The sequence below is a fragment of the Mucilaginibacter galii genome (assembly GCF_014635825.1).
Lineage (GTDB): Bacteria > Bacteroidota > Bacteroidia > Sphingobacteriales > Sphingobacteriaceae > Mucilaginibacter > Mucilaginibacter galii.
This window is the reverse complement of the sequence record NZ_BMDO01000007.1, coordinates 115,343-173,013: the sequence shown is the minus strand read 5'-3', so window position 1 is coordinate 173,013 and position 57,671 is coordinate 115,343. Positions and strand designations below refer to the sequence as shown.

At 39.8% G+C, this 57,671-nt stretch carries 54 protein-coding genes, 1 tRNA gene and 1 other RNA gene (2 of these 56 running past the window's edge); 32 read left to right on the top strand and 24 right to left on the bottom strand.

Features of this window, described 5'->3' with window-relative positions; all coding sequences use genetic code 11:
• Positions 1 to 699, top strand: partial view of an OmpA family protein gene (locus tag IEV61_RS13705; protein WP_188417580.1) — the 3' portion only. Its footprint begins 657 nt before the window's first position; 699 of the gene's 1,356 nt are visible here — the last part of the coding sequence; the start codon falls outside the window, past its left edge; it ends in the stop codon at positions 697 to 699.
• A 78-nt stretch (positions 700 to 777) separates the two neighbouring features.
• Here the strand turns inward: IEV61_RS13705 and IEV61_RS13700 are convergent, their stop codons facing one another.
• Together IEV61_RS13700 and IEV61_RS13695 are read right to left on the bottom strand one after the other, a co-directional pair.
• The gene (locus IEV61_RS13700; protein WP_188417578.1) at positions 778 to 1,161 is read right to left on the bottom strand and encodes an SRPBCC domain-containing protein; all 384 of its coding nucleotides are present in this window, start codon (positions 1,159 to 1,161) and stop codon (positions 778 to 780) included.
• A gap of 24 nt (positions 1,162 to 1,185) precedes the next feature.
• Positions 1,186 to 1,785, bottom strand: coding sequence for an acetate uptake transporter (locus IEV61_RS13695; RefSeq protein ID WP_188417576.1), 600 nt, complete (start codon positions 1,783 to 1,785; stop codon positions 1,186 to 1,188).
• Between the two features lie 102 nt (positions 1,786 to 1,887).
• Between IEV61_RS13695 and gpmA the strand changes: the two genes are divergently transcribed.
• Entirely contained in the window at positions 1,888 to 2,580 is a 693-nt protein-coding gene (gpmA, locus tag IEV61_RS13690) for a 2,3-diphosphoglycerate-dependent phosphoglycerate mutase (protein ID WP_188417574.1), read from the top strand.
• Positions 2,581 to 2,848: 268 nt separating this feature from the next.
• Here the strand turns inward: gpmA and IEV61_RS13685 are convergent, their stop codons facing one another.
• The gene (locus tag IEV61_RS13685) at positions 2,849 to 5,707 is read right to left on the bottom strand and encodes a S9 family peptidase (protein WP_188417572.1); all 2,859 of its coding nucleotides are present in this window, start codon (positions 5,705 to 5,707) and stop codon (positions 2,849 to 2,851) included.
• Between the two features lie 137 nt (positions 5,708 to 5,844).
• Here IEV61_RS13685 and IEV61_RS13680 point away from each other — a divergent pair, with 137 nt between their 5' ends.
• Complete coding sequence (locus tag IEV61_RS13680) at positions 5,845 to 6,432, top strand: Crp/Fnr family transcriptional regulator (protein ID WP_188417570.1); 588 nt, start codon at positions 5,845 to 5,847, stop codon at positions 6,430 to 6,432.
• A 63-nt stretch (positions 6,433 to 6,495) separates the two neighbouring features.
• Complete coding sequence (locus IEV61_RS13675; RefSeq protein ID WP_188417568.1) at positions 6,496 to 6,861, top strand: VOC family protein; 366 nt, start codon at positions 6,496 to 6,498, stop codon at positions 6,859 to 6,861.
• Positions 6,862 to 6,938: 77 nt separating this feature from the next.
• Here the strand turns inward: IEV61_RS13675 and IEV61_RS13670 are convergent, their stop codons facing one another.
• From IEV61_RS13670 to IEV61_RS13650, 5 genes are all read right to left on the bottom strand, one after another.
• The gene (locus IEV61_RS13670) at positions 6,939 to 8,315 is read right to left on the bottom strand and encodes an aspartate kinase (protein ID WP_188417566.1); all 1,377 of its coding nucleotides are present in this window, start codon (positions 8,313 to 8,315) and stop codon (positions 6,939 to 6,941) included.
• A 166-nt stretch (positions 8,316 to 8,481) separates the two neighbouring features.
• On the bottom strand, positions 8,482 to 9,294 hold the full coding sequence (gene proC, locus IEV61_RS13665; protein WP_188417564.1) for a pyrroline-5-carboxylate reductase: 813 nt from the start codon (positions 9,292 to 9,294) through the stop codon (positions 8,482 to 8,484).
• 2 nt (positions 9,295 to 9,296) lie between these two features.
• On the bottom strand, positions 9,297 to 10,088 hold the full coding sequence (argB, locus tag IEV61_RS13660) for an acetylglutamate kinase (protein WP_188417562.1): 792 nt from the start codon (positions 10,086 to 10,088) through the stop codon (positions 9,297 to 9,299).
• 165 nt (positions 10,089 to 10,253) lie between these two features.
• A complete protein-coding gene (gene gap / locus IEV61_RS13655) occupies positions 10,254 to 11,249 on the bottom strand; it encodes a type I glyceraldehyde-3-phosphate dehydrogenase (RefSeq protein ID WP_188417560.1) in 996 nt (331 codons plus the stop codon).
• Positions 11,250 to 11,255: 6 nt separating this feature from the next.
• A complete protein-coding gene (locus IEV61_RS13650; RefSeq protein WP_188417558.1) occupies positions 11,256 to 12,104 on the bottom strand; it encodes a hypothetical protein in 849 nt (282 codons plus the stop codon).
• Positions 12,105 to 12,356: 252 nt separating this feature from the next.
• Here IEV61_RS13650 and IEV61_RS13645 point away from each other — a divergent pair, with 252 nt between their 5' ends.
• Entirely contained in the window at positions 12,357 to 13,046 is a 690-nt protein-coding gene (locus IEV61_RS13645) for an NUDIX hydrolase (RefSeq protein WP_229747139.1), read from the top strand.
• Positions 13,047 to 13,129: 83 nt separating this feature from the next.
• Here the strand turns inward: IEV61_RS13645 and IEV61_RS13640 are convergent, their stop codons facing one another.
• Positions 13,130 to 13,990 (bottom strand): N-acetylglucosamine kinase, encoded by an 861-nt coding sequence (locus IEV61_RS13640; RefSeq protein WP_188417557.1) that lies wholly within the window; start codon positions 13,988 to 13,990, stop codon positions 13,130 to 13,132.
• A gap of 278 nt (positions 13,991 to 14,268) precedes the next feature.
• Between IEV61_RS13640 and IEV61_RS13635 the strand changes: the two genes are divergently transcribed.
• The 14 genes from IEV61_RS13635 to IEV61_RS13570 all read left to right on the top strand — a co-directional run bounded on the left by IEV61_RS13635 (position 14,269) and on the right by IEV61_RS13570 (position 28,815).
• Positions 14,269 to 15,600 (top strand): nucleotide sugar dehydrogenase, encoded by a 1,332-nt coding sequence (locus IEV61_RS13635; RefSeq protein ID WP_308472328.1) that lies wholly within the window; start codon positions 14,269 to 14,271, stop codon positions 15,598 to 15,600.
• 132 nt (positions 15,601 to 15,732) lie between these two features.
• A complete protein-coding gene (locus IEV61_RS13630) occupies positions 15,733 to 16,617 on the top strand; it encodes a polysaccharide biosynthesis/export family protein (RefSeq protein WP_229747138.1) in 885 nt (294 codons plus the stop codon).
• A 20-nt stretch (positions 16,618 to 16,637) separates the two neighbouring features.
• Positions 16,638 to 18,989 carry a GumC family protein gene (locus IEV61_RS13625; RefSeq protein WP_188417556.1) on the top strand — a complete coding sequence of 784 codons (2,352 nt, stop codon included), beginning with the start codon at positions 16,638 to 16,640 and terminating at the stop codon, positions 18,987 to 18,989.
• An 18-nt stretch (positions 18,990 to 19,007) separates the two neighbouring features.
• Positions 19,008 to 19,406 (top strand): sugar 3,4-ketoisomerase, encoded by a 399-nt coding sequence (locus IEV61_RS13620; RefSeq protein WP_188417555.1) that lies wholly within the window; start codon positions 19,008 to 19,010, stop codon positions 19,404 to 19,406.
• Positions 19,403 to 19,816, top strand: coding sequence for a sugar 3,4-ketoisomerase (locus tag IEV61_RS13615; protein WP_188417554.1), 414 nt, complete (start codon positions 19,403 to 19,405; stop codon positions 19,814 to 19,816). The genes IEV61_RS13620 and IEV61_RS13615 overlap by 4 nt, the downstream gene beginning before the upstream one ends.
• Positions 19,817 to 20,377 carry an acyltransferase gene (locus tag IEV61_RS13610; protein WP_188417553.1) on the top strand — a complete coding sequence of 187 codons (561 nt, stop codon included), beginning with the start codon at positions 19,817 to 19,819 and terminating at the stop codon, positions 20,375 to 20,377. It begins immediately after the preceding gene.
• Positions 20,361 to 21,458 (top strand): DegT/DnrJ/EryC1/StrS family aminotransferase, encoded by a 1,098-nt coding sequence (locus IEV61_RS13605; protein WP_188417552.1) that lies wholly within the window; start codon positions 20,361 to 20,363, stop codon positions 21,456 to 21,458. Before IEV61_RS13610 ends, IEV61_RS13605 begins: the two co-directional genes overlap by 17 nt.
• A 215-nt stretch (positions 21,459 to 21,673) precedes the next feature.
• Positions 21,674 to 22,921, top strand: coding sequence for an O-antigen translocase (locus IEV61_RS13600; protein ID WP_188417551.1), 1,248 nt, complete (start codon positions 21,674 to 21,676; stop codon positions 22,919 to 22,921).
• 1 nt (position 22,922) lies between these two features.
• Positions 22,923 to 23,741, top strand: a complete 819-nt coding sequence (locus tag IEV61_RS13595) for a glycosyltransferase family 2 protein (protein ID WP_188417549.1) — start codon at positions 22,923 to 22,925, stop codon at positions 23,739 to 23,741.
• Positions 23,741 to 24,385, top strand: a complete 645-nt coding sequence (locus IEV61_RS13590; RefSeq protein WP_188417547.1) for an acyltransferase — start codon at positions 23,741 to 23,743, stop codon at positions 24,383 to 24,385. The genes IEV61_RS13595 and IEV61_RS13590 overlap by 1 nt, the downstream gene beginning before the upstream one ends.
• Positions 24,386 to 24,401: 16 nt before the next feature.
• Positions 24,402 to 25,418, top strand: a complete 1,017-nt coding sequence (locus tag IEV61_RS13585; protein ID WP_188417545.1) for a glycosyltransferase family A protein — start codon at positions 24,402 to 24,404, stop codon at positions 25,416 to 25,418.
• A 52-nt stretch (positions 25,419 to 25,470) separates the two neighbouring features.
• On the top strand, positions 25,471 to 26,664 hold the full coding sequence (locus tag IEV61_RS13580) for a hypothetical protein (protein WP_188417543.1): 1,194 nt from the start codon (positions 25,471 to 25,473) through the stop codon (positions 26,662 to 26,664).
• Positions 26,665 to 26,726: 62 nt separating this feature from the next.
• Entirely contained in the window at positions 26,727 to 27,830 is a 1,104-nt protein-coding gene (locus IEV61_RS13575) for a glycosyltransferase family 4 protein (RefSeq protein WP_188417541.1), read from the top strand.
• Between the two features lie 10 nt (positions 27,831 to 27,840).
• Positions 27,841 to 28,815 (top strand): NAD-dependent epimerase/dehydratase family protein, encoded by a 975-nt coding sequence (locus IEV61_RS13570; protein ID WP_188417540.1) that lies wholly within the window; start codon positions 27,841 to 27,843, stop codon positions 28,813 to 28,815.
• Between the two features lie 26 nt (positions 28,816 to 28,841).
• Here IEV61_RS13570 and IEV61_RS13565 read toward each other — a convergent pair whose 3' ends face one another.
• Positions 28,842 to 30,536: a gliding motility protein RemB gene (locus IEV61_RS13565; RefSeq protein ID WP_188417538.1), complete on the bottom strand. Its 1,695-nt coding sequence runs from the start codon at positions 30,534 to 30,536 to the stop codon at positions 28,842 to 28,844.
• Positions 30,537 to 30,727: 191 nt separating this feature from the next.
• Between IEV61_RS13565 and IEV61_RS13560 the strand changes: the two genes are divergently transcribed.
• From IEV61_RS13560 to IEV61_RS13550, 3 genes are all read left to right on the top strand, one after another.
• Positions 30,728 to 31,291, top strand: a complete 564-nt coding sequence (locus IEV61_RS13560; RefSeq protein ID WP_188417536.1) for a D-sedoheptulose 7-phosphate isomerase — start codon at positions 30,728 to 30,730, stop codon at positions 31,289 to 31,291.
• A gap of 152 nt (positions 31,292 to 31,443) precedes the next feature.
• Complete coding sequence (locus IEV61_RS13555; RefSeq protein WP_188417534.1) at positions 31,444 to 32,841, top strand: undecaprenyl-phosphate glucose phosphotransferase; 1,398 nt, start codon at positions 31,444 to 31,446, stop codon at positions 32,839 to 32,841.
• A 119-nt stretch (positions 32,842 to 32,960) separates the two neighbouring features.
• Positions 32,961 to 33,042, top strand: a tRNA-Leu gene (locus IEV61_RS13550).
• 172 nt (positions 33,043 to 33,214) lie between these two features.
• Here the strand turns inward: IEV61_RS13550 and IEV61_RS13545 are convergent.
• The 4 genes from IEV61_RS13545 to IEV61_RS13530 are packed head-to-tail and all read right to left on the bottom strand — an operon-like array spanning position 33,215 to position 39,037.
• A complete protein-coding gene (locus tag IEV61_RS13545) occupies positions 33,215 to 36,415 on the bottom strand; it encodes an error-prone DNA polymerase (protein ID WP_188417533.1) in 3,201 nt (1,066 codons plus the stop codon).
• A 9-nt stretch (positions 36,416 to 36,424) separates the two neighbouring features.
• Positions 36,425 to 37,921, bottom strand: a complete 1,497-nt coding sequence (locus IEV61_RS13540; protein WP_188417532.1) for a Y-family DNA polymerase — start codon at positions 37,919 to 37,921, stop codon at positions 36,425 to 36,427.
• Between the two features lie 3 nt (positions 37,922 to 37,924).
• Positions 37,925 to 38,644: an ImuA family protein gene (locus tag IEV61_RS13535; protein ID WP_188417531.1), complete on the bottom strand. Its 720-nt coding sequence runs from the start codon at positions 38,642 to 38,644 to the stop codon at positions 37,925 to 37,927.
• A 6-nt stretch (positions 38,645 to 38,650) separates the two neighbouring features.
• Complete coding sequence (locus IEV61_RS13530) at positions 38,651 to 39,037, bottom strand: hypothetical protein (protein WP_188417530.1); 387 nt, start codon at positions 39,035 to 39,037, stop codon at positions 38,651 to 38,653.
• 274 nt (positions 39,038 to 39,311) lie between these two features.
• Between IEV61_RS13530 and IEV61_RS13525 the strand changes: the two genes are divergently transcribed.
• The 6 genes from IEV61_RS13525 to rplT all read left to right on the top strand — a co-directional run bounded on the left by IEV61_RS13525 (position 39,312) and on the right by rplT (position 44,864).
• Positions 39,312 to 40,631: an MFS transporter gene (locus IEV61_RS13525; protein WP_188417529.1), complete on the top strand. Its 1,320-nt coding sequence runs from the start codon at positions 39,312 to 39,314 to the stop codon at positions 40,629 to 40,631.
• A gap of 14 nt (positions 40,632 to 40,645) precedes the next feature.
• Positions 40,646 to 41,374 carry a (Fe-S)-binding protein gene (locus IEV61_RS13520; RefSeq protein WP_188417528.1) on the top strand — a complete coding sequence of 243 codons (729 nt, stop codon included), beginning with the start codon at positions 40,646 to 40,648 and terminating at the stop codon, positions 41,372 to 41,374.
• Positions 41,375 to 41,669: 295 nt separating this feature from the next.
• Positions 41,670 to 43,595 carry a threonine--tRNA ligase gene (gene thrS, locus IEV61_RS13515; protein ID WP_188417527.1) on the top strand — a complete coding sequence of 642 codons (1,926 nt, stop codon included), beginning with the start codon at positions 41,670 to 41,672 and terminating at the stop codon, positions 43,593 to 43,595.
• A gap of 1 nt (position 43,596) precedes the next feature.
• Positions 43,597 to 44,163, top strand: coding sequence for a translation initiation factor IF-3 (gene infC, locus IEV61_RS13510; protein WP_188417526.1), 567 nt, complete (start codon positions 43,597 to 43,599; stop codon positions 44,161 to 44,163).
• A 74-nt stretch (positions 44,164 to 44,237) separates the two neighbouring features.
• Positions 44,238 to 44,438: a 50S ribosomal protein L35 gene (gene rpmI, locus IEV61_RS13505; RefSeq protein ID WP_166586142.1), complete on the top strand. Its 201-nt coding sequence runs from the start codon at positions 44,238 to 44,240 to the stop codon at positions 44,436 to 44,438.
• Positions 44,439 to 44,516: 78 nt separating this feature from the next.
• On the top strand, positions 44,517 to 44,864 hold the full coding sequence (gene rplT, locus IEV61_RS13500) for a 50S ribosomal protein L20 (protein WP_188417525.1): 348 nt from the start codon (positions 44,517 to 44,519) through the stop codon (positions 44,862 to 44,864).
• A 73-nt stretch (positions 44,865 to 44,937) separates the two neighbouring features.
• On the opposite strand, the gene IEV61_RS13495 is transcribed toward rplT, so the two are convergent.
• Positions 44,938 to 45,645: a hypothetical protein gene (locus IEV61_RS13495; RefSeq protein WP_188417524.1), complete on the bottom strand. Its 708-nt coding sequence runs from the start codon at positions 45,643 to 45,645 to the stop codon at positions 44,938 to 44,940.
• 289 nt (positions 45,646 to 45,934) lie between these two features.
• Complete coding sequence (locus tag IEV61_RS13490) at positions 45,935 to 46,690, bottom strand: SRPBCC family protein (protein WP_188417523.1); 756 nt, start codon at positions 46,688 to 46,690, stop codon at positions 45,935 to 45,937.
• Positions 46,691 to 46,885: 195 nt separating this feature from the next.
• Here IEV61_RS13490 and IEV61_RS13485 point away from each other — a divergent pair, with 195 nt between their 5' ends.
• Entirely contained in the window at positions 46,886 to 47,494 is a 609-nt protein-coding gene (locus tag IEV61_RS13485) for a DUF6580 family putative transport protein (RefSeq protein WP_188417522.1), read from the top strand.
• A gap of 116 nt (positions 47,495 to 47,610) precedes the next feature.
• On the opposite strand, the gene IEV61_RS13480 is transcribed toward IEV61_RS13485, so the two are convergent.
• From IEV61_RS13480 to IEV61_RS13460, 5 genes are all read right to left on the bottom strand, one after another.
• Positions 47,611 to 48,579 carry a YpdA family putative bacillithiol disulfide reductase gene (locus IEV61_RS13480; protein WP_188417521.1) on the bottom strand — a complete coding sequence of 323 codons (969 nt, stop codon included), beginning with the start codon at positions 48,577 to 48,579 and terminating at the stop codon, positions 47,611 to 47,613.
• Positions 48,580 to 48,592: 13 nt separating this feature from the next.
• Positions 48,593 to 48,874: a GNAT family N-acetyltransferase gene (locus IEV61_RS13475; protein WP_188417519.1), complete on the bottom strand. Its 282-nt coding sequence runs from the start codon at positions 48,872 to 48,874 to the stop codon at positions 48,593 to 48,595.
• A gap of 102 nt (positions 48,875 to 48,976) precedes the next feature.
• Positions 48,977 to 49,075, bottom strand: an RNA gene (gene ffs, locus IEV61_RS13470) — signal recognition particle sRNA small type.
• A 93-nt stretch (positions 49,076 to 49,168) separates the two neighbouring features.
• Positions 49,169 to 49,723, bottom strand: coding sequence for a 2'-5' RNA ligase family protein (locus tag IEV61_RS13465; RefSeq protein ID WP_188417517.1), 555 nt, complete (start codon positions 49,721 to 49,723; stop codon positions 49,169 to 49,171).
• 7 nt (positions 49,724 to 49,730) lie between these two features.
• Positions 49,731 to 50,273 carry a hypothetical protein gene (locus tag IEV61_RS13460; protein ID WP_188417515.1) on the bottom strand — a complete coding sequence of 181 codons (543 nt, stop codon included), beginning with the start codon at positions 50,271 to 50,273 and terminating at the stop codon, positions 49,731 to 49,733.
• A gap of 103 nt (positions 50,274 to 50,376) precedes the next feature.
• On the opposite strand from IEV61_RS13460, the gene dinB reads away from it, so the two are divergent.
• Positions 50,377 to 51,561 (top strand): DNA polymerase IV, encoded by a 1,185-nt coding sequence (dinB, locus tag IEV61_RS13455; protein WP_188417513.1) that lies wholly within the window; start codon positions 50,377 to 50,379, stop codon positions 51,559 to 51,561.
• Between the two features lie 89 nt (positions 51,562 to 51,650).
• On the opposite strand, the gene IEV61_RS13450 is transcribed toward dinB, so the two are convergent.
• From IEV61_RS13450 to IEV61_RS13440, 3 genes are all read right to left on the bottom strand, one after another.
• A complete protein-coding gene (locus IEV61_RS13450) occupies positions 51,651 to 52,745 on the bottom strand; it encodes an L-dopachrome tautomerase-related protein (RefSeq protein WP_188417506.1) in 1,095 nt (364 codons plus the stop codon).
• Positions 52,746 to 52,815: 70 nt separating this feature from the next.
• Positions 52,816 to 54,039: a serine hydrolase domain-containing protein gene (locus IEV61_RS13445; protein ID WP_188417505.1), complete on the bottom strand. Its 1,224-nt coding sequence runs from the start codon at positions 54,037 to 54,039 to the stop codon at positions 52,816 to 52,818.
• Positions 54,040 to 54,239: 200 nt separating this feature from the next.
• On the bottom strand, positions 54,240 to 54,689 hold the full coding sequence (locus IEV61_RS13440; protein ID WP_188417503.1) for an RrF2 family transcriptional regulator: 450 nt from the start codon (positions 54,687 to 54,689) through the stop codon (positions 54,240 to 54,242).
• A 225-nt stretch (positions 54,690 to 54,914) separates the two neighbouring features.
• On the opposite strand from IEV61_RS13440, the gene IEV61_RS13435 reads away from it, so the two are divergent.
• Both IEV61_RS13435 and IEV61_RS13430 read left to right on the top strand, forming a co-directional pair.
• Positions 54,915 to 55,607, top strand: a complete 693-nt coding sequence (locus tag IEV61_RS13435; protein ID WP_188417500.1) for an ABC transporter ATP-binding protein — start codon at positions 54,915 to 54,917, stop codon at positions 55,605 to 55,607.
• A protein-coding gene (locus IEV61_RS13430; RefSeq protein ID WP_229747137.1) for an ABC transporter permease crosses the window boundary here: on the top strand, positions 55,604 to 57,671 show its 5' portion. It continues 500 nt past the right edge of the window; 2,068 of the gene's 2,568 nt are visible here — the first part of the coding sequence; it begins with the start codon at positions 55,604 to 55,606; its stop codon lies beyond the right edge, outside the window. Before IEV61_RS13435 ends, IEV61_RS13430 begins: the two co-directional genes overlap by 4 nt.

Genomic DNA, 57,671 nt, shown 5'->3' with positions numbered 1-57,671 from the left:
GGCAGCAACAACGATAAATTTTCTTATGCTCACGCAGGTTTAGAGTTTGCTTTAGGAAAACGCAGCAAACCACAATTAGCTACGCACAACCCTGTAAACTCAATGCGTATTGAGTATATGACTGCCGAGCGTATGCTGCAAAATCAATTAGATCAGCAAAAAGCTGAGAACGATCGTTTACGTAACGATTTAAATACTACCAATTCAAACCTTGCCCGCTTAACAGCTGACAGCGATGGTGACGGTGTATTTGATATCAACGATAAATGTCCTAACACTCCGGCCGGTACTAAGGTTGATGGTTCTGGTTGTCCGTTAGCGGCTCCAGTAACTAAGGTTTATGTAACCGAAGAAGACAAACGCGTAGTTAAAGATGCCATTGCTAACCTGGAATTTGATTTAGGTAAAGCTACCATCCGCGAAAAATCTTTCGCCAGCTTAAACCGTGTTGCTGAGTTATTGGTGAACAAAAACTTTAGCCTGAAACTTGCAGGTCACACAGATAATACTGGTTCTGATGCTTTGAATCTGAAATTGTCTAAAGACAGAGCAGAATCAATTAAAGCATACTTAGTTGAAAGAGGTGCAAATGCATCACGTATCGAAGCAACTGGTTATGGCGAATCTCAACCTATCGCTACCAATGCTACCGCAGCAGGTCGTCAGCAAAATCGTCGTGTTGAATTTACTTTATACTAGTAGATCAGCCTATTAAAATAAAAAACCCCGGTCGAGATATTCGACCGGGGTTTTTTTATTATCGATAAAAAAATTTTCTTAAAATCCTTCAAAAAATTCGGCTATGCTGCCAAAGTACACATCGTTCCAGCCATCCACAATATCTGTGTAAGCTTCGTCAGGAATGTTACTGTGGCGCAACTCTACAGAGGTGCTGCCTTTATTATCGTGAAGCTTAATAGTAACTATTGATGGTTCTTCTTGCCCGTCAAAGTACCATTGCTGCACTACTTTTTTATTTTCTTCAAATTCAATGTTCTTCCCGGTAATACTACCTCCCCATAAGTCAAATTCAGTGCCCTGTGTGGTTGACATAACGGCAGGCTCACCCGTCCACAATTCTAAAGTTAGCGGGTTGGTAATGGCCGCATAGATCTCTTCGGGAGTAGCGCCAATAGTATAGTACTTTTTGTAATCTTTCACGCTGCAAACATAGTAATTATGTACTTACTTAGGCTCTATTGTGCCAATTGGCAATACCGTTTTTCCATAAACTTCGTTTAAAACGCCAGCAATACCGGTATAAATAGCCGATGCACCGCAAATAATGCCTTCATAGCCAGCCAGGTGTTTAATACCTGCTTCGCCAGAGGCATCGCCCCAAACCAGCAGTGCAAACAATATAGTTAACGAACCAAATACAAATTGCAGTGCCCTGTTCAAACGCAGTGTGCCAAAGAAAAGACAAAAGGTAAATAAGCCCCACATACTCAGGTAGGCTACCATAGAGCCATTGCTGGCCGGTTCCATCCAACCTAATTTAGGCATAACAATAAGCGCCACCAGCGACAGCCAAAAAAAGCCATAAGAGGTAAAAGCTGTAAGGCCAAAAGTGTTGTTCTTTTTTGCCTCAATAACACCCGCAATTACTTGCGCTGTACCTCCATAAAAAATACCCATGGCCAGTATCATAGAGCTTAGCTCGGTAAAACCGGCGTTGTGAATGTTTAATAAAACGGTGGTCATGCCAAAGGCGCAAAGGCCCAGCGGTGCCGGGTTGGCAATGCCATCCTTTACCACCACAGGAGCAGGTGTAGTTGGAATCATAAAAAAATGGTTAATAATTGGTTAGTGCCTGCAATATAATCTAATCATGCGCAATCCGCAAAAAAATTACAAACCGCTATTAGCTTTAACCGTTATAGCTGCATGGTACAGCAACTGGTATTATTAAGACATGGAGAAAGCACTTGGAATAAAGAAAACCGCTTTACCGGCTGGACGGATGTAGACCTTTCTGAAGGTGGCGTTGAACAAGCCAGGCATGCCGGGCAGTTGTTGAAAAAGCACGGTTACACTTTTGATGTAGGCTTTACTTCGGTGCTTAAACGTTCTATTAAAACCCTGCATATCGTATTGGAAGAAATGGATATGATGTGGATACCGGTACAAAAGTCGTGGCGTTTGAATGAGCGGTTTTATGGTGCACTGCAGGGATTGAATAAACAGGAGACCATTGAAAAGTATGGTGAAGAGCAAGTGCACAAATGGCGGCGCGACCCAAAAGAGCATCCACCTGCTATCACTGAAGATGATGAGCGTTTCCCCGGACATTACCTGCGTTATAATGATTTAACTTACCGCGAACTTCCGCTGACGGAAAACCTGAGCGAAACCATGACCCGCGCATTACCTTTCTGGCATGAAAGCATTGTGCCTGCATTGCGCCAAAATCAAAAAGTAATTATATGCGCACATGGTAACAGTTTGCGGGCATTGGTACAATATATTGATAATTTAAGTGATGAAGCGGTAGCGCAACTGGATATACCCACTGCCACGCCCTGGGTTTATGAACTGGATGAACGGCTGAACCAGATTAGGCATTATTATTTGGAGTAAGTTGGTGGTTGTATGGTGAATTGTTAAGTGGGTTTAATACAACGACGTTATTTTGCTGTGAGGTACGAAGCAATCTATAAACGACAGGCGAACGGCTTGATTAGTCTAAGCAGAGATGCTTCACTATCGCTCGCAATGACGAGTTATATAATGATAAAAGGTGTTTTGAATCAAATTCAAAACACCTTTTATCATTTTTGAGTTTCAATCACTCAATCACTCAATCACTCAATCACTCAATCACTCAATCACTCAATCACTCAATCACTCATTTCGCTTCATCGCTTATGGCTAAACCCCAGTCTTTGCCTTTGTCAACAGCAGGAACACCTGTGGCCATCCATACCGGCATAGGTTTGCCTTTCAGGAAGTGGTCAAAGAATTGTGCTTCGCGGATGGTGATGTCTTTACGATTGCGGCGTTGAACCAGGTTGTGTGCTTCATCGTTGTATTGCAGCAACCAAACCGGTTTGTTTAAACGGCGTAAAGCGGTAAACATTTCAATACCCTGGTACCATGGCACGGCGCCATCGGCATCATTACTCATTACCGCTACCGGTGTGTGCACTTTAGGAAACTGGAAAATAGGAGAGTTCTCTATATACAAGTTTGGTTTATCCCATAGGGTGGCACCAATACGGCTTTGTGTTTTTTCATACTGGAACTGACGGTTAACACCGCTTTCCCAACGTATACCACCGTAAGCTGAGGTCATGTTGGCAACCGGAGCACCGGCCCATGCTGCAGCGTACATATCGGTTTGGGTAATTAAGTAAGCTACCTGGTAACCACCCCAGCTTTGGCCTTGTATACCAATGTGCTTGCCATCTACCCAAGCGTTTTTCTTTAACGATTCAACACCGGAATTAATAAATTCGACAGCCGATTGACCAGGGTGACCAACTTCGTAACTAATATCGGGTACGAACACCAAATAGTCGTTACTTGCAAAGTAAGCAATAGGCAAAGCCGATGGAGAAGGAGCCGGGGTTTTGTACCCGTAAATAGTTTCCGACATTTTCTCGTAGAAGTATACCAGCATAGGATACTTCTTGGTTGGATCAAAATCTTCAGGCTTGTAAAGGATACCTTTTGATTTATAGCCTTTAGGCGTAGTCCATTCTACTAACTCGGCAGTAAACCAGTTATAGTCGGCTTGTTGCGGGTTAATAGCGCTCAGCCTTGTTTCTTTTTTTAAATCGGTAGATACGTATAGGTCTGGCGATTTATCAAAGCTCTGTTTAGTATAAATATATACATCAGCATTTTTAGCTTTGGTTAAACTACCGTAAGAGAATGGTCCACCTATAATTTTTTCGGGGGCCTTGCTTGAGCCGATTGATTGCTTATAGTAAGCCCATTGCTTGTTATCTTCATTTTGGGTTAACAACCATAATGGTTTCTTGGTAGAAATATAACGGTCATCTTCATCAACACCACCCATCAAAGCAGCAAAGCGACCGCCGCCGCCCGGCATAGGGTAACGGAAGATAAGGTGGTTTTTACGACCGGTACCATTAGTTATGTTTTTAGCTGCACCGGTTGAAGGATCTATACTCCAGATATCATAACGATCATAAACCAGCACATTTTTGTCGCCTGTGGTCCAACCGGCAACTCCGTATGCGTTTGCATCATCAGGTACATCGTTGTCTTCTTCGCCTATTTTAACACCTAAAGATTTGGTGAGGTTAACTTTACTGCCTGTGGCAAGGCTATAAGTATAATAGTTTTGATCTTTCGAATCGAACCAAATCACATAGTTACCACCGGTTGAAAACTGGAATCGGCCTTTAGTGCGCGGAATAATTCTTTTACGTTCGCCGGTTTTGGTGTCAATAAGGTAAGCTTCCTGGCTGCCGCTTCCTTCCCATTGGGCTTGTACGCGTGTACCGGTATCGGTAGTACCCAATACGTAGCGCGAATCGTTACCAATAGGCTGAGAGATGTTCTCAATATATTTATCGGCCAGTTGGATCAGTTTTAAATCTGATTCTGCCGGGTGTATTACTGCCAGGTAACTGCGACGCAGATCGCGCTGCAAGGTTTTAAGCTGTTGAGGCTGCAGGTACTCATCTTTATAATTCCAGATGTCGAGTTTGGCTGTTTCGAAATCAACCAAAGTGGTATCAGCAGGTTTTGGAATGGGCGCAGTACCAAAGAAAAGGTTGCTCCCGCTTTTGCTAAAATAAACACGTCCGTCGCCGCTAACCGACCATTTTTGGGTTATACCCGCCATGCCCGGACCTGCAATAGCAGTAGCGCTATCTTTAGAAGTGTTATAGTAATATAATTTGAAAGGCTTTACTTGTGCTTTTTCCGGGTTTTTTTCGGCAGTGAACGCCAGTTGTTTGGCTGTTTCATCAAACACCAGGTTTTTATATGTACCACGGCCACTGCTGATTGACTTAACGGCATCCTTCTCTATATCATAAAAATAAACACCCGATTGCACGTCTTTTGAACGGCGTGGAGCGGTAACGGCATAGGCTAGGAACTTACCGTCTTTACTTAATTGATAATCGGTTACATATTTAAAGGTGCGCTGCTTACCGGTAACTAATTGCTTAACAGTAAGGTCAGCACCTTCGCGGGTTGGCGGGGCAATGGTGTTGGCAACCGCACGACGTGAGGTATCGCCAGCAGGGGCACGTTTAACCGTGTCTGAAGGCGCCAGGTAGGCCATAACAGGTGCCTTGTCGGCTAATTTAAACGAGCGTACACCTGCAACCTTGGTCATTGCGGTGCTGCCAAGCGGCATAAATGCCAAGGTATCTTTAGGCATTTCGTCCGGGCGTTTCTTTTTAATGCGGGCCATGCGGGTAACTGCATACGGCGGTCTGATCAAAAATACTGCATATTTAGAATCGCTGGTGAAACGTGCAGTATCCGCCCGTGGGATGGTCAGCTTGCCCGTGTTTTTTGCGGTAAGGATTACCATGTTGGCATCACCTTGTTGTGGACGTACCACATAACCTATCCACTTACCATCGTTGGATACAATTTGGTTGGCAACGCTTTGCCAGCTATCGTAAACCGAATGGTCGAGCGGTTTTTTAGATGCTTTTTGAGCAAAAACGCTCATACCGGCAGCCGAAAATAAGCTTAACAGTAAAATTTTACGCATTTGAGTTTAGTTTGTTGTTTAATTGTACTAAAAGTGCGTAAAAAGTTACTTAAATAAAAGTTGGCTATGAAAAAGTTACAATGTAAAAGAGGGTGCCTTTTGTTTTTTAATCAGTTAGATGTATTATTACCAAAGTTATGTTTACTGTGGACCCAAGTTACCCTATAAAATATACTGAATTTGCCCAGGCTCTAAGATCAACAGGTACCTATACTCATGAAGAGATTATGCTTTTTAAAAGAGAGGTGAAAGTTAAAGTGGCACAAAGAGGGGAGGTTTTAACTGCTCAGGGTGAAACAGCCAAATCAGTTTTTTATCTTTTAAAAGGCGCGGTATACCAGCATACTGCAAATAGCGTCATAGACCTTCATTTGGAAAGCGAATGGTTTTTTAACCACCAGAGCTTTGTATCACAAAGGCCTTCTGATGTTGAGATTGCTGCTTTTGCAGAAAGCACAATGCTTGAAGTTAGTTTAGAATCTATACACTATTTAATAACTAAATCACCTGCGTTTTTTCAGATGAACAAGATCATGGCACAGGCAAAGCAAAGGCTTTATTTTTACGATAATAAGCTTTCTCCTTTACAGCAGTATCAATTCATTATTGATAATAAGCCTGAACTATTGCAAAAGTTTCCTTTGCAAATAATAGCTTTATATTTAAAAATAGCACCCGAAACCTTAAGCAGAGCACGTGAAAGACTTTTCAAGCGCGGTTCTTGATTTTGATCAAGCGCTTTATGGCACCAGCTTTCTTATTTTTGAAGACACGATTAAACAAACGTTATGGAACAAAATGTAATATCTATCAGGCCTTTTGTAGGTGCTCAGAACTTTGAGATTTCCAGAAGCTTTTACCGAGATTTAGGTTTTGAAGAAGTTGTGCTCTCTCATAACATGTCGCTTTTCAGAACAGGTAAATTAGGGTTTTACTTGCAAGACGCTTATGTGAAAGACTGGATAGACAACACGATGTTATTTATGGAGGTTGAAAATGTGAATGAATTTTGGAATCATCTCATCACCTTAAACCTGACAGAGAAATATTCAACGGTAAAATTAACACCGATAAGGATAGAAGCCTGGGGAAGAGAATGCTTCGTACATGACCCATCAGGTGTTTTATGGCATTTTGGGGAATTTTTTAATTAGATGCCAAAAAGAAAAAGCCGTATCAGCGTTGTGAACAGACGCAGATACGGCTTTGTTAAATTTGTTTGTAAGCGGCTTTACGCCATAGCCTTGTTTAAAGCAATAACGGCTGTATCAAAATCCTGACGCTCAACCAGGAACTGGATATTTACTTGTCTTAAGGCAAAACCTGCGCTTTTGATATTCACCCCAGCCTGCGCTAAAGCGGTAGCAGCCTTAGCCAATAAACCCGGCTGATCCATATTGGAGCTGATAAGGCACACAATAGCCACCTTTTCTACAGATACTTTTTCAAAGTTCGTTTGAAGTTCTTTGAACAGATTATCGGTGTAATCTTTTTCCCAGATAACAATAGAGATGCTATTGGCGCTGGTAGCTTTAAAGTTGTAGCTCACATTGTGATGCGCGAATATTTGCATAATATGCAAATCGGTACCTACATTACCCACCATTAATGGGTCGTAAATATCAACCATAACCAGTTTGTTGGTACCGGTAATAACTTCAACCTTTTTTTCGGGCGATACATATTCGCGGGTAATTAAAGTGCCGGGATGTTCGGGCTCAAAAGTGTTTTTGATTCTTAAGTTTATAGCATTAATTTCCAAAGGTTTAGATGCCTTCGGGTGAATGGCCTCCATACCTACGTCTGCAAGTTGATCGGCTACATCGTAATTGGTAAAGCCCACAGGGAAACAGTTGTTAACGCCCACCAGCATAGGATCGGCCGAGCATAAATGGTATTCTTTATGGATAATGGCTTCCTGCGGTTTTACAGCAACGGCAATTTTACTGAAAGTAACTTCAGAATACCCGCGGTCAAACTCACGCATAATACCTTCGGTTCCTTTAGTGTAGCCGGTGGCTATACAGATAGTGTTGGCAAAGTCTATGTCTTTAAAAGCCTGCTTAATGCGCTCATCAATGGTATAAGGCTCATGGTCATGAAAACCGCTGAGATCAACCAGTGTAGCGTTAATGCCCATGTTTTGCAAAATGTTAGTAAATACAAAGGCAGAATGCGTTTCACCAATAGACGCTAAGATCTCTCTCGCAGCCTGTAAGATACCCTCGGTGCTTACATAGCCCGATGCAAGGATACCGGTGAGGTTGTTTAAAAAACCTTCGGCATGACGCACGTGCTTCTCAATAAAATCATCAGCAACAGCAACATCTAAACCTAATGAATCGTATTGTTGGTTTAGCTGCTTTAATTTAACAATAAGGTTGTAAAGGGCTTCTTTAAAATCCTGCTGCCTTGCAACAAGGTGATAAACACCGGGTTCGCCCGTCTTTTTGTTTTCTAAAAGTATATTGGTTACGCCCGAAAATGCCGACACCACAAATATGCGGTTATATAACTCATTGCCGGTACGATTATACTGGATGATGTTTTTAACTACATCGCCCAGGGCACTCATAGAGGTGCCGCCTATTTTTTCTACAGTTAACATTTTAGTTATTATGTTATGGAGTTGGTAAGACATTAAGAAAATACTTACAGCTACCTGGCTCGCAAAAATTGATAATTATAAAACCCGGCAAATATATAAGTTTGTTCCCACTTACGGACTTACGGACTTACGGACTTACGGACTTACGGACTTACGGACTTACGGACTATCCTTCTTTCTTATATAGCGCACCGGCTTTTTCCGCCGATAGCTTGATGCCCTTTATTAGTGCCGAGCTAAAGCCATGGTGTTCCATTTCGTTCAAACCTGCAATGGTACACCCCTTTGGCGAAGTCACCTTATCTATTTCCTGCTCGGGGTGTGAGGCCAGTTGCAATAACAAGTCGGCGGCACCTTTGGCTGTTTGGGCAGCCATTTTTAAGGCATCGTGGGCATGGAAGCCAATTTCGGTACCACCTTGCGATGCAGCACGTATAGAGCGTAAGAAGAATGCAATTCCGCAAGCGCATAGGGCAGTGGCCGAGGTCATGAGTTCTTCATTAATTTGAACAGTGATGCCTACCGTATCGAACAAAGATTTAACCACTTGCATATTTTCGGCCGAAGCGGTATCAGTACCAATGCAGGTCATAGAATGGCCAATGGCTATGGCGGTATTAGGCATAGCACGCACTACCTGTACATTTAATCCCAACTGTTTGCGGATATCTTCGCAGCTAACACCCGATACTACCGATATAAACAATTGGTTATCAACATCAATAGCCGGCTTTATTTCGTCTAAAAGCTTATTTAATTGTTGAGGAAGTATAGCTAATACTACAATACCAGCCTCACTTACTGCATGTGCATTGTCTGCCGTGGTAATTAATCCGGCTTCGGCCAAATCGGCCAGGGCAGCTACATTGCGGCGTGTTAAGATAATTTCTTCAGGCTCATACTTGTTGGCCTTAATTAAACCCTTGGCTAATGACAAGCCAATGTTACCGCTGCCTAAAATGGCAATTTTACTGTTCATGGTTATTTACTTAATCGTGTACCAAATGGTTGGTTCTGTCGAATTTTACTTAATTCCTGGGCATGACCTATAATAACTGCTTTTACACCGCAGGCAATAGCGGTAAAGGCATTATCAAGCTTTGGCAGCATACCGCTATGGATGATTTTTTCTTTCTTCAACTCTTCGTAGCGGGCAGGATCAATATCCTGGATGAGTGATTGTTCATCATCAATGTCTTTTAAAACACCTTTCTTCTCGAAGCAGTATATTAACGTAGTTTCGTAAAGGGGCGAAAGAGCCACCGCCAGCGCAGAAGCAATAGTGTCGGCATTGGTGTTGAGCATCTGGCCTTCGCCATCGTGTGTAAGGGCGCAAAAAGCAGGAGTGAAGCCTGCTTCCATTAGTTTGCTTATGTTTTGAGCGTTTACCGATGTATCATTTAAATCGCCCACAAAACCGTAATCAATGGTTTTAACCGGGCGTTTGGCGGCTTTTATAAAATTACCGTCGGCACCCGTTAAGCCAATAGCATTGGTGCCAAAGCGCTGTAACTGGGCTACAATGTTTTTGTTTATTAGACCAGCATAGACCATCGTGACAACCCGTAAGGTTTCAATATCGGTAATACGGCGGCCATCAACCAGGTGAGCTTCAATGCCCATTTGTTCGGAGATGGTGGTTGCTAGTTTTCCACCGCCGTGTACCAAAATCTTGTGACCATCTAAGGCTGTAAAGTCCTTTAAGAAGTGGTACAAATTCTCGGAGTTGTCAATAACGTTGCCCCCGATTTTTATAATGTATAACGGTTTCATAGTAAACAGTAACATCGCTTTTAATTGCGTGGGGACTATTATAGTGATTTTTTAAATATTATGCGGTAAAAATGTCTATTAAAGTGATAGACAATAAAGATTGGTCAGAAACACAAAGAGCCTGACATTATGCCAAGCTCTTTATGTTTATACATATTTGAAGGATTAGAACTTACCCAACTCTTCCACTAAGTCGATCAGTTTGTTCGAGTAACCCCACTCATTATCATACCAAGATACAACTTTAACGAAGTTGTCGTTCAATGCAATACCTGCTTTAGCATCAAAAATTGATGTGCGTGCATCACCTTTAAAATCTTCCGATACTACTTCATCTTCGGTGTAACCCAAAATGCCTTTCAATTCACCTTCAGAGGCTTCTTTCATTGCAGCTTTGATGGCTTCGTATGATGCACCTTTTTTCAATTTTACTGTTAAATCAACCACCGATACGTCGGCTACTGGTACGCGGAAAGCCATACCAGTTAATTTACCTTTTAATTCAGGAATAACTAAAGTTACTGCTTTAGCAGCACCAGTTGATGAGGGGATGATATTTTGGTAAGCACCACGGCCACCTCTCCAGTCTTTAGCCGATGGGCCGTCCACTGTTTTTTGAGTAGCAGTAACTGCGTGTACAGTGCTCATTAAACCTTCTTCAATACCAAAGCTGTCGTTCAATACCTTAGCAATAGGAGCAAGGCAGTTAGTAGTACAAGATGCGTTAGATACGATAGTGTTCCCAGCAGTAAGGTTTTTGTGATTAACACCCATTACAAACGTAGGGGTATCATCTTTAGCCGGGGCCGACATCACTACTTTTTTAGCGCCAGCATCAATGTGCTTTTGAGCAGTTTCCTGAGTTAAAAATAAGCCAGTAGACTCAATAATCACTTCAGCACCAACATCACCCCATTTCAGGTTAGCAGGGTCTTTTTCTGCTGTTACACGGATAGTTTTACCGTTTACAACAAGGTTACCATCTTTAACTTCGATTGTACCATCAAATTTACCATGGGTAGAGTCATATTTTAACATATAAGCCATGTAATCTGGCTCAACTAAATCGTTGATACCAACTACTTCAACACCCGGACGGGTAATGGCGGCTCTGAAAGCTAAACGACCAATACGGCCGAATCCGTTAATTCCTATTTTCATCGTTTTTTAATTTTTATTAGAATAATACGTTAATAAATTATTGATAGGTTCTTTTAGTATGTAAGCAATTTCCAAGCCCGAATTTGCTGCGGCTTTTTCAAGGTATGGTTTAAAACCTGCTGCCACAGACCCAGCCATGTGTATACCGGCCTCGGGGTATTGTTCTTTTAAGGGCACCACATAAGTATCAATCATCTGCTCAAAGCCGCTTATAATGATGTTTTGCAGAAATTCATTATCCTGATTATCTTTATAAAAATCGGCCAACGAACTCAAGTACAATGCCGGCTGTCTTTGACGGTAAACTTTATCTAAAAGCGTTTTACGGTCAGCATCGTAGCGCTTAATGAATTTTTTGTGCAAAGCGTCGGGCAGGGTTTCGTTTAGGTAAGCTTTAATCAACTGTTTACCCAGCCAGTTACCCGAACCTTCATCCGCTAAAATATATCCTAAGCCATAATTGTTAGGCTTGACTTTTTTTCCATCGAACCAGGCTGCGTTAGAACCGCTACCGCAAATACACACAATACCTGGCTCACTTTTACAACAGGCAATTGCGGCGCCAAGCATATCATGATCTACCTGTACCTTAGCATATTTAAAAAATGATGATAAGCTATTGCTCACCGCTTCTTTTAAATTCTTATTTAAAACCCCCGCACCAAAAAAGTAAATGCGTTTAATTTCTTCGGCGTGGTGTATAAGGTTTATATTCTTATTAAGCAGTTGCAAAATGTGCTTCTCGTTATTAAAAAACGGGTTTATACTGCTGGTTTTAAACGAGGCCACCGTGCGGCCTTTATCGGCCAAACGCCAGTCTGCATAATTAGATCCGCTATAAATAACTGCAACCATAGGTTTGTATAGCTTTTGTGGGCGGGCAAATATAACAACTTTGGTGGCTTATTACCCTAAAGTAGCGTAGCTATTGTGTAAAAATTACACCAGTGTATTTTTCGGGGTTACAAGCCTCTGTTTTAGGCGTCAATTTTTACAAAATTGTATCGATTTATGTTTAAAAATGTATACTTGCATTTGCAGGTTTAACAAGTATTTACTTCACCTGTACACTAAAGAAATATCATTTAAACCTTTATAAACGGAGTCTTGGAACAACTGGTTAAATTTGAGTCTGAATTTTCTATCGATTGCGTGATCTTCGGTTTTGAGGCCGGCGAATTAAAGATCTTGCTAATTGAGCGGAATGATGAGCCTTTTAAAGACTGGCCGGCCTTACCGGGTAACCTCGTAGAAAACGATGAGGGTATAGAAGAGGCAGCAGAACGTATTTTACATGAGCTAACCGGCCTTGATGATTTGCATATGGAGCAATTTCATACGTTTGGAGATGTGCACCGTCACCCCCGGGGGCGCATTATTACCGTTGCTTATTATGCATTGATACGCATCGATAGTCAAAAGGAATTAAAGCCTGGTCAGTTAGCAAAAAAAGCTTTGTGGCACACCGTTAATGATTTGCCTAAACTGGCATTTGATCATACTGAAATTTTTAAAACAGGTTTTAATAAATTGCGTCGCAGGCTGAGTTATCAACCTATTGCTTATGAATTACTTCCCGAAAAATTTACACTTACCCAGCTTCAGCAACTTTATGAGGCCATATTAAATAAGAAGTTAGATAAACGTAACTTTAGGAAAAAGATGCTGAGTTATGGCTTTTTGAAAGAACTGGATGAGAAACAGAAAAATGTATCGTTCAGGGCTGCAAAGCTATATAAATTTGACAGGCGTAAATACAGCAAGATATTTCAAAACGAACTGGGTGTTGATGTTTAAAGTCGATCACCACAATATCGATAATACTATAAAAGAAAAGCGCTTTGATTTTGTCAAAGCGCTTTTCTTTTATAGTCTGTTGCTTATAACTGGCTTGGTGCAAGTTCTAAGTGGTATTTTACAAGGTTATCTATAGGCGAGCGAATAATGGTACCCATTTTCATGCCATTTTCGGTAACCACTTCTTCCAATACGTTTCTGAAGTTATAGCCAACAGAACCAATACAATTGAATGAATAGTTTTTGTAGTTAGGATAATGGGTTACCAGGTTGCGGAAAAAATCTTCAAATGAAGTCTTCACCAAGTTACGTGTATATTCGAGGTGAACGTTGTTATCATACACGAATTTGCTAAAGCCAGCACAAAAACGGTTGGCCAGAGGTTGCGAGTAAACCTGCTCGTTAACATCATCGGGAGTTAGGTGATAAGTTTCCCAGAAATTCTTACGTACGGCTTCCGGCATGTAGCCGCGGAGGTAATCGACCAATAACTTTTTACCAATATAACAACCACTGCCTTCGTCGCCTAATATATACGCGCCAGAGTCTATATTATGGAGTACATCTTTTCCATCATAGATGCAGGTATTAGTACCTGTTCCTAAAATTGCAGCAAAACCTTCGCTATGTCCTAATAATGCACGCGCGGCTGCCAACAAATCATGACCTATATTAACTTTCGCATTAGTAAACACAATGCTCATCGCTTCCTGAACTATTTTGCGTTTTTCGGCGGTTGAGCAACCAGCACCATAATAATTTACTTCGGTAAGGTGTGCGCGGTCAAGATCTTCGGGCAGATTATTGTTTAAAGACTCTATGATGTATTCCTTACTTACAAAATATGGATTATAACCTTCAGTATTAAAGTATACTTTTTTACCCTCATCATTTACTAAACACCAGTTGGTTTTAGTTGAGCCGCCGTCGGCAATTAATTTCATAGGCTTACTTTATAATTTGTTTGGGTTAAAAGTAGGATTTACTTGCTTTTAAAAAAAACAATTTGATGTAAAAAATACACTAACTCTGTTTTACTTTAATTTAATCGATTGTTTATGAAGCGTTAATTTTCTACTTCGATATTGAACTGGAACAAAATTCAATCAAATTGGTTTCGTGCAAATCAATGAGCGGGGGAGTGTGAATAAAAACACTTCGACGCGGCTCAGAAATTATCTGTACATTTGCAGGCTATCTACTAATTGAGAACTCCATAATAATGTTTGATCTTTCAAACCAAAGCATCGCTGCATTGCCGCAGCACAATGCTGTTTCTATTGCCGTAATAGGTTTAGGGTATGTGGGCCTTCCGCTGGCTGTGGAGTTTGCCACCAAATATCCGGTTGTGGGTTTCGATCAATCGTCAAATCGTATTAACGAACTCAAGAGCGGTTTTGACCGTACCCACGAAATCACATCTGAATTTCTGCAAAATACGAAAAACGCTGCCAGTCAACAAACAGGCCTTTATTTTACTGCAGATGAAGTGCAGATGCAAAACTGCAACGTCTATGTTGTAGCGGTACCCACACCTACAGATAAACATAACCGTCCGGATCTTAGCCTGATTATTAAAGCAAGCCAATCAGTAGGTAGAGCATTGAAAACAGGCGATGTGGTGATTTATGAATCCACCGTATATCCGGGTGTAACCGAAGAAGTTTGCGTTCCTATACTTGAAGAAGTTTCTGGCCTGAAGTTTAATGCAGATTTTTATGCAGGTTATTCTCCTGAGCGTATAAACCCTGGCGACAAGGTGCATACGCTGACCAATATTATTAAGGTAACTTCTGGGTCAACTCCTCACGTGGCTGACTTTGTTGATGATTTATACAAATCCATAATCAAAGCTGGTACTCATAAAGCGCCAAGCATTAAAGTAGCCGAAGCTTGTAAGGTTATTGAGAATTCCCAGCGAGATATAAACATTGCTTTTGCAAATGAGATTGCAAAGATCTTTAATCTACTACATATAGATACGCAGGCAGTATTAGAAGCTGCCGGCACCAAATGGAACTTTTTAAACTTCAAACCAGGTTTAGTAGGAGGGCATTGCACAGGAGTAGACCCCTACTATTTGGCTCAAAAAGCACAAGAGGTAGGGTACCATCCAGAAATTATCTTAGCCGGTCGCCGTATTAATGATGGTATGGGAACTTACGTTGCCCAGGAAGTTGTTAAATTGATGATCAAGAATAACATTGCCATAAAGCAAGCCAACATTCTGATCTTAGGTTTTACCTTTAAAGAGAACTGCCCCGATGTTCGCAATACGCGTGTGGTAGATATAGTGAGAACACTTAATGAGTATGACACATGTTGCGATATTTACGACCCTTGGGCAGACCCAGTAGAAGTACAGCGCGAATATCAATTACACCCTTGCAATAAATTTGAGCAATTAAATGGCCAATATGATGCAATTATATTAGCCGTTGCACATGATGAATTTTTGAAACTTGATTATGAAATGTTGAAGAGAAAATCTAATTCCATTTTATACGATATTAAGAGTGTAATAAATAATAAGTTGGTCAATGGCAGGTTATAATCAAGGTCATATTTATTGAGATGAATTGTATATCTAAGTAATTTTATTTTATATTAATTATATCCTCAACGAATTATTCTATAACTAATTAAGTGAAATCGAATACGGTCTTAATGCAAATACAATCCACTCATGCAGATTATTAAAAAAAACATTCTATTTTTGGAAAGATTTGTTTTTAAAATTCAATTACCACTCCGTTTGAAAAATATGAGATTTAGCCTGAAATGGTGTGTGTGTTTATATCTTCCTTTTATATTCACCTCTTGTTCTTCCATTAAAAATGTTAAATATTTTAAAGATATTCCCGACTCTGCGGCTGTTACTCGCTTAGCAGATATAAAGTATACTGAACCTAAGATATTACCTGATGATATTTTATCCATCAATATACAAACTGTCGATCCTGCAGCTACTCAAACCTTAACGCAAGGTAATGTTCAAAATTCAGCAATAGGAGCAACTTCGACGGGAAGTACCGGTGGACAAACTATAGCCGGTTATTTGGTAGACAATCAAGGAAATGTTGAAATGCCTGTTTTAGGTAAGATCAAGATATCAGGTTTAACATCTGAACAAGCCCGTAACCTAATTAGAGAAAAAGCTGCGCAGTATTACAAAAACCCTACTGTAAATTTACGTTTTGCTAATTTTAAGATAACTATACTGGGTGAAGTATCAAAACCAGGCACTTATGTGGTATCAAACGAGAAGGTAAACATTTTAGATGCTCTGGGATTAGCTGGCGATTTAACAATTTATGGTAAACGTGAGAATGTTGTTTTAATACGACAGCATGATGATGGTTCAAGACAGTTGATTAGATTAGATTTGAGTAAGAGTGAAGTGTTGAATTCTCCTTATTACTTCTTAAAGCAAAACGATTATCTCTATGTTGAGTCAAGCAAGTCCAAAATAGTTGCATCAGACGCTATTCAAAATCGTAATATTTCAATTATAACAGCAATTACAGCCTCTCTGGTTTCTCTATTGGCAATTATAATAAGCACTAAATAAGAAAAGAACTTAACTCCTATATGTCCCCTAAGTTACATACAAATAATAGTCAACCTGTAGAGGAGGATACTATTGATATTAAGCAGATTTTGGCCAAAATTCTTCATAATTGGATATGGTTTTTATTGAGTATATTTTTTTGCTTAATGTTAGCCTACATCTATGCCTACTTTGCAGCAACAAGTTGGTCTGTAGCGAGTAAAATACTTGTTGTTGATGAAAAAAATAGTCCCAAAAGTGCAGTTAGTGGCACTTTGAGTGGTGATGTTGGATCGTTATTTAGTGCTAAAAGCAGTGCCGACAACGAAATTCAAGTGTTAAAGTCTAGAACTTTAATGAAAAAAACAGTTGATGCAATGCAACTAAATATACGGACGTATTTAAAAACTGGCCTAAAAGCTAATGAAATTTTTGAAGACGCTCCTTTTAATGTAAGCATAGCCTACAAAGCGGATACAATAGTAAATAGAACTTATGATATTGAAATTTTACCTGGCAACAGATTTTCGATTTCAAATTCTAACGAAAATCTTAAACTTAATGCAAAGTTTGGTGAAGTAATTAAACTAAATCAATACAATTTATTATTACGTAACAAACCAGCACTCAAGACAGGAGTTAAATTTGAAATCAGTATACAATCACCTGACGCAGCAGTATTAGATTTCTCCAAAAATTTTGGTGTCGCTCTATCTGACAAGCAAGCAACAACAATAGATCTTTCCCTTATATACTCTAATCCGGCGAAAGGCGAGGCTATATTAAATAAGATTATGCAGATTTATCTGCAATCAAATTTGCAAAATGACAAGCAAATAGCTGATAGTACAATGGCATTTATTGATTCTCGAATTGTGTTAGTTTCTAAAGAACTAAACAACATTGAAAAGCAATTTGAGGAATATAAAAAGGAAAACAATATAGCTAACATAAGTGAACAATCTAAAGCGTTAGTTACTAGTGCGAGTGATTATTACGATAAGTTAACTCAGCAAGAAACGCAATTGACTGTAATTAGTGATATTGAACGTACATTAAGCAATCCCAAAAATAAAAATTTTATACCCAGTTCCCTGATAAATTCCACCGACCAGTCTTTTGGTCAGGGAATTGTGGCTTACAATGAATTGTTGCGTAGTAGAGACAAAGCAACGCTATCCTATACAGATGGTAACCCAGTAATTCAAAACTTAGATCAGCAGATAGACAATTCTCGTATAAACTTATTAAATAACATTGAAACCTATAAAAAGGGCTTACAATTAGGAAAGTCAGAGTTACAAAAACAAAATTCAGGATTCACAGGCCAGTTAAAAGAGTTGCCGGGTAAAGAGCGTAATTATCTAGATTTTTCTCGTCAGCAAAACTTAAAACAGGAACTATATTTATTTCTGCTTCAAAAGCGGGAAGAAACTGCAATCTCTAGGAATTCTACTATATCGAGCTCAAGAATAATTGATACTGCCAAAAGCGATTTTTCTCCATTTAAGCCCCAAAAATCTATTATATATTTAATGGGCGTGGTTATTGGTATTCTTTTACCGGCATTATTCTTATTTGTTAAAGAATTATTTAATATTCAAATTAGCTCTAAAAGTGATATAGAAAAAGCGACCAATGCTACAATTTTAGGTGAAATTGGACATAATAGTGATAAACAAAGCTTAGTAACAGGTGTAAATTCCAGATCTGTAATATCTGAACAATTTAGAAGTTTAAGAACCAACCTTCATTTCGTATTAGATTCATCTAAATCCAATGTCTTACTTTTCACATCGAGTATGAGTGGTGAAGGTAAATCCTTTCTTTCCTTGAATATTGGCAGCGCATTAGCTCTTACAAACAAGAGGGTTGTTTTTCTCGAAATGGATCTCAGAAAACCTAAGCTATCTGAAAGCATGGGCTTGAGTAATGATAATGGATATACAAACTATGCTATATCAGATGATGAAAATTTTGATTACAAAAAATTGTTGAAGCCGTTAAGTTTTAATGAGAATTGTTATCTAATATCTTCAGGGCCGATACCGCCTAACCCTGCAGAGCTGTTGGAAAATGGTAAACTAGAGAAGTTGATTAATTACTTAAAGGTAGAATTTGATTACATAATAGTTGATTGTGCACCAATTGGATTAGTTACGGATGCATTAATGATAGAAAAATATTCGGATTTGACTTTTTATGTAATTAGACAGGGTTATACATATAAATCACAATTAGCTATTGTTAATGATTTAAAAAATGGTAAAGTAAAAAATTTATATCTTATTGTAAACGATATTCCTGCCCAAAAAGGTGGTTTTTCTGCATATGGCCAGGCATATGGTCATGATTTGGAGCAAGATAAATCTTTATGGAAACGCTTATTTTAATTATAACGCCAAATTCAAATGTCGATTGATAGTGTTAAATTAATTACTCTTCCTAAGATTATTGATGAAAGAGGGAATCTTTCATTTCTCGAAGCCGACAATCACGTTCCTTTTAGTATAAAACGTACTTATTGGATTTATGATGTGCCTGGTGGTGAAGTAAGAGGTGGTCACAGTTACCATAATAATAAGGAAGTAATCATTGCCTTGTCTGGAAGCCTAGATGTGGTAGTGGATGATGGAGTTAACAAGAAGTGTTTTTCAATAAATAGATCTTATTATGGCTTATATATACCTAATGGAATATGGAGACACATGGAAAACTTTTCGACAAATTCACTAGCCTTCGTGGTTGCTTCGGAACCGTATAGTAATAAAGACTATGAATATGATTATTCCTATTTTGCTAAAAAATGAAGTCAACAATATATAACTGTAATGTAATTGAGTTTCCTAAAATACACAATAGAGCAGGGAATATCACACCCTTGAATGGACTTACAGATATACCCTTCGAAATAAAGAGGGTATATTACTTGTACGATGTACCAGGAGGTGAAACTAGGGGTGGGCATGCTCATCATAATTTATACCAATTAATAATTGCAGTAAGCGGTTCTTTTGATGTTGTACTTGATGATGGTAAAAACAAAAAAACAATCACGTTAAACAGGCCTAATTACGGGTTGTACATTATACCGGGTATATGGCGTGATTTAGTTAATTTTTCATCAGGTTCGGTACTATTAGTTTTAGCATCCGAAAAATATGATGAAAAAGATTACATCAGAGATTACCCTCAGTTTTTACATTTAAAAAATGATTAAATGATACATGCTTTATCTGATGTTCAATCTAATAACATAGGGAACGATACTTTGATATGGCAATATGCTGTGATTTTAAAAGGCGCAGTGATTGGTAATAATTGTAAAATTAATTGTCATTGTCTAATTGAAAACGATGTTATAATAGGAGATTATGTTACTATCAAGCCCGGCGTTCAGATTTGGGATGGGATACATATTGAGGATAATGTTTTTATAGGACCCAACGTTACATTTACTAACGATATGGTGCCAAGATCAAAGTCTGTAAATACAGGATTCGATTTAAAACGTACCTTAATAAAGAAGGGTGCAAGTATAGGTGCAAATTCAACTGTTATAGCCGGAATTGAAATTGGCGAGTACAGCTTTATTGGAGCTGGTAGTGTTGTTACAAAAAGTGTTGCCCCTTTTACTGTGTGGTATGGCAATCCAGCCACGCATAGAGGCTACGTTACTGTTGATGGAGTATTATTGAATTTAGATTTTGTTGACAAAAAATCTAACGAAAAGTATAAGTTTCAAAATGAAAAATTGGTAAAAGATGATAAAGTTTCTTGATCTGCATAAATTAAATGATAAATATAGAGCTGATTTTGATAAAGCTTTTAAAAGAGTATTAGATTCAGGCTGGTACATCCTTGGAAAGGAAGTTAGTGACTTTGAAACTGAATTTGCGAAATATTGCGGGTGTAAACACGCAATTGGCGTTGCCAACGGTTTAGATGCACTTATATTAATAATACGCGCTTATAAAGAATTAGGGTATTTCAATGATGGAGACGAAATTCTTGTCCCTGCTAATACTTACATAGCGAGTATACTGGCAATTTCGGCGAATAACTTAGTGCCAATTCTGATCGAGCCAGATATATTTACTTATAATATCGATCCAAAGCTTATATCTGAAAAAATTACTTCAAAAACTAAGGCTATCTTACCGGTGCATTTGTACGGGCAATTGTGTAACATGTCAGAGGTTGTTGCTATCGCGAAGAAACATAATTTAATTATTATAGAAGACTGTGCTCAGTCGCATGGTGCGAGCTTTAATGGCACAAAAGCTGGTAATTTTGGAGATGCTGCCGGATTTAGCTTTTATCCTGGCAAAAACTTAGGTGCTTTAGGCGACGCTGGAGCAATTACCACGAATAATGACGAATTAGCTACAGTGATTAGAGCATTACTAAATTATGGTTCGGAAGTAAAGTATAAAAACCACTATAAAGGCACCAATAGTAGGCTTGATGAATTGCAAGCTGCGTTATTAGGCGTTAAGCTAAAAGCGCTGGATGATGAAACATCAGTAAGAAGAAGTGTAGCTAATAGATATTTAAAGGGAATTAATAACAGTAAAGTTATTTTACCAACAGTTGCAAATGAATATGGACATGTGTGGCACTTATTTGTAGTAAGAGTTGAAGATAGAAGTGAATTTCAAAGATACCTAACGGATAATAATATTCAAACAGTTATACACTATCCTATACCACCACATAAGCAACATGCTTATAAAGAATGGAACCATCTGAGCTATCCTATAAGTGAAAAGATCCATAACGAAGTACTCAGCCTTCCTCTAAGCCCCGTAATGACTGATGATGAGGTTAAGAAGGTAATTGAGGTAATAAATGCATATTAACCGTTAATTAATATGCACATAATTATTGTGGAGTAATATAATTAACACCAAATGAAAAATTGTAGCAAAGTGTTTATACAATTAACCTTTACTGCATTAAATGTTAGCCTTTTGCGTTGAGTTATAGCATATAAAATGTCAATGGTTTGTCCAAAAAACATAGAACTATTACAGTGTAATTAATTTGAAATGCTAGTGTGCTATAATATAATAATTTGAAACTTTTAAAAACGTCTTTTTTCTCGGCAATTATTACAGTTGTCCGTATTGCAGCAGGTTTTGTAGCCAATAAAGCTGTAGCCGTTTTTACAGGTGCTACGGGTGTTGCCACTATTGGTCAATTTACAAATTTTATTGCCATTGCATTAACTTTTGCTAACGGGGCTATCAATAATGGGGTAATTAAATATACCGCGGAGTTTGATGGTGACAAGGATCAATTACAAAAGCTTTTTAGCACCTCATTTAAAATTAGCTTGTATTGCTCTTTCCTTATAGGAGCAGTGTTGCTAATATTATCGCCATATATCTCAAATTATTTATTTAGTTCAGAAGTTTATAGTATGCCTATAAAGGTTTTAGGTATAACAATTGTGTTATATTCACTCAATTCTCTTCTGATATCAATTCTAAACGGGAAAAAGCAAATATCATCTTTCACAGTAATAAACACCGCTGGAAGCATTATAGGCTTATTGTTTACAGTTATTTTAGTATTTTATTTTAAACTGCAAGGTGCAATTTACGCATTGGTATTAGCTCAATCAATAGTTTTCTTTGTTACGTTAGCAATGATCTTGAAAAGCGATTGGTTTCAATGGTCGTATTTCAATCAGCCATTTGATAGAAAAGTTGCGGTTAGCTTATCCCATTTTAGCCTAATGGCTATTGTAACAGCCTTAACAGTTCCGGTATCGCAAATATTTTTAAGAAACTTAATTGCTAACAAATTGGGGATTGATTCGGCAGGCTATTGGCAGGGGATGATGCGTATATCAGATGGTTATCTACTCCTCATAACAACTTCCTTAGGAACTTATTATCTTCCAAAGCTATCATCATTATTGTTAGATAAGGATTTGAAAAATGAGATACTAAATGGTTACAAGATTATAATGCCAGCTGTATTTGTTAGTTGCGTTATAATCTATTTCATGAGGTTTATAATAATTCGTATTCTATACGTTGAAAGCTTTATAAATATGCAAAGTCTCTTTTTCTATCAGTTACTTGGAGACTTTTTTAAGATTGCAGCCTGGCTTTTGGGTTACTTGTTAGTAGCAAAGTCAATGACAAAAATTTATGTTATTACTGAAATTGGATTCAGCGTATGCTACGTTGTAATTGGCTATTTTTGCATACGCTCATTCGGTTTAGTTGGCATTACAATAGCGTTTGCTGTTAGCTACTTCATGTATTTCTTATTAATGCTAATGATTTTTAGAAAGACGTTATTTAATTAATATGAATATTAATCCTTTAGTATCAGTAATCATCCCATGTTATAATCACGAATCTTACATTTTGGAATGTTTAGATAGTGTAATAAATAATGATTATAAAAATATTGAAATTGTTGTAATTAATGATGGATCTACAGATGAATCAGCTTCAGTAATTCGTAAATGGATTGATGACAATTCTTCTAGTGTGCCCATATTATTTACCGATAGAGAAAACAGAGGACTTGCAAAAACTCTTAACGAGCTAGTGCAAACGGCTAATGGTAGTTACATAACGTTATTGGCAAGCGATGATATGCTAACACCTTATAGCATTTCAGTCAGAGTAAAGTCTTTACAGGGCACTTCAAAACTGGTTGTAGTAGGTGACGCTCAAGTAATAGATTCAGAAAGTAAGATAATTTTGCAAAGTGCTATAGTGGATTTGTATCATGGTGATAAAGCCAATTATTTATCAGACGAGAAGCTAAAAGATAGTGTAATAAAACAATGGTCTGTTCCTGGCCCGGTTATGATGGCAAAAAAAGAGGTTTATAATGTTATTGGCCCTTACCCGGAAAATATACTTGCCGAAGATTTAAACTTTTATTTACATGTAATAGGGAAAGAGCTTCTTCTATTTATAGACGAAACAGTAGCCTTGTATCGCGTTCATGACTTAAATATGTGTCGCAATCCCAAACATAAAAAGAAGATTGTGGCGTCAATCATAAAGTCTTATGTTAACAATATACAGTATTACAGCAATAGCCGTAAAGTTCACATATCTTATTTGATATTGAGGAATATGCTTGGTTATGTTAAGAAAATGTTAATTTAATGAACAAGAGCTTTCTCAAATCAGTTTTCCAATTTATTGGAAATTTTTTAGGCTTAATCCTTGCCCTTATTTTCCCTAAATTACTTATAAAAGTTATACAGCATTTTGGCTTTTATATATACTCGGGCTGGATCAAGTTTTCATTAAAAAAATGCGGCAATAGTTTCAGCATCCAACCATCATTTGATTATGTAGGCCTTGAGAATATTACTATCGGTAATAATTTTTCATCTTTTTCCAGGCTAAGGATGGAAGCATATACGAGACACAACAATAATTATTATACACCAGAAATTATTATTGGAGATAATGTTTCTATAAACTATGATTGTCATATAGGCTGTGTAAATAAAATTGTTATCGGCGATAACGTTTTGTTGGCAAGCAGGGTTTTCATAACAGATCATTATCATGGGGAAGTATCGGCACAATCAATAATGATACCTCCTTCCGAGCGAATTGTGATTTCAAAAGGTCCGGTTGTTATTGAGAATAATGTTTGGATTGGAGAAGGGGCAGCGATAATGCCCAATTTAACTATTGGTGCAAATTCAATAGTGGGTGCAAATGCTGTAGTGACTAAGAGCTTTCCACCAAATTCGGTTATTGCAGGTGTTCCAGCCAAATTAATAAAAAGTTTATAAATAGAATAAAATTTAAATGATAGTCCCTGAAGGATACAGTATTGCAATTCCAAGTTACGGCAGACCTGAAGAATTTGAAGAATTACTAACATCTATAATTAATTCAACCCAGTTGCCTGATGAAGTAATCATATGTGAAGATTACTCCAAACAGCGTAGTATACTAAAAGTTATAGGAGATAAATGGGCGCCTGTTTTTGAAGCAAAGGGATGTAAATTTAATTATATTGAAAACGAAATCAATTTAGGATATGATGCCAACATACGTAAGTTAATACAGTTATCTTCTTTTAAATGGGTAATACTCATTGGTAACGATGACTTATTACTTCCAGAGGGAATTGGTATTATAAATGAATTTTGTTTAAGAAATCCTAACGTTGCTATGATTTCCCGACCATTTATCCGATTCAATACCGACATTAATAAACCTTTAGGAATATCAAGGTTTTTTGATCATGAAGTTATAATAAATAATGAAATGCCTGCAAATTTATTATTTAGAGTTGCCGGATTTGTAGGAGGGTTAATTGTCAACAAAAATTGGGCAGAGCCTTTGCATACTAATAAATATGATGGAACATTATACTACCAGATATATTTGGCAAGTCATGCGTACTGCACTAATGGAATAGGTTATCTTGCTAAACCCACCGTAGGTGGAAGGGCAGGTAATCCGCCATTATTTGGGGAGGCCGGTGCTAAAAACCATTCTGTTGGGGCATATTCAGCGAGCGCGAGGACAAGCATGTGGAAGGGAGTGTTGAACATAGGCAAGGATGTGGGAGCAGTCTACGGAATTGACCTATATAGTCCACTTAAAAGGGAGCTTACAGTTCGGCAATCATTTCACATATTCGAAATGAATGCTACAGCGGGTAAGCATAATCTTAAAGAGTTAAGGAGAGAATTATCCAAATTAGGGTTATTTGATCATATAGTACCAAAAACATTATATTATATAAATTTTATCTTCGGTAATCGTTCTTCAATTGTATATCGCTTTGTAAGAAAATATATGCAAAAGAAATAATTGACAAATGGTGTATAGAGAAGTGACTATAGTACTAAGGTAAGGTTCATAAATGAAGGGTTTAAAAAAAGCTTACGCTGTTATTACCATAATCTTTTTGCTTGCTTTTCCTAAAGGAGGGTTTAAGATAGGAGAGATTCCGCTTACCTGGGGTTATATGCTTTTTCTAATAGCATTGCCATTTATTATGATACGTTTATGTTTAAATAATTTTCAATTTAAGTTCTCTAAAAAAAGGCAATTGTGCTTGCTTTTATGTTTGCCTTTTATTTTTTATTCGAGTATCAGTTTGTGTTTTAGTACGTTTGATAGTAATTTGGGTGGTTTTCTATCGTCCTATATATTGAGTATACTTGTTATGCCAATAATTTGCCTAATGTGTTTCAATTCGGCAATTGATGAAATTTATAATACGCCCTATTATGATAAGGTATTTTTATGGTGCCTAAGATTTGTTATTGTGTTTGGCTTAGCACTCTTTGTACAAAAAATACTAACGGGAAAAATACTTGAAATTCCTTATTTAACAGTAAACATTGCAGACTACGGTCATATTGATGAAAAATTCAATTTGAGAGGCGATTTAATGAAACTAACCTCTACGTATAATAATGGTAATATATATGGAGTCTGCATGCTATTATTAACGCCCTTTTATATAGCTAAAGAGCCTAAAAAAATTTTTAAGATTCTATTTTTTGCAGCGCTTGCGTTAACTTTATCCAGAACCGTATGGATTGGAATGATCATTTTTTTATTACTAATCATAATAAAAAATTTAAAAAACATTAAGGGGTATATAACCTTAGGACTTACAGTTATAGGCGTAATATTAATTGTGCCTCTATTATTAAAATTCATGAACTTGGACCTGAATTTTTTAACTGATAAAGATTTAGGAGGTAGAGCGCATCAGTTAAGTATACTAGATAATTTTACACTTTTTAGTGCTGCAAAATTTCAGGGTATTACAGAAATAGTTTATGCTTCTATGTTAACAAATTTCGGTTTAGTAGGATTAATTTTATTTGTCATTTACATACTTTCACCTTTAATTACTTTATATAGATATCCGCAAAATAGAAGATTAGATAACACTCATTGGGGAATACTAATTTATGTTATAATATGCGCTTCTGATGGAGCTATGCTTTTAATTCCAGTTATGGCTTTCTTTTGGTTTTTATCGTCTTATACATTGTCTTCTACATCAGCGGTGAAATATCTTGACTTACAAATTAATTAGGTTCATGAACGGCTACATCTTCGAAATTATAATTTTACGCATGATTATTTACAAACGCTAATATGAGAGTAGCTATTATACAAGAATGGTTAACCACTGTTGGAGGCTCAGAGAAAGTTGTACAGGAAATATCAAAAATTTATCCAGATGCGGATTTATTTACATTGGTAGCTATTCCTGAAACTGTTAAAGCCCTTGGATTAGACTCTCACAAATTGCAAACTTCTTTTATACAGAAATTTCCTTTTGCAAAAACAAAATGGAGATCTTACCTTCCGCTGTTTCCTCTTGCTATCGAACAGTTCGACCTTTCGGAGTACGATCTAATCATATCATCTTCTCATTCAGTGGCAAAGGGTGTATTAACGAATTCAAATCAGCTTCATATATGTTATTGTCATTCACCAATACGTTATGCATGGGATCTACATCACCAATACTTAAGAGAGTCTGGTTTAGATAAAGGAATTAAGGGTGCTCTTGCAAAATACCTTTTACATAGGATAAGAACCTGGGATATTATAAGTACAAACAGGGTAGACCACTTTTTATCTAATTCAGATTACATAGGCAAAAGGATAAAAAAAGTTTACAACAGGGAAAGCAAAACCATATATCCAAACGTTGCAGTAGAGGACTTTACCTTGGAAACAGTAAAAGAAGATTATTACTTTACCTGTTCCAGAATGGTTCCGTACAAAAAAATTGATTTGATTGTAAGTGCCTTTTCTAAGATGCCTGATAAAAAATTGATCGTTATAGGTGATGGCCCAGACTTCAAAAAAATAAAGAAATTAGCTTCTGCGAATATTGAACTTTTGGGTTTTCAGCCGTTTGACAAATTGAAAGAAATTATGTCTAAATCTAAGGCATTTGTATTTGCAGCAGAAGAAGACTTTGGTATAGTGCCAGTTGAAGCACAAGCTTGTGGTACACCCGTAATTGCATTTGGCAAGGGAGGTGTATTAGAATCGGTTATAGATGGAATTACGGGCGTATTTTACAAAGAACAAACATCAGATTCCCTTATACAAGCGGTGTCTGAGTTTGAAACGAATAAATCGAAATTTGACCCATTAGTTATTAGAAAACATGCGGAAAAGTTTAGTTCGGAGAGATTTAAAGAGCAATTTTTAAATTTTGTAAATGCTAAATTGAACTGCTAAAAATAAAAAAATGAATTATTTAATCTTTGGTGGAGCCGGCTTCATTGGAAGTCATCTTACCAAATACATATCTGCTCAACAGATAAACGGAAATGTTCTTAGTTACGATATAGCCGCTAAAGCACACAACGAATTTACTTATTTAGACGTAAGGAAACCAATTTCCATAGACTTGCCAGATTTGTCTGGTTCAGTTATTTACAATTTGGCGGCAGTACACACAACTCCCGGGCATGCTGATAAGGAGTATTTTGAGACTAATATCTTAGGTGCAGAAAATATTTGCAACTTCGCAAGGCAAAATCATATAAATACTATAATATTCACAAGCTCCATAGCGCCTTATGGCCCATCGGAAGACTTAAAATCTGAAACGACAATGCCGATGCCTAATACACCTTATGGCATCTCCAAGTTGACTGCCGAGTATATACATAAGGTTTGGCAGGCAGAAGATCCTGCTAACAGAAAATTATTCATAGTTAGACCTGGGGTAGTTTTTGGAAAGCAAGAAGGGGGGAATTTTACGAGGCTTTATCAATCAATGAAAAAAGGCTTTTTCTTCTATCCTGGTAGGAAGGACACCACAAAAGCTGCCGTATATGTCAAAGATGTTGTACGAATTCTTTATGAAGCGTCTGCTAATAATACATCTAAAGGTGTAGATACATATAATCTTACATATTATCCTGCGCCAACAATCCAGGAAATTTGTGAAATTATGGCTGAAGTAACAAAAGTTAACAAGCCGCAAATATTAGTGCCTGCTCCGCTACTTAAGTTAGCAGCGTCTACGCTTTATTATACAGGAAGTATAATTGGTAAGAAGATCAATGGAATACATCCAGATCGTGTGAAAAAATTAATGATATCTACTAACATATCTGGCAAAAAGTTAAGTGAATCTCAGTTTCATCTTAAGTATAGCTTAAGGGAGGCAATTGATGATTGGTTTAACGATTGTAACAAGAAAGAGTTGATTTAAATTTATCAATCAACTCTTTCTTTATTTTAACGTAGCTTATAACTTGCAATATCGTTATATAGACTTCTGAACGAGCTGCGCAGGCCAATACTCAACATAGTAGTATTTTCTTTAAATAAGCTGTTAGTTTCTCTTCTGTATAGTCCTCCTATTTCAAGTCTCAAATTGTATTTTGGATTAAGAAGGTAAGCAACTTTACCCTCTGCATAGTACATGTTTGTAGTAACGCCCTGCCCAATAAAGTTACCCGAAGTTGTTGCCGCACTACGCGTGCCGAAATCCGCCGGATTGCCATCAAACCTTGCGGGTGTTAAATATGATTTGAATAAATCTTTACCCCAATTCAAACCATTCGCATCCAACCCATAATGGCCATAGTTTACTTGTCCAGAAAAATCAAAGCGCTTGTAGCTATAATTCAATAAGCCAACTATTTCTTTAAAGTTAGCGCCCCATGGATGTGCCAACGGTTCATTTTGCTGGGCGTAATTAATTATTGAAGTTGCCTGACTGTAGGTATAGGGTTTTGCGCCATTATATTCTACTAAATAGTTTAGTCGTTTAACGTTGAATACATCTGCGCCACGAATACCGATTTGCCAGCCATACTTGTTTCTTGAACTCCCTTTGTTGGAGAAGAAATTACTTGCTTCAAACTCATCCAAAGCAAATTGGCCATAAGCTGTCATTTGGTCAGACAATTTATATTTTCCGTTGAAACCAATCATTGCATTATCTGGTGATCCGTTACTGGCTTCTACCGGTCTTAAAAAGATGATTGGGTTTCCATAAGTGAAATCAAATCCGCGTTTGTGTCCCTGGTCGTCAGAGTCGGCCCAAATCACAGAGTCAAAAAAGCCCAAAGACAATCTATTGGTTACGTTCCAATCAAGGTAATGAAACACGCCCCACTTTTTACGGTTGCCTACTTCGTAACTCAATTTAGGAGAACTTGGATCTTGCATGTAGCTCCACATTACCATGTAACTTACGTTGCCCAAGTTGCCGGTTAGTTTTAGAAATGAATACGGCGAGCTGTAATCAGACAATAGCATAGAACGGTACCCATCACCAATAAAGTTTTTATCATGACCAGCGGCGATGTTGAGGTATTTAACCGGGGTATATGAAATCAAAGCAGTAACGTAAGACCAGTCTTTTGTTCTCTTTGTACCATAAGTACGGTCATAGGCTTGGCCTTGAACTGTACCCGTTTGATTAGTGTAAGTATCCATATAATTGGCAAACACACCTTGATTCTCAAACCCACTCGAATAGAAGTAAAATTTTTTACCTACGGTACCGCCCACCTGGTAGCCACGTGTGTTTAGCCAAGTAGTACGCGACTCTTTAAACTCGCGGCCAATAACCAAGTCTGGTAAGTAATCAGCAAAAAATGTGTAATCCGGCTTCTTAATATCGATCAAATGCTCATCGAATAATTTACGATGAACCCAGCTATGATGATTAAGCGTGTCAACTCCATAGCTCATCAAGCTTTTATATTTTGCTGTTAAAACGGAATCGTCTAATAAAAATGGCTTTATCGATGTATGAAAGCGAGTTTTTGTAGAATAAGCTGAATCATTTAACTTTTGATAAAACTGATAGCTATAAGGTTGATACTGAACTTGAGCTTCGGTAGTAGTTGAGCAAAATACCAGCGTAATTAACGAGATAAGCACAACAGCTGCTTGAATAGAAGGTATATGTTTTTTCATAAATAAAGTGCAACAAATATAGAAAAACAAAAGCGGTGCATGGAGCTCTTGTAATGCCGTTAGAGTAATTACGATGTAAAGTATTCGCTTTAAAACACAAAACGTTGTTTAATGTTTAACTTCGATATATTACCGATAAATTTGCTCCCGTTATTTGGGCAACTATCGCCTACATAAGACTATAATATTATATGATTGAAAAGATTACTCAAGAGTTTAATGAACATATTGCTACCGCGCAACAATCACTAATACAGCTTAATGATCAGATAGAGCAGATCTGCAAAATAATTATCGACTGTATAGACAGAGGTAACAAAGTGTTATTATTTGGTAACGGCGGGAGTGCAAGTGATGCGCAGCACATTGCTGCAGAATTTGTAGGCCGTTTCGTGAAAAACCGGAAGTCATTTCCTGCTATTGCTTTAACTACAGATACTTCTGCCTTAACTGCAATTGGTAACGACTACGGATTTGAACGTGTTTTTGAAAGACAAATTGAAGGGTTAGCTGTAAAGAGGGATGTAGTTATTGGTATATCTACAAGCGGCAACAGTGCCAATGTGTTAAAAGCGTTGATCAAAGCTAAAGAGTTAGAATGCGAGGTTATAGGATTTTCGGGAAATAATGGCGGTAAGATGAATGATTGCTGCGATATTAATATTGTTGTGCCCTCTAACGTTACTGCCCGTATTCAGGAAATGCATATCTTGATAGGTCACATTATCTGCAGTGCGCTTGATGATGCTAATTAACAAATTTCTGAATTACAACTACATTCAAGCGATAACAATAATATCCAATTTAACTGTCGAGCACTGTAACTTTTTAGTGCTAAATTCAAATATATCTGCTAATTTAGCAAACCGTTTAGCATGCTTTACGGACTACCTGGTTATTACAATATATGAGTCATAGATACGCTACTTTTATTAAAGCAATTAATCTTTCTGTTGATTATTTGATTTTAAATGTAAGTATGATATTGGCTTACTTAATTGTAGATAAGTCATACATTATCTGGATAAATAATAAAAATTATTTACCTATAGTGTTGGTTTTTAACCTTATATGGTTGCTTTCTGCAAACATAACCCGCCTTTACGAGCAGGTGCTCAATAAAGATTCAATCAAAACTTATCGTGGCGTATTTAAAACTTACATGCTTTTTGTAAGCTTAATTTGCTTCACTGTTTTAATCATAATCGGTACCAAGGCATACTCCATTACCAGGCAGTATTTGTTTTACGCCTTAGCCATGTTCGGTTTTCTTTTGGGTATATGGAAATTGATATTCCTGGCTATAAGAAGGGGAGACCGCGCCATGTTAACCGATTTCAGGCAGGCCGTTATTGTTGGCGGCGGTCGTATAGGAACCGATCTGTATAATTTTGTCACCTCTAATCCTGAACGCGGCTACCGCATATTAGGCATATTCGACGATGACGATAAGGATATTGATGATAGTCTTTACTTAGGTGAGGTTGAGCAGTGCATACAATATGTTAAGGATAACAGGGTAGACGAGATATTTTGTACGTTACCAAACTCCGAGGCGAAGAAGATTGAGAAGCTGATGCTTGATGCAGATAAAAATTTAATTCGCTTCAAATTAGTACCAGAGTTTTATTACACGCATAAACCAACGTTTGTGCAAAACTTTGGCCACATCCCTGTAATTTCTATCAGGCCCGAGCCGTTAGAGAATATGCTGAATCGTTTTTTTAAGCGATTGTTCGATATTGTATTCTCTCTGTTCATCATTCTTTTTGTTTTTAGCTGGTTGTTTCCTATACTATCTATTGCCATAAAGCTAAGTTCACCCGGCCCTATATTTTTTGTGCAGATACGCTCAGGGCGCGACAACGAAGCTTTTAACTGTTTCAAGTTTAGAAGTATGCAGGTTAATAAAGATTCTGATAATAAGCAAGCCACCCGGGGCGATGCCCGAATTACCAAAATTGGAGCGTTTCTACGTAAAACCAACCTCGACGAATTGCCTCAGTTTTTCAACGTGTTAATGGGTAATATGACCGTTGTAGGGCCAAGGCCGCACATGTTAAAACATACTGAAGAGTATTCTAAACTAATAGATCAATTTATGGTGCGTCATTTCTTAAAACCTGGTATTACCGGTTGGGCTCAGGTAAATGGGTTGCGTGGTGAAACTAAAACTACTGAAGATATGCTTGAAAGGGTGGAAGCAGATGTTTGGTATCTTGAAAACTGGTCGTTCCTGTTAGACTTGAAGATCATTTTCTTGACATTTTGGGGTACTATCAGAGGAGATAAGAACGCATTCTAATAATAATGAAATTTAATCAGCTTGCATTTCAGTCGCTTAGCCTGTTTTATATACAAAATGCTTTTTAAATTTTATAAATAATTATTAAACGCTATATTTGCCCTCTCAAAATCCTAACTGCGGAAGTGGCGTAATTGGTAGCCGCACCAGACTTAGGATCTGGCGCCGCGAGGCGTGGGGGTTCGAGTCCCTTCTTCCGCACAATCATAAAAAGCAGCCCTTTAAGGCTGCTTTTTTGCAATAGGGACACATCCGGAGACACACTTTAATTTTATTGATAGTATTATCATCCGATAAACATTATTGGTTGGCTTATTGTGGCGAGGTATTAGCATCGCTAACAATATAATCAGACGCTAACCTAATAACTACATCAATGAAAGTTCCGCCCCTTATGAAAAGCACTTTCAGTGGATACAGGAGGTGCGGTTGAGCGACCGTCGTAGTTAACAGGTTTTGTAGTTTCGTCTCCTCTTGATAATGTTTGAGGTAGTTCTGTTTCTGTTAAACTTCGCAGTAAAGCGGTAAGATTAAAACATTGTTGTACTACTAAATGCGTAACATTATTGGCTATTTGTAATTTCCCAGTAACCATTAGCAGCCGTGATTGTACAATCTCTTTACGGTATTTATTAAATAGTGATTGCCAAACAACCAAGTTAGCTGATCCTGTTTCATCCTCCAGGGTCATGAATAATACTCCTTTAGCTGTTCCTGGCCGTTGCCTCACAGTAATTAAGCCGGCTACACTTACAAAATCACCATCTTTTTTTTTTGCAAATTCCCTTACAGGAATATTATGCATTTTGGTTAATTGTGGTCTTAGCAACTCAATAGGATGGTTTTTTAAAGATAGACCAGTGGAAATATAATCCTGTACTACATGTTCGCCTCGGGTCATAATTGGCAGGGGGGTATCTGGTTCCAATACAGTTTCTGATAGGTGACCATCAAAAAGACCTATAGGCCGGTCGCCAAGAGCGCTAACTTCCCACAAAGCCATCCGCCGGTCTGCACCTAATGAACGATAAGCATCTGCATCTGCCAGTTTTTCCAGTGCAGCTTCGGGTACACCGGCCGATCGTATTTGGTTTATATGTAAATAACCGTTATTACGCATGGCAACAAGTAACTCCATGTCTGCTTCTTTAACTCCCTTAACTTGCCTAAAACCTAAACGTACGGCGTAGTACTTATCATTTTTAATTTCCAATGTGTTATCCCATTCCGAACTATTTACGTCTACCGGTAATACCTGCACGCCGTGATCGCGTGCATCGCGCACAATTTGTGCCGGTTGGTAAAACCCCATCGGCTGACTGTTGAGCAATGCTGCACAAAAAGCATCCGGGTGGTGGTATTTTAACCAGGAGGAGATGTAAACGAGATGTGCAAAAGAAGCTGCATGGCTTTCAGGGAAACCGTAACCTTCAAATCCTTGTAATTGCTTAAAAACACGGCGGGAAAACTCCTCTTCATAACCCCGGGCCAGCATCCCTTCCACCATTTTTTTTTCGTACATGTGCAACTTGCCATTGGCTTTAAAAGAAGCCATGCTCCGCCGTAATTGATCGGCTTCAGCAGGGGAAAAGCCTGCGGCTACTATAGCAATTTCCATTGCTTGCTCTTGAAATAGCGGTACACCTAATGTACGTCCCAAAATTTCTTCAAGTTCTTTAGAGGGGTAGGATACCGGTTCTTCATTGTTACGCCTGCGTAAATATGGGTGTACCATATCACCTTGGATTGGGCCTGGACGAACAATGGCTACCTCAATAACCAGGTCATAAAATTTACGGGGTTTCAACCGGGGTAACATGGTCATCTGCGCACGACTTTCAATCTGGAATACTCCAATTGTATCTGCCCGGCAAATCATATCATATACCAAGGGGTCGTCTTGCGGGACAGTTGCAAGTGTCCAGCTTTTATTATAATTCCGTAGTACCATGTCAAAAGCTTTACGTATCATGGTGAGCATCCCTAAACCAAGTACATCAATCTTAAGGATACCCAGGTCTTCCAAGTCATCTTTATTCCATTCTACTTGTGTGCGGTTTTCCATTCGCGCGTTCAAAATAGGGCAAAAGTCAGATAATTCACCTTCGGTAATTACAAAGCCACCGGTATGCTGACCTAACTGCCTGGGGAAACCCATAAGTTCACAGGTAAGGTGAAGTACTTTTAAGATTAGCGGGTCTTTAGGGTTTAATCCCTGATCGCGCAGGCGTTGCTCATCAAAGCCTTCTTCATAAAAATCCCAAATTGTAGCGCCAATGCGCTTAATGGTATCTTCAGATAAGCCCATAGCTTTCCCCACATCACGAATAGCGCCTTTGTGACGCTCTTGTGTTACGGTAGCCACAATGCCTGCCCGGTTGCGGCCATAGCTATTGTAAATAAATTGTATTACCTCTTCCCGGCGTTCATGCTCGTAATCCACATCAATATCGGGCCATTCATCACGGGCGTCTGACATAAAACGGGAAAATAGCAAACGGGATTTAGCCGGGTTTACTGCAGTAATTCCTAAACAAAAACACACGGTAGAGTTTGCCGCCGAACCACGGCCCTGGTGCAGGATACCCATATCTTCGGCAAATTGAGTTTTGTTATAAACACGCAGAAAGTACCAGGCCAATTTGCGCTTTTCAATAAAGGCTAACTCAAACTCAATTTGCTTACGGTGCTTTTCGGGTATACTCTCTCCAAAACATATTGTTGCTCTTTCCCAGGTTAGTTGCACAAGCCGTTCATGTCTTGTGAGTCCATCTACTATTTGCTCTTCCGGTTCCAGGTATTTAAGTTCATCAAGCGAAAAGTTACAGGCATTGGCAATGTGGTTTGCATTCTCTATAGCTTGAGGATATTGCCGAAATAGCCGTTCTATTTCGTTCCGGTCTTTCAGAAAGCGCTCGGCATTGGGATGTAACTTGAAGCCCGCAGTGTGAATAGTGCATCTCTCGCGGATGCAGGTTAATATATCTTGTAGCTCACGGCGTGCAGCAATGTGGTAATGCACATCACCGGTAGCTACTAAAGGAATATTCATTTCTGCTAAACGGAACATACGCTTTGCATCCTGGCCCTGGTAATTGAATGATGCGGCTATATAGAGATTACCACCAAACTCACGCCGGTATTCTATCACATCACTCTTAAAGCTACTATCAAATTGAAAGTTATTGCCTAAATTATCCGGAGGTATGGCGATAAATAAGAGTCCTTCGTGGTGTGCATAAACATCGGCTTTGTATAATTCGCATTTGCCCTTTTCAGTACGCAAATTACCTTTGGTGAGTAGGGCTGATAAACGCCCGTAGGCCTTGATACTGGTTGGATAGGCAAGCAAACTGGTACCATCCATTAAGTCAAGGCGGGTGGCTGGAATAAATTGTATGCCGTTGGCTTTAGCCGCCATGTGTGCCCGCACTATACCTGCTAAAGAATTTCGGTCGGTAACGGCGATAGCCGTATAGCCTAAAGCTGCCGCTTGTTCCACCAGTTCATGAGGGTGCGAGCCGCCTCGTAGAAAACTAAAGTTTGATGTGGCCTGTAATTCTGCGTAATCCATAGCATTGTTTCAAGCAAAATAACCGTGTAAATACCATTGAGCGTCGCCGCCATCATAATACCCCGAACGGAATAACCAGTAACGCCTGCCTTCACTATCTTCTACGGCAAAATAGTCCCGGTGTTCACCACTGTCCTGCCACCATTCGCGCCCTATACGCTCAGGCCCATCGGCTTTGGTAATTTGATGACGTTTGCCCTTATGGATAAACATTTTAGGGGGATTGTCCGGCACCAATGCCATTACTTCTATGGGTTCTGGAGGGCTTAACAGGCTTATTGGCCTGGGTTTAGTTGGCCAGGCAGTAGTAGGTTTTTCGGTAAGTGAGTTTGCTTTTTTAATAGAATGCTCGGGCCAGTAATGTTCAGAAGGTAAATAGCGTTTAATTGCAGCTGCACCTACTTTCCCGGCAATTCGGTCGAGTAATTGGGCCAAGTCCGTATCTGCCAGACCTTTTGGCTCAGCCCATAATTGATCTTGAACTGTTTCCATATCTTCTACCCGTGGGGCTTCAAGTAAAAATAGTTCAATTCCAAGCGCTGGCTCAATTTTGCTTACCTGCAGTTTAAACAGGCGCATTAAGTGTGAAACACTGTGTGAACCTTTGGTAGTGGTTATGCTAACCTGTACTTTGCGTCCATCAATACGTTGGCATTTTAGGTTGGCTTTCCGCAGGCCTTTTCCTTCATCTTGCAGGCGTAGGCAAAGCTCTGATAATAATTTTTCTATAGCGATCTCAATACCAACTGCCGTACGGATAGGCTCCAGGCAAGGGAGGCGTGCCATATAAGCAACAGGTAGCTCTATAGGCGTCAAAACCTCATTTTCTTTCCCCAAAGCCTGGTTTATACGAACTAAGAGAACTGTGCCAAAGCGGCGGCGTAATACTGTTGCAGATATGGAAAGTAGTGGGCCAATGGTGCGAAAACCCAGTTTTTGAAGCTTTAATAACAGTTCGGTTTCCAAGCGTAGTGCTGCTGTTGGCAAAGCAGAAATGGCTTTAGCTTGCATACCACTGGCCACAATAGGAGATACCTTTGCAAAATGTGCCACTGCCCAAGCGGCACCAAGGGTATCGGCAATAGCCGCCCGTGCATCAAAGCCAGCATTGCGTAGTTTTAAAACAATTTCTTTCAAGTAATTTCGCTCGCCACCCCAAAGATGAGCACATCCTGAAATATCTAAAATCAGGCCGTTGGGTATATCAATGGCAACTGTGGGGGTATAACGTATACACCACAGGCCCAGCAGGCGTAACAACTTTGCATTTTTTCCGGGTATATCATCTATCGCAAGTAGTTCCGGTACTGCGGCTCTTGCATCGGCTACAGCCATGCCGGTAAAAGCTCCTTGCGCTTCGGCTAGTGGACTTGAGGCAGTAATTACCATGCGGTTCTTTATTGCAGCCGCTAATACAAAGGGCACATCTTTTAATTGAGGCCTTCTGAGTGCTAGTTCGTCGGTTAGTAAATGACGAAACACCAGTACCATGTATCGTTTTTGCATAACTTAACCTACCTTCCTTTCTACTAATGCTAATTCCTTTTCAACTGATATAAAATTACCATTCTGCCATTCTAATGTCCATTTACCCGGCTGCCCATTCCGTACTTTCAATAGTTCTATTTGCCAACGCAGATAACCTAAACCTGGTAGTCCGTTCATATCGGCACTGGGCATTGCGCTAACTCTCCAGCGAGCGGTGCAGGCGGTAGAATCAAGTTTGGCCATCTCATTGCGCAATACAAAACCGGTAACACGGCTCTGTTCAACAGCCAATTGTAAACGTTGCGAATGTTTAAAACTAAGTTCTTTAACTTCACAAATTACTGCTGTTAAACCTCCGCATTTTAGTGCTTCCTCCATAACCCAAAGTGCATCTTTGTCTTTAATCAGGCTTATAAAAATAACCTGGTGAGGTTCAACCCCAAAAAGACTTAATGATGGGGCAAATATGCGCCGTGCACGGCCAATCCACACACAAATACCACCCTTTTGCATTAATACTGATAGTATACCTGTAACCAGGCCACCACTTGATGCTGCCTGCTCAGTTGAGGCGCAAATCAACTCGTGCACAGCCACTACCGGAAAAACGCCGTTTGGAAAAGCAGCTTCCAGAGGTCCGAGTCCCAGCAAAGGTCGTACGCCTGCAACCGGAGCTTTGTAGCCTTCCCATTGAAGAATTTTTTGCTGTAGCTCATTAACAATAGCTTTCTTATTTTCCATTGGCCATCAATTTAAAGTGGGTGTACGGAACTGTGGAATAAAAGCGCCCATATAAATAGTGAGGTAGGTAACCATATAATTACTGATTACCATACCAATATTTTTTAGTTCAGCTTTACTTAACGGACATTGATAGTTAGGGTCCCAGGCGTGGTTGGGATCTAATTCATAATAAAGTAGTTGTAAATCATCTTCTGATAAGCGGGTAAGCCGGTCATACCAAATGCCACTTTCTAACTGAATAGTTAACGTCATGAAACCACTGCCATGCATGTAAAATTCGATCATAAACTGGGGAGTAGCAGGCATATCCCAGTGTTCAGGCTGTATTTCATCTACCTGTATCCGGGTTAATCCCCGGCTGAGTTCCGCATCTATATAGAATGTTTCCATTTGAATAATGAAACACAAAATAATGCTAAAAATATTAGTAAATCAAATAATGTGAATAATTAATTTTTAGTCAATTTTAATTGCTATAGAAAATGAATAGCGTAGTTTTTTGATAATCGAGCCAAGTCAATCAGAATAAGAGTTTGTAAATAGACGGCTATTTGCAGATGAGTTTAGGACTTTCCTCACCAAATAATGTTTAATAGATTAGCTGCTTAATAGGCAGTTTAGAGGAGTAGAATTTGTTGTAAAATTGCATACTTTTAGCCAATACATGGAAAGCAAAGACAATCCTCAAACTATACGTGCCTGGGCTATGTTCGATTGGGCTAATTCGGCCTATAATTTGGTTATAACCTCCACTATATTTCCTGCCTATTATACAGCTATTACCACAACAAAAGGTAATGGAGATAGGGTGATGTTTTTAGGCCACCAGTTTGTGAATACGGCGCTATCTAACTACGTTTTGGCAGTTGCTTATTTTATTGTAGTACTCATGCTACCTATTTTAACTGCCATAGCCGATTATAAGGGCAACAAAAAAAGCTATATGCAGCTTTTTACCTGGCTTGGCGGCTTGGCTTGCTGTGGATTATACTTTTTTAAGCTTGATACGCTGGAGCTGGGAATGCTATGTTTTGCGCTTGCAGCCATAGGTTACTGTAGCGGTGCTGTATTTTATAATTCATACCTACCGCAAATTGCTACTTTAGATAAACAAGATAGCGTGAGCGCTAAGGGTTTTACCTATGGCTATGTAGGTAGTGTATTGTTGCAGATTATATGTTTCGTATTTGTAATGAAGCCATTATGGTTTGGCATTACCGATGCTTCCTTTCCTCCCCGGTTATCTTTCCTGCTGGTAGGAATCTGGTGGTTAGGCTTTGCGCAAATTCCATTTTTCAAACTTCCCAAAGGTCAGCCTAACAATAGAACACAACACCAAAACGTAATTAGCGGTGGATTTAAAGAATTAGCGAGAGTATGGAAAAATATTAAGTCTAATCCAATTTTAAAGAAATACCTATCAGCTTTCTTTTTCTATTCTATGGGTGTACAAACGGTTATGCTTGTAGCTACTGGTTTTGCGGCTAAAGAGCTTAAAATGCCTACTGAAAGCCTAATTGCTATCATACTAATTATTCAATTAGTGGCTATAGCCGGTGCTGCGTTAATGTCAAAATTGTCTGCCGTATACGGGAATGTGAAAGTATTGATAGGCGTGGTCATGATTTGGGTTTTTGTTTGTGTGGCGGCTTATTTCACACAAACCTCCACACAATTTTACCTGTTAGCCGTAGTGGTGGGTTTGGTGATGGGAGGCATTCAATCGCTCTCACGTTCAACCTATTCAAAATTTTTACCACAAAATATCCCCGATACGGCTTCATATTTCAGCTTTTACGATGTCACCGAAAAGCTGGCTATTGTTATAGGATTGTTTACTTTTGGTTTTGTGGAGTCGCTTACAAACAGTATGCGTAACTCGGCATTGGTGCTAACCATATTTTTTATTGCAGGTTTACTGCTGTTGTTCATGTTATTAAATACGCAGAAACAACAGGCACTGGAACCGGTTAGCGCGGCGTAACTGTTATTACCACCATGAAAGTTGAATTATTTGTACCGTGTTTTGTTGATCAGCTATTCCCCGATACTGCTTTTAGCACAGTAAAGGTCCTGCAGAAAGCGGGATGTGAGGTTAATTTTAACCCGGCGCAAACCTGTTGTGGTCAGCCGGCTTTTAATGCGGGTTTTTGGGATGAAGCCAAGGCGGTAGGTGGTAAGTTCTTAAATGATTTTACAGATGAAGACATCATTGTTTCGCCATCGGCTTCATGTACGGGAATGGTACGTAATTATTATAACGACCTGTTTACCAATACCACATCGCATAATAAATGCCGTGCTGTACAGGGTAATATCTATGAGCTTTCAGACTTCCTGATCAATATCTTGCAATTCGATTACTTTGGGGCCGAGCTGGAAGGTAGGGCAGTTTACCACGATAGCTGCGCCGGGTTGAGGGAGTGTAAGATCAAGAATGAACCCCGTCAACTGCTATCTAAAGTGTATGGTTTAGAGATAGTTGACTTAAAAGATAACGAAACCTGCTGCGGCTTTGGCGGCACGTTTGCCGTAAAATTCGATGCCATATCATCGGCTATGGCGCAGCAAAAGGTAGATAACGCCCTGGCCGCAGGAGCCGATTATATCATCTCTACCGATGCCTCCTGCCTGCTGCACCTTCAGGGTTATATAGATAAGAATAAGCTGCCAATTAAAACCATTCATATAGCCGATGTGCTGGCCAATGGCTGGGGAAATATTTAATTATAGACCCTGTTTTAGTGCCTGAAAGTATGTTCAATAAAGTACTTAAAAGTAGTATAAAACTTCAAAAAACTTCATATTTCCTCAGAAAGTCATATCGGGCAATGCAGACGGCATAAAGTGATCAAATAAGCCTCGGATCACTTGAAAAATATGTGGATAAGAAGTCTATTCGTCTACCTACAAAAAAATTCCTGTTCAGGTAAATAATTCTATTTTTGTACCCAATCGAAAATCACTGTTGTAGGTGATTGTATATTTTCATTTTTTTCAGAACACTAAATCATAGTTGTAGATGATTAACATTACACTTCCCGATGGTTCCGTTCGTGCATACGACAAAGGAATCACATCCATGCAAATTGCACAATCTATTTCTGAGGGTCTTGCCCGTAACGTGTTAGCCGCAGAGGTTGATGGCACGGTGTGGGATGCCAGCCGTCCTATTGAGCAAGACGCCCGCGTAAAGCTTTTAACCTGGAACGACGTTCAAGGCAAATCAACTTTCTGGCATTCATCGGCTCACTTAATGGCCGAGGCTTTAGAAGCGCTTTATCCGGGTACCAAATTTGGTATTGGTCCGGCTATTGAAACCGGGTTTTATTACGACGTGGACTTTGGCGACCGCACCTTATCTCAAGACGACTTTAAACAGATTGAGGATAAGATGATAGAGCTGGCCAAAACCAAGTCGGAGTATATTCGCGAACCCATCAGTAAAGCGGAAGCAATCAGCTATTTTACCGAAAAGGATGATGAGTACAAACTCGATCTTCTTAAAGATTTGCCGGATGGTTCCATTACTTTGTATCGTCAGGGTAATTTTACCGATTTGTGCCGCGGACCGCATATACCTAATACCGGCTTTATTAAATCGGTTAAGTTGATGAATGTAGCCGGTGCTTACTGGCGTGGCGACGAAAGCCGCAAGCAACTAACCCGTATATATGCCGTAACATTTCCTAAAGCCAGCGAACTAACCGAGTACCTGCGTGTGCTGGAAGAGGCTAAAAAGCGCGACCACCGTAAGTTAGGCAAAGAGTTGGAGCTGTTTGCTTTCTCTGAAAAGGTAGGCATGGGCTTGCCGCTATGGTTACCTAAAGGCACAGCGCTGCGCGAGCGTTTGGTTAACTTTATGCAACGTGCCCAGGTTAAGGAAGGCTACGAGCAGGTTATTACGCCGCACATTGGCCACAAGAGCTTGTATGTAACTTCCGGCCATTACGAAAAGTATGGTAAGGATAGCTTTCAGCCTATAAAAACGCCGCAGGAGGGAGAGGAGTTCTTCTTAAAACCCATGAACTGCCCGCACCACTGCGAGATCTATAAAACCAAACCACGCTCTTACAAAGACCTGCCGGTACGCTTTGCCGAATTTGGTACCGTTTACCGTTACGAGCAAAGTGGCGAGCTGCACGGCTTGACCCGTGTACGCGGCTTTACACAAGATGATGCCCACCTGTTCTGTCGTCCCGACCAGGTTAAAGATGAGTTTAAAAAAGTAATTGACCTGGTACTCTATGTATTTTCGGCCCTTGGCTTTGAAGATTATACTGCACAGGTTTCATTGCGTGACCCGGAGAACAAAACTAAGTATATTGGCTCTGACGAAAATTGGGCTTTAGCCGAAAGTGCTATTATAGAAGCTGCCGAAGAAAAAGGACTGCGCACCGTTGTTGAATACGGCGAAGCGGCCTTCTACGGGCCAAAGCTCGATTTTATGGTGAAAGACGCCTTGGGCCGTAAGTGGCAATTGGGTACCATACAGGTAGATTATAACCTGCCCGAACGTTTTGAGTTGGAATACACCGGCAGCGACAATTTGAAGCACCGCCCTGTAATGATCCACCGTGCACCGTTTGGTTCGTTAGAAAGGTTTATTGCCGTATTAATTGAGCATTGTGCAGGTAACTTTCCGCTGTGGTTATCGCCCGAGCAATATGTGATACTTCCTATATCTGAAAAGTATGAGGATTATGCAAAAAAACTTTTAAGTGAGCTAAATAATTCCGATATTCGCGGGCTGATTGATTTCAGAGATGAGAAGATAGGCAGAAAGATACGTGATGCTGAAGTCAAAAAGATTCCTTATATGCTGATTGTAGGCGAAAAAGAAGCTGCCGATGGCACGATTTCTGTTCGTAAGCATGGTACAGGCGATTTGGGAAGTATTAGTATTGAAGATTTTAAACAACAATTAATAAAAGAAATAACCGTATAACTTGGCTTTAAACAAACCGAATTTCAGAGGTCCGCGGCCTCCTTTCAAGAAAAAGGAAGCAGAGCATAACATTAATAACTTCATTAAAGCACCCGAAGTGCGCTTAGTGGGCGATAACGTTGAACAAGGAATTTTCCCAACACGTGAAGCGCTGGCTATTGCCCAGGAGCAGGAGCTTGATCTGGTTGAAATTTCTCCAAACGCTGTTCCTCCTGTTTGCCGTGTAATTGACTATAACAAGTTTATTTACGAGCAAAAGAAAAAGCTGAAAGAGATTAAGAGCAATGCTAAACAAACGGTAATTAAAGAGATCCGTTTTGGGCCTAATACAGATGATCATGATTTTGATTTTAAATTGAAGCATGCCATCAGCTTTTTAACCTCGGGCGAAAAGGTAAGGGCTTACGTGCACTTTAAAGGCCGTGCCATTGTTTACAAAGAGCAAGGTGAGATTTTATTATTGAAGTTTGCCCAGGCTTTAGAAGAAGTGGGTAAGGTTGAGCAATTGCCTAAATTAGAAGGTAAGCGTATGTTCCTTATCGTTGGTCCTAAAGCGGCTAAAAAATAATTGACTAAGTTTCGGCGTGAGCTGATTAAAGATAATACGCTGTGGAAGCGTAGGAATAAAAACAAATAAGTGTTATGCCAAAAATGAAAACCAATTCCAGTGCAAAAAAGCGTTTTAAGCTTACTGGAACCGGTAAAATTGCAAGAAAAAACGCATACAAAAGCCACATCTTAACCAAGATGTCGACAAAACGTAAACGTGCCTTAGGCCACACCAGCATGGTGTCTGACGCCGACATGGGTAACGTTAAACGTATGCTTTGTATCGGAAAGTAATTCATTAATTTTTAACCAGGTATTCGAGTACGCAAAGTTTCCTTAACGGAACACTCACTACCAAAAAAGCAAAAAAAAATGCCACGTTCAGTCAATGCAGTCGCGTCGAGAAGACGCCGGAAAAAAATAATGAACCTTGCAAAAGGTTATTATGGTTCAAGAAGCAAGGTTTACACCATTGCTAAAAACACAGTTGAAAAAGGTTTACAGTACGCTTACCGCGACCGTAAAACTAAAAAAAGAGAGTTCCGTGCTTTATGGATCCAACGTATTAACGCTGGTGCACGCCAATACGGTATTTCTTACTCACAATTAATGGGTAAGTTAAACGCCAGCGAAATTGGTTTAAACCGTAAAGTATTAGCCGATTTAGCCATGAACCACCCAGAAGCTTTCAAAGCTGTGGTTGATGCCGTTGTTAGCTAAGCAACCTCTTACATAAGCAAACAAAAAACCCCGCTCAATTTGAGTGGGGTTTTTTGTTTGATTACATATACGTTTATACGTGATAATCATCAAATTGAATAGCTGTATTTGTATCTGATGCCCAAAGACTTATTGCTGTTCTGATATTTTGCTTCTCTTGAACCGTTAATATCTTCCTAAAAGGCAGCATCCAATAGTTTGTTTTTTCGAAAAATAAAATTAAGCTGCTGGTCACGCCAATCTCAACATCTACCTCTGTTAAGCGGCATTTATCTATAATGTATAAAGTGCCCGTTCTGCCATTCATCTTTAGATAGATGCCGTCTACTTTCGTTAATAACGATTCTACATTATCCTTTTTATGTCTATCTATTGTCCACTGCCGTTTAACTTTTTCCACTATATGGTGTTTAAAATGTTTTTCATCAACTTTTTCAGTCGTCCATCCAAACGGTATATTTGACTTTAATTCTTGTTGATTACCGACAATTTGTTTTCTACAATAGGCTGACAAATTCATCATGCTCATATTTTCGGCAGTGTCAGCAAGTATTTCCCAAAATCTTTCTGAAAAGTAGTGGTCTGTTTCTATAGTCAACTCAATTAAACTTTCAAGAGTTAATGCCCATTCATCACGTTTAAAAAAATCAACAGCATATATATATTGCCGCTGATCTTTATAGTGATCAGGTATGTATTCCAACACAAGGCGCAGTTGCTCTTTGGGGTTGTGTTTGAAAGAGCTTTTACTCACCTTCTTGAAAATATTAAACAAATTCATATCTAAATATAGGTACACGGCATTCATTTGGAACTTAAAGGAGAAATTAAAATCTTGTTTTAGATACCTTTTTAACGATATAAGTTTATTTAGTAAATCAGCGGTTTCTTATTACTAGATATTATTGAAAGGTTTTTACAACTCAACTTTGGAAATTGGCGAACAGTTGAAATGATAATTATAAAACATAATGTTATCTCTTTCTTTACGATAAACAAAAATAAATTGGATAATTCACAAAAGCCCCGTCCGGATAGGACAGGGCTTCAAAATTAGCATTGCAATATTTTTACAATATAGCACTATGAGCATGCGGCTTGCCGGCGCTTGTACCTGCCAGTGTGTTTTCTGAGCTTTCAATATCCATGTATTGTTTAAAGTTGCGCACATCTTCGTCTACCATCTTTTTAAATAATGGGTTTAGCACATGACCTAAGGCTGTGCCCACACCACCTGCGGGAGGGGTATAGCTTATCACCACTTCTACAAGGGTACCGCTGCCATCTTCGGCATCTTTAAATTGTACTTTACCTGCATTGTCAATGGTTGATCCCGGCAGCGAACTCCAACCAATGGCATAACCCGGTTCGTCGTTCACAATTTCAGCATCCCAGCTTACGGTGGTTACATTTACAGGTAATTTTAATACCCAGTGCGAACGTTGGCTATCTAAAACCTCTACAGATTCAAGGTGCTTCATAAACTTAGGCAGGTTATCCAACTTACGCCAAAACTCGTAAACCTCCTGGCGGGGCTTATTAATGGTGAACGAAGAACGGATATTAACATTTACCGGCTCAGTGCTGTTCTTTCCTAATTGGGTATATAATTCACAATGACCGGTTAGGCCTCGGGTAATTAAATAACCGCCGGCTCCAACTTTTAAAATGCTGGTAAACGGACTTGAAAATATATTCTTAATACCTGATAAAGATATTTTCACGCCTGCGGCAATGGATATATAACGTTCAGGCCATTCCAGGTTAATGGCTCCATCGGTTAAACCTTCAATCAGTGGTTTCTTTGCTAATGTATCTGTTGTCATAACATTGTTTTTATAGGTATTATTTGAACAGACGGTATCAGGTTAAAGTTTTCCTAATCTGAAATTAACTTTACTATGGAGCATAAAAAAGAGCGTTGTCATATATCCACGGTAGCAAACATTAAAACAATGTTCGATTTACAAGAGGTAACTCTATGGATATTTTAATAAATTTGCGTCATACTCTATACCAAAATGTCTGTAAAAAAAATTAAGCTTACCATTCCTGCCTTGTTGCTCATTATACTCGTATCTGTTATAAGTACCGGCGCTATGCGTTTAATAAGCTTTTATTTTCCGTTGCTTAGCAACTTTACGCCAATGGGGGCTGTAGCTATATTTAGCGGTACTTATTTTGCCGATAAATGGAAAGCTGGATTGGTTTCGGTAGTAACACTTTTTGCTACCAATATTTTTATCAATTACCTGTACACTTCACAAATAACGTGGTTTAGCACCAGTTCATTGTGGTTATATGCCAGCCTCATTATCATGATTATGATTGGCGGTCTCATTAAAAAAGTGAACGTAACTAACGTATTGCTGGCTTCGTTAGCAGGTGTAGCCGTACATTGGTTATTAACTGATATTGAGCCCTGGTTGTACAGCAGCTATTATGATAAAGGTTTATTAGGCTATGGCGAGTCTTTATTGATGGCCATACCTTTCGAACGCAACATGCTTCTGGCTGATGCAGTATTTGGAGCCGTATTATTTGGCGGTTATGAGTGGATGAAATCAAAAGCGATTAACAAAACTATTGTTACGGTAACCCCGGTTCAGGAAAACTTAAAGACTGTTTAATCAGATTAGCAATTGTCATCTCGAACGATCTGAGAGATCCTGTTCGAAATTACAGGTCGGCTAATTTACAGGTCTAAACAAGATTTCTCGTTAGCACACGAAATAACAATGGTTTTTTAAAGATTTGCTCTTTTCTTTAAAATATCAGCCAGTATCATTTCGGCATGAACTCGCGAGTTTTCAATAAACCACAAGTGCGTGTCTAAGCCGCCCACTACCACACCGGCCAGGTAAATACCCGGCATGTTGGTTTCCATGGTATCGGGATTGTATTGCGGGATAAACTTTCCGTCTTCAGAAAGCTTGATGCCGGTTTTTGACAGGAAATCGAAATTGGGTTTATAACCCGTCATGGCCATTACATAATCGTTCGGAATAGTTATTATGCCTTCCGGTGTTTCAATATCCACCTCGTTTTCGCGGATAGCTTTTAAACTCGAATTGAAGTAAGCTTTGATGGTACCTTCTTTAATGCGATTTAAAATATCGGGCCGTACCCAATACTTTACCCGGCTGCTAACCTCGCTGCCACGAACAACCATAGTTACCTCGGCACCCTTGCGATAGGTTTCCAGCGCCACATCAACCGATGAATTGCTGGCGCCCACAACCACTACTTTTTGTAAGGTGTAAAAATGCGGGTCCTGGTAGTAGTGTTTCACCTTAGGCAGGTCTTCACCGGGAATATCCAAATTGACCGATATATCGTAAAAACCGGTTGCAATGATGATGTTTTTTGCCTGGTAAGTGGCTTTGCTGCTGGTAATCGTATAGAAGTCGTTATTTTGATTGATGCCGGTTACTTCTTCAAATAAACGCAACGGCAACTCATTATTTAAAGCTACCCTGCGGTAGTACTCTAAAGCATCAGCACGCGTGGGTTTAACATGGGTAGTGGCAAAAGGGTACCCGCCAATTTCCAGTTTTTCGGAGGTAGAAAAAAAGGTCATGGTGGTAGGGTAGTTGTAGAGCGAGTTTACCAGCGTGCCTTTTTCAAGGATCACAAAACTGAGGCCGGCTCGTTGAGCTGCCAGTCCGCAGGTTAAACCTATAGGGCCACCACCAATAATCAATAAATCGAGCATCGTGTTAAATTAATTAAGCCAGCACATCCCGGTAATCTTTGTTGCGGGCAAAGGTAGCCCGCGCAAATGTACAAGAAGGTACAATTTTAAAGTGGCTTTTCCGCGCATAATTTACGCCTGCTTCAATCAATTCTTTGCCAAGGTTCTTACCTTGCTGATCTTCGGCAACTTCGGTATGGTAAATCTCCATTTCGTTGCCATCTATCAGGGCGTAACGCATTTCGCCCAGTCTTTGTCCGTTTTCTTCTAAAAAGAATACGCCTTCATCTTCGTTGGTTTCTTGTTTTACCTGCATGGTTAATGGTTTGCTTAACTAACAAACTCGGCCCGGTAATGATTGCTTAAATGAAAGAAATTGAAAGATAAATGCCCTGAAAGGAAAATTTTGGGCATAAAAAATGGGTAAGCTACTTTTATCGCACCGCTCAACTCTCTACCCTTGCTGCGTTCCCACCCTGGGGGAGTTCAAGAGGAGCTGGTCGTAAAAGACTTACCCGTCACAAAAGTAGAAAAATTATTGGTTTCGGACTAATGAAATGTAAAGTTGTTGTTAAGGGATTGAACATCAATTTAATAAAATGGATAGGTATCAATACTTCAGCGTATTTTCAAAGTACAGTTCTTCATAAATGCGGTATTTAGCATCGGGCTTAAAGGTTTCGCGCTCTAAAATGGTTAGCCGGTCGGCCGTAAAAGTGTCTTTATAAGGAAATAGGCGTAACCTGGGCCATAATTTGTAAAACGAATCGACCGGAATATGGCGGGTAACAGTGATGTGAGGCGTGATGTTGCGTTTGCAATTCAACTGCTTTTTGAGGAGCATGAACCAGTTATCGGTTTTATGGGTTGGCTTAATAGACGCATAAATGGTCATGTACTCTTCGTTATGAATAAAGAATTGGAAGCCATCGATCTCCAGCGTTACGGCAGGCATACTTGAAACTTTGTTGCGCACCGAGTCGACTAGGGATTTGATGACGTATGGCTTTTGCCGGGTAAGGTCGGTTATGCTCACATGAGCCGTAGCTTTCATACCCGGGTAAATACCAATATAATCGGTAGCCTTAACCTTGCAGTGCCCAATTTGCTGTTTAACGGGATCTGACGGCTGCAGAAGGAAAAGGTAGTCGTTGTAGCTTTCCATGACACACTTATAAACAAATCGGTGTTAATTTGCTGGAGTAGATACCCCCTGTAAAGGGTAGCTTTTTATATTCTTGCCATCTAGGATGTGCGTCATATGCGTCCAACATAAGGATTGTTAAGCACTTTGGAATAAAACTATCTACATAGTTTTTATTTTTATATACCTCCCATAAGAGCTTGTATTGGATATCGTTCAAGCTTTTACATACAGTGATGTGTGGCTTCCGTTCTGGCTTACCAAGAAGGCTGTATAATTCTTTAAACCAATTGTCGGTATCATTTAGCTCTTTAATAGCTACAAATATTGTCTTCAAGCCCTCGTTATTGAAGGAGCTAAATCCATTTAATTTAAGTTCGACTGGTGGGAAATTGTTGATTTTGGATTGTATTTTCGAGATATATACTTCCATCGCGTATGGATGCGTATTGCTATCATCCCATATTGTTAAATGAGCTTTGGAATGTTGAGAATCAAAGTTTCCAATGAGCGTGTTTACATATGCTTTACATGAGGCAACATATCTAATGACAGGATCTTTTGGTTCCAAGATAAACAGGTAATGGTATCTTTTAATCATATCTATAAATTTTACTCGTCAAAAATGCTAATAAAATTAGTATTTTATAATTTATTTTTTTCACATTTGTATTGTGATACCCCAAAGGCATATTGTACATATTGACCTCGACTCGTTTTTTGTGTCGGTAGAACGCCGTTTGAATCCTGATTTAATTGGAAAGCCGGTGATTATCGGAGGATCGAAAGACAGGGGTGTGGTGGCATCGTGCAGTTATGAGGCGCGTCAGTATGGTATTCATTCGGCCATGCCGAGTAAGCAGGCGTATAAATTGTGCCCGCATGCCATATTTCTGCATGGCAGCCATGGGCGATATTCAGATGCTTCACGCGAGGTAACGCAGATCATTCATGATTCGGTGCCGCTTTATCAAAAAACTTCTGTTGATGAGTTTTACATCGATCTTACCGGCATGGACCGCTTTTACGACCCGTACCAGTTAGCCACCGATCTGCGACAGCGGGTTATACGTGAAACCGGTTTGCCTATATCTTTCGGAATGGCATCCTGTAAAACGGTAGCTAAGATGGCCACCAACCAGGCCAAACCCAACGGACAAATGCGCATTGAACATGGCCGTGAAAAAGAATTTATGGCGCCGCTTAATATCAGCAAAATACCCATGCTGGGCGAAAAGACCTGCGAAAAACTTTACCAATACGGCATCGAAAAAATAGCCGACCTACAAAGGGCAAGCCCTATATTTTTGCAAAGCGTTTTTGGTAAGGCTGGAAAATACATTTGGGACAAGGCAAACGGAATAGACGACAGTGAGATCATACCGTATAGCGAGCGGAAATCGATGTCTACCGAACATACATTTCACCAGGATACGGCTGACAGGCAAGTGCTGGAAACTTTGCTCGTTTCGATGACCGAGGAACTGGCTTTCAAGTTAAGAAGTGAAAGTAAACTGGCTTCCTGCCTGGCCATCAAAATACGCTATGCCAATTTTGATACACATACCCTGCAGGAAAAAATAGCGCTTACCTCGGCCGAGCACATTTTGATCCCGGGCATTAAAAACCTGCTTAAACGTGCCTGGAACCAGCACAGGCCGGTAAGGCTCATAGGTGTCAAGCTAAGCCAGTTATGCACGGGCAGTTACCAGATTAACCTGTTTGAAGACAATGAAGAACAGATCAAGCTTTATAAAGCCATGGACACCATCAACTTTAAATACGGCAACAAAACCGTATGTCGCGCCGCCGGGATGGAAATAGCGCAGAGGAATTTTAATCCGTTTCACTCAGAGTGACTAATAGAGACAAGAAACAAGAGAGCCAAGAAACAAGTGTAAATGACGGTAAGGTATATCATCAACTTCTTGGTTCTTGGCTCTTTTACTTACGGTAGATTTACTTTAAACACCTTGTACGGTTCGGTGCGTTTGTTTACGCCGTTGTTAAAGTCGGGTTGTTTGTGTATTTGGGAGGTGGTGATGTATATAAAACCGTCGTTAGAAATGGAGTAGGTATCGGGCCAAATGAGGCTTTTGTCTTTAAACCAGGTATGCGATTTTAAATCGGGCGTAATCTGAATCATACGGTAATTTACCATATCACCTAAATACAGGTTGCCCTTTTTATCGAAGATCATCGCGTCGGTACTGGCTACTTCACCTAAATATTTCACCTCGCCGCCTAATTGCTGTGGTGTAAGCTTTTCATTTAATAAGGATGCAGTTTTAATACGGTACAATTTCTTATCATTAATAGCTTTGTAATACAACCAGTTACGGTCGGGACTTAAAGCAATGCCATCAGAGTTAAACACCGCGGGCTGACCTTGCTTCATCAACTGTTTGCCGTCGATCACAAATTTGTAATTTGGATCGGGCCTTACCGATTTATGGCTTTGCAGTACCTGGCGCGATTTGCCGGTTTTTAAATCCAGTATTACGATGCCGCCTGTGCCCGAGTTAGTTAAGTAGGCTATTTGCTTTTGGGTATCTACCCTGATGTCGTTCAGGTAGCTGCTGTTATCAATGGTGCCGGTAAAACGGTAGATCTTTTCAATTTTATTAGTGTTTAAATTGAACTTAACAACCTTAGCACTGTTGCCCACAACCTTCGCCAGCATAGGAGCGGCAGGGTCAACAATATATAAATAATCTTGGTCGTCTACATAGGCGGTTTGTACGCATACCCACTTGTTCATACCATCCTGTCCGGGCTGCCACTGGTTCATGGCCGCGTCGGGGAACGGTTTTGATGTGCCGTCGGGCATTACTTCAACTACGGCATACTTATAAGTTTTAGACCATCGCGGGTAGGTCACGAAGAGCCGGTTCTTGGCCGATACAGCCACTCCTGTAAACTGATAAGTGTTATCGGCATATACCTGCTGCAATTTAGGTTGCTGCTGGGCATAGCTGTTTTGTGCAAAGGTTACCATTCCGGTAACGCCTGCTATGGTTAAGTAAATAAAAAGCTTTTTCATACAGGCTTAACCTACCTGTAAAGAAAAATGTTTAGTTATTATGAAAATGAATTGTTTATAATGCCATAATTTACCTTTTAAATGTCTCCAGTAAATTCTTCACTACGCCATCCATATCCTTATTTTCTATCCATCGTACTACCATCACTACATCATGCTCCGGGTCGCAATAAATCATGTTGGTACCATTGCCAATATGCACCCAGGTACTTGCCGGGGCCGAAGGGAGTAGCTTTTTATCGGTATTCAAAAACCAGTTCATATAGCCATAGCCCGTGTTGGCGGTGGTAGGAGTAAGCGCCTGCTTAACCCATTGTTCGCTAATAATTTGCCGGTTGTTCCATTTACCTTTACGTAAGGTTAGTAAGCCAAAGCGGGCCATGTCGAAACTATTCATGAACATGCCACCGCCCCAGTGTCCGCCACCGCTAACCGACTGCACAGGCTGACCATCAAGCACAATCCACGACGTGCGGTAGCCCGTCCACCGCCACGTGGTTGATGCACCTATATGGTCCATTAAGTTTTCTTTTAACACCTGTGGCAAGGGTTTACGCCAAACCGAAGTAGCAGCCAGCGCCAGTGCATTTACCCGCACGTCGTTATACTTGTAAACGGCACCCGGTTCGTTGCGTTTACGTTGCTGGTATTGTTCTATATCGCCTTGCGGACGGTCGGCCCAATCGGGTTTGCCCCACAAAGTTCCTTCCCAATCGCTGGTTTGGCGAAGCATCACCTCCCAGGTCAGCTTACGGTTATGTTCTGATGCAAACGGATAGATCAGGCTTGCCTTTGAAGCTTCGTACCCACCGGTATTGATGTTAAGATTATAAGGCTCTACAAACGGCACGTAATTAGCCACCGTATCCATGGTGCTGTGAATAAGTCCGCGGTCTACCGCAATACCTATCAATGACGATAGGAAACTTTTAGTCACACTGTTCACAATGTCTACACGGTTGGGTTGTCCCCATTGTGCAACCAGGTAGCCTTTATAGATGATTACACCCGATGAGCCTCCGCGTTCGGTAAGCGGACCAACGGGCTCGCTGAAAGGTTCTTTACCGAAGCTTTGGTGTTGTGACAATTCACCGTTACGAGGCGATTTTGATTCATGTGCCTGCGCAAAGCTGATGGTTTGCTGTATTGCCGTGGCGTTTAGTCCTAATTGTGCTGGGGTCTGTGTTTGCCAGCTGCCCGCAAGCGGGTAGTAAGAAGACGTTTTAATTTTTTGCTGACTGTAAGCCGAACCGCCAATGAAAAATAGCGTAATAAAAGCCAGGTGTTTTTTCATGCCGTTAAGATAAGCAGGAAAGAAGAAAGCTTAGTAAAATAGTAGGAAACAAATATGTTACTACCGGTTGAAGATGGTAGTTAACAAGCTGTTGGTCTGAGCTTGTCGAAGACTCTGTATGCTTTGTTAAGTCTTCAACAAGCTCGTTCTGGCAGTTTATAATGTTATTTAGACGTTTGCGATTGCCAAGCTCGTTGCGGCTACAAACCGATCAAGGCAGAATCGCTCAGGTTCACCTCTTTGTCAATAAGATCGGCAATACTGGTTTCTGATAGTATCTTAAGCGTCGCATCCCTGATGTCTAAAAACATAGCGCGGATGCCGCAGGTAGACTCGTTATGGCACTCCTCGCAACGGTGATAAAAGTTGAGACTAACGCAGGGTACCATGGCAATGGGGCCATCGGTAATGCGCAATATACTTACCAAGAAAATTTCTTTAGGGTCCTTATTTATGGCATAACCACCACCAGCGCCTTTCTTGCTATATAAAAAGCCAGCTTTGCGTAGTTCAAGCAAAATAACCTCTAAAAACTTCTTAGGGATCTTCTCCAACTCCGCAATTTGCGCAATCTGCATGGGAGGATTGTCCTTGTTCTTCCCCAATACAATAAGCGCCTTAATGGCATATTTAGTCTTTTTAGACAGCATAAATTCCCTTTTCGAAGTACAATGATATTAAAAAATTCGCATCCAGTAGCAGGTTTAAAACGGCTTTGGCTGTCAACTGCTCTGCGTTTTTAAAATTATCCTCTAAATCTATCATTTTAATAGAAGTAAAATTATGTTTTCTGTGTCATGAAGAAACTTACAGGGCTAAAAGTTGTAACTTATCCGGGCTACATAAGTCTATAAAGTAAAACCAAAATAATTTTAGTGGAAACCATACTCGATATAACCAACCTGAGCAAAACGTATAAAAGTGCAGGCAAAACACTTTCAGTGCTCGACGATATTAATTTCAATATAGAAACCGGCTCGGCTAATGCCATAGTAGGCCCATCGGGCAGCGGCAAAACAACCTTGCTTGGCCTTTGTGCCGGTCTCGACAGGGCAACGTTAGGCAGCGTTGTGTTAAACGGTGTCAATCTCAATAATTTGAGTGAAGACAAACGCGCACAGGTGCGCAACCAGTTTGTGGGCTTTATATTTCAAAACTTCCAGTTATTGCCTACGTTAACGGCACTGGAAAATGTGATGGTTCCGCTCGAATTACGGGGCGAGAAAAATATCCGTGCACGGGCTTTAGATCTGCTTGATAAAGTAGGGCTGGCCAGCAGGGGGCATCATTACCCAACACAACTATCGGGAGGGGAGCAGCAGCGGGTTTCTATTGCCCGGGCATTCTCCAACGCGCCCAAGATATTATTTGCCGATGAACCTACCGGTAACCTGGATGCCGAAACCGGTGAGAAAGTACAAAAGCTACTATTCGACCTTAATAAAGATGCCGGTACTACCTTAATTTTGGTTACCCACGATTTGGAGCTGGCAGGTAAAACACAACGCATATTAAGAATTAAAGGCGGCAAATTAGTAGCCGACGAAAAAACTGCTATTGCCCAATGAGTACCGAATACAACAACACGCCTAACCTGAAAAGGTCGGTACAATGGAGCTGGCTCTTCAAAATGGCCTGGCGCGATAGCCGCCGCAACCGTTCGCGGTTGTTTCTCTTTGTATCATCCATTATATTAGGCATTGCGGCACTGGTAGCCATCTATTCTTTTGGCTATAATTTACGTGAGGATATCAACTCACAGGCGGCAACCCTCGTAGGTGCCGACCTGGTAATTTCGGGCAACAAGCCTGCAGATAAAAATTTGCAGCCGATGTTAGACAGTTTGGGAACCGAGCACTCGCAGGAGCGGAACTTTGCTTCAATGGTGCTTTTTAATAAGAGCGGCGATACCCGGCTGGTGCAAATACGTGCCTTGCAAGGAAACTTTCCTTACTATGGTAACATTGAAACCACGCCGGTCAGCGCATCAAAAAGTTTCCGCACAGGGCAATATGCCATAGTAGATGCCGCCTTGATGCAGCAATACAAAGCCCGGCTAAACGACTCTATTAAAATTGGAAACTTAACCTTCTTAATAGCTGGTACGCTTAACCAGGCGCCAGGCCAAACCGGTCTTTCGGCAGGTATAGCGCCAGTGGTTTACATCCCCATGCAGTACCTGGAAAAAACAGGACTGGTAGACAAAGGCAGCCGTATCAACTACAATTTCTATTACAAATTTGATAAAAGTACAGATGTAGATAAACTGGCAGAGAAGCTTGATGCACAGTTGGATAAAAGTAGCCTCCATTACGAAACCATTGAAACCCGTAAACAAAATACCGGGCGTGCTTTCAGCGATTTAAACCGTTTTTTATCGTTAGTTGGTTTTATTGCCTTACTGTTGGGCTGCATTGGCGTGGCCAGTGCCACGCAAATTTACGTGCGCGAAAAGGTGGCTTCTATTGCCGTTTTGCGTTGCCTTGGTGTAAAAGCCTCCGAAGCATTTTTAATTTTCCTCATACAAATTGCAGGCATCGGATTGATTGGCTCCGTTATTGGGGCGGCCTTGGGTACTTTAGTACAACAGCTGCTGCCTATGGTGCTGAAAGATTTTCTACCGTTCTCGGTTACGTCATCTGTTTCATGGCTGGCACTTGGGCAGGGTGTGGTATTGGGTATCATTATTTCTGTATTGTTTGCCATGCTGCCGCTCATCAGCATCCGGAATATATCGCCACTAAATACACTCAGGTCAGCCTTTGAGAACGTCAGCTTAGGCCGCGATCCTTTGCGTTGGTTGGTATACCTGCTCATTTTAGGCTTTATGCTTGGCTTCAGCTATCTGCAACTGAACGACTGGAAGGCGAGTATTGCATTCTCCGTAGCCATCCTGGTTGCGTTTCTCATCCTTACGCTGATGGCGTTAGTGCTGATGTGGCTTATTAAACTGCTGATGAAAGCATCATGGAGTTATTTGGTGAGGCAGGGTTTCGCCAATTTATACAGGCCCAATAATCAAACGGTTATATTAATGGTATCTATTGGCTTAAGTACGGCTTTTATTTGTTTGCTTATTTTCATGCAATCTATGCTTATCAAGCAGGTAACATTATCGGCCAGCGGCAACCAGCCTAATATGATCTTGTTCGATATACAAACTGCACAGGAAAAAGGCGTGCTGGATATCACCAAGAAATATAAAATGCCGGTGATACAGCAGGTACCCATCGTAACCATTAAACTTGATCAAATTAACAATAAAACAGCTGCTACCTTACCCAAAGACAGTACTGCCGATAACCTGCGCAAAGCATTTGGTTACGAATACCGGGTTACTTACCGCGACTACCTAACCTCATCAGAAAAAATTGCCGAAGGTAAGTGGATAGGCAAGGCAGAAGAAGGTGCTGCTATACCTGTATCGGTAGACGAACGCATGGCCCGCCGCTTAGATATTAAGTTGAAAGATAAACTGGTGTTTAACGTACAAGGCACGCCTATGAACACCTATGTAGCCAGCCTGCGCAAGGTAAACTGGAATAAGGTGCAAACTAATTTCCAGGTGGTGTTTCCAACCGGCGTATTAGAAGAAGCTCCGCAATTTCATGTATTGCTAACTCATGTACCCT

What these genes read in the sequence shown, in the direction of transcription:
- proC (WP_188417564.1), bottom strand. Translation starts at nt 9,294, where the DNA reads ATGAACAGTAAAATTGCCATTTTAGGCAGCGGTAACATTGGCTTGTCA.
- IEV61_RS13675 (WP_188417568.1), top strand. Translation starts at nt 6,496, where the DNA reads ATGGAACAAAATGTAATATCTATCAGGCCTTTTGTAGGTGCTCAGAAC.
- IEV61_RS13530 (WP_188417530.1), bottom strand. Translation starts at nt 39,037, where the DNA reads ATGGAAACATTCTATATAGATGCGGAACTCAGCCGGGGATTAACCCGG.
- IEV61_RS13485 (WP_188417522.1), top strand. Translation starts at nt 46,886, where the DNA reads ATGTCTGTAAAAAAAATTAAGCTTACCATTCCTGCCTTGTTGCTCATT.
- IEV61_RS13580 (WP_188417543.1), top strand. Translation starts at nt 25,471, where the DNA reads ATGAAGGGTTTAAAAAAAGCTTACGCTGTTATTACCATAATCTTTTTG.
- IEV61_RS13545 (WP_188417533.1), bottom strand. Translation starts at nt 36,415, where the DNA reads ATGGATTACGCAGAATTACAGGCCACATCAAACTTTAGTTTTCTACGA.
- IEV61_RS13495 (WP_188417524.1), bottom strand. Translation starts at nt 45,645, where the DNA reads ATGAATTTGTTTAATATTTTCAAGAAGGTGAGTAAAAGCTCTTTCAAA.
- IEV61_RS13560 (WP_188417536.1), top strand. Translation starts at nt 30,728, where the DNA reads ATGATTGAAAAGATTACTCAAGAGTTTAATGAACATATTGCTACCGCG.
- rplT (WP_188417525.1), top strand. Translation starts at nt 44,517, where the DNA reads ATGCCACGTTCAGTCAATGCAGTCGCGTCGAGAAGACGCCGGAAAAAA.
- IEV61_RS13520 (WP_188417528.1), top strand. Translation starts at nt 40,646, where the DNA reads ATGAAAGTTGAATTATTTGTACCGTGTTTTGTTGATCAGCTATTCCCC.
- argB (WP_188417562.1), bottom strand. Translation starts at nt 10,088, where the DNA reads ATGAAACCGTTATACATTATAAAAATCGGGGGCAACGTTATTGACAAC.
- IEV61_RS13585 (WP_188417545.1), top strand. Translation starts at nt 24,402, where the DNA reads ATGATAGTCCCTGAAGGATACAGTATTGCAATTCCAAGTTACGGCAGA.
- IEV61_RS13680 (WP_188417570.1), top strand. Translation starts at nt 5,845, where the DNA reads ATGTTTACTGTGGACCCAAGTTACCCTATAAAATATACTGAATTTGCC.
- IEV61_RS13535 (WP_188417531.1), bottom strand. Translation starts at nt 38,644, where the DNA reads ATGGAAAATAAGAAAGCTATTGTTAATGAGCTACAGCAAAAAATTCTT.
- IEV61_RS13590 (WP_188417547.1), top strand. Translation starts at nt 23,741, where the DNA reads ATGAACAAGAGCTTTCTCAAATCAGTTTTCCAATTTATTGGAAATTTT.
- IEV61_RS13610 (WP_188417553.1), top strand. Translation starts at nt 19,817, where the DNA reads ATGATACATGCTTTATCTGATGTTCAATCTAATAACATAGGGAACGAT.
- IEV61_RS13475 (WP_188417519.1), bottom strand. Translation starts at nt 48,874, where the DNA reads ATGCAGGTAAAACAAGAAACCAACGAAGATGAAGGCGTATTCTTTTTA.
- IEV61_RS13685 (WP_188417572.1), bottom strand. Translation starts at nt 5,707, where the DNA reads ATGCGTAAAATTTTACTGTTAAGCTTATTTTCGGCTGCCGGTATGAGC.
- IEV61_RS13555 (WP_188417534.1), top strand. Translation starts at nt 31,444, where the DNA reads ATGAGTCATAGATACGCTACTTTTATTAAAGCAATTAATCTTTCTGTT.
- gap (WP_188417560.1), bottom strand. Translation starts at nt 11,249, where the DNA reads ATGAAAATAGGAATTAACGGATTCGGCCGTATTGGTCGTTTAGCTTTC.
- IEV61_RS13605 (WP_188417552.1), top strand. Translation starts at nt 20,361, where the DNA reads ATGATAAAGTTTCTTGATCTGCATAAATTAAATGATAAATATAGAGCT.
- IEV61_RS13570 (WP_188417540.1), top strand. Translation starts at nt 27,841, where the DNA reads ATGAATTATTTAATCTTTGGTGGAGCCGGCTTCATTGGAAGTCATCTT.
- IEV61_RS13565 (WP_188417538.1), bottom strand. Translation starts at nt 30,536, where the DNA reads ATGAAAAAACATATACCTTCTATTCAAGCAGCTGTTGTGCTTATCTCG.
- IEV61_RS13635 (WP_308472328.1), top strand. Translation starts at nt 14,269, where the DNA reads ATGTTTGATCTTTCAAACCAAAGCATCGCTGCATTGCCGCAGCACAAT.
- IEV61_RS13595 (WP_188417549.1), top strand. Translation starts at nt 22,923, where the DNA reads ATGAATATTAATCCTTTAGTATCAGTAATCATCCCATGTTATAATCAC.
- IEV61_RS13620 (WP_188417555.1), top strand. Translation starts at nt 19,008, where the DNA reads ATGTCGATTGATAGTGTTAAATTAATTACTCTTCCTAAGATTATTGAT.
- rpmI (WP_166586142.1), top strand. Translation starts at nt 44,238, where the DNA reads ATGCCAAAAATGAAAACCAATTCCAGTGCAAAAAAGCGTTTTAAGCTT.
- gpmA (WP_188417574.1), top strand. Translation starts at nt 1,888, where the DNA reads ATGGTACAGCAACTGGTATTATTAAGACATGGAGAAAGCACTTGGAAT.
- IEV61_RS13575 (WP_188417541.1), top strand. Translation starts at nt 26,727, where the DNA reads ATGAGAGTAGCTATTATACAAGAATGGTTAACCACTGTTGGAGGCTCA.
- IEV61_RS13480 (WP_188417521.1), bottom strand. Translation starts at nt 48,579, where the DNA reads ATGCTCGATTTATTGATTATTGGTGGTGGCCCTATAGGTTTAACCTGC.
- IEV61_RS13625 (WP_188417556.1), top strand. Translation starts at nt 16,638, where the DNA reads ATGTCCCCTAAGTTACATACAAATAATAGTCAACCTGTAGAGGAGGAT.
- IEV61_RS13670 (WP_188417566.1), bottom strand. Translation starts at nt 8,315, where the DNA reads ATGTTAACTGTAGAAAAAATAGGCGGCACCTCTATGAGTGCCCTGGGC.
- IEV61_RS13650 (WP_188417558.1), bottom strand. Translation starts at nt 12,104, where the DNA reads ATGGTTGCAGTTATTTATAGCGGATCTAATTATGCAGACTGGCGTTTG.
- IEV61_RS13615 (WP_188417554.1), top strand. Translation starts at nt 19,403, where the DNA reads ATGAAGTCAACAATATATAACTGTAATGTAATTGAGTTTCCTAAAATA.
- IEV61_RS13540 (WP_188417532.1), bottom strand. Translation starts at nt 37,921, where the DNA reads ATGCAAAAACGATACATGGTACTGGTGTTTCGTCATTTACTAACCGAC.
- IEV61_RS13640 (WP_188417557.1), bottom strand. Translation starts at nt 13,990, where the DNA reads ATGAAATTAATTGCCGACGGCGGCTCAACTAAAACCAACTGGTGTTTA.
- thrS (WP_188417527.1), top strand. Translation starts at nt 41,670, where the DNA reads ATGATTAACATTACACTTCCCGATGGTTCCGTTCGTGCATACGACAAA.
- IEV61_RS13630 (WP_229747138.1), top strand. Translation starts at nt 15,733, where the DNA reads ATGCAGATTATTAAAAAAAACATTCTATTTTTGGAAAGATTTGTTTTT.
- IEV61_RS13525 (WP_188417529.1), top strand. Translation starts at nt 39,312, where the DNA reads ATGGAAAGCAAAGACAATCCTCAAACTATACGTGCCTGGGCTATGTTC.
- IEV61_RS13465 (WP_188417517.1), bottom strand. Translation starts at nt 49,723, where the DNA reads ATGGAAAGCTACAACGACTACCTTTTCCTTCTGCAGCCGTCAGATCCC.
- IEV61_RS13695 (WP_188417576.1), bottom strand. Translation starts at nt 1,785, where the DNA reads ATGATTCCAACTACACCTGCTCCTGTGGTGGTAAAGGATGGCATTGCC.
- IEV61_RS13450 (WP_188417506.1), bottom strand. Translation starts at nt 52,745, where the DNA reads ATGAAAAAGCTTTTTATTTACTTAACCATAGCAGGCGTTACCGGAATG.
- IEV61_RS13445 (WP_188417505.1), bottom strand. Translation starts at nt 54,039, where the DNA reads ATGAAAAAACACCTGGCTTTTATTACGCTATTTTTCATTGGCGGTTCG.
- IEV61_RS13440 (WP_188417503.1), bottom strand. Translation starts at nt 54,689, where the DNA reads ATGCTGTCTAAAAAGACTAAATATGCCATTAAGGCGCTTATTGTATTG.
- IEV61_RS13490 (WP_188417523.1), bottom strand. Translation starts at nt 46,690, where the DNA reads ATGACAACAGATACATTAGCAAAGAAACCACTGATTGAAGGTTTAACC.